The 57,671-nt window shown below is 44.6% G+C and carries 47 protein-coding genes, 2 tRNA genes and 1 pseudogene (2 of these 50 cut by a window edge); 18 read left to right on the top strand and 32 right to left on the bottom strand.

What is annotated here, in order from left to right; all coding sequences use genetic code 11:
- The 9 genes from RH88_RS19330 to RH88_RS19290 all read left to right on the top strand — a co-directional run.
- Positions 1-455, top strand: the 3' portion of a protein-coding gene (locus RH88_RS19330; protein WP_005599205.1) for a response regulator transcription factor. The gene continues 211 nt to the left of window position 1, outside the view; the window shows 455 of its 666 coding nt (coding positions 212-666); its start codon lies beyond the left edge, outside the window; it ends in the stop codon at positions 453-455.
- Between the two features lie 110 nt (positions 456-565).
- Entirely contained in the window at positions 566-1,870 is a 1,305-nt protein-coding gene (locus tag RH88_RS19325) for a sensor histidine kinase (RefSeq protein ID WP_241212209.1), read from the top strand.
- Between the two features lie 475 nt (positions 1,871-2,345).
- Positions 2,346-4,454 carry a TonB-dependent siderophore receptor gene (locus tag RH88_RS19320; RefSeq protein ID WP_005599200.1) on the top strand — a complete coding sequence of 703 codons (2,109 nt, stop codon included), beginning with the start codon at positions 2,346-2,348 and terminating at the stop codon, positions 4,452-4,454.
- A gap of 219 nt (positions 4,455-4,673) precedes the next feature.
- Positions 4,674-5,435 carry a DUF3450 domain-containing protein gene (locus tag RH88_RS19315; RefSeq protein WP_005599198.1) on the top strand — a complete coding sequence of 254 codons (762 nt, stop codon included), beginning with the start codon at positions 4,674-4,676 and terminating at the stop codon, positions 5,433-5,435.
- Positions 5,435-6,796 carry a MotA/TolQ/ExbB proton channel family protein gene (locus RH88_RS19310; RefSeq protein WP_005599197.1) on the top strand — a complete coding sequence of 454 codons (1,362 nt, stop codon included), beginning with the start codon at positions 5,435-5,437 and terminating at the stop codon, positions 6,794-6,796. Before RH88_RS19315 ends, RH88_RS19310 begins: the two co-directional genes overlap by 1 nt.
- On the top strand, positions 6,796-7,356 hold the full coding sequence (locus tag RH88_RS19305; protein ID WP_005599194.1) for a MotA/TolQ/ExbB proton channel family protein: 561 nt from the start codon (positions 6,796-6,798) through the stop codon (positions 7,354-7,356). Before RH88_RS19310 ends, RH88_RS19305 begins: the two co-directional genes overlap by 1 nt.
- Positions 7,353-7,757 carry an ExbD/TolR family protein gene (locus RH88_RS19300; RefSeq protein WP_005599193.1) on the top strand — a complete coding sequence of 135 codons (405 nt, stop codon included), beginning with the start codon at positions 7,353-7,355 and terminating at the stop codon, positions 7,755-7,757. Before RH88_RS19305 ends, RH88_RS19300 begins: the two co-directional genes overlap by 4 nt.
- Positions 7,757-8,377, top strand: a complete 621-nt coding sequence (locus RH88_RS19295; RefSeq protein ID WP_005599191.1) for an energy transducer TonB — start codon at positions 7,757-7,759, stop codon at positions 8,375-8,377. Before RH88_RS19300 ends, RH88_RS19295 begins: the two co-directional genes overlap by 1 nt.
- Positions 8,374-9,573, top strand: a complete 1,200-nt coding sequence (locus tag RH88_RS19290; protein ID WP_005599188.1) for a tetratricopeptide repeat protein — start codon at positions 8,374-8,376, stop codon at positions 9,571-9,573. The genes RH88_RS19295 and RH88_RS19290 overlap by 4 nt, the downstream gene beginning before the upstream one ends.
- Before the next feature lie 88 nt (positions 9,574-9,661).
- Here the strand turns inward: RH88_RS19290 and RH88_RS19285 are convergent, their stop codons facing one another.
- The 4 genes from RH88_RS19285 to RH88_RS19270 form a co-directional block, all read right to left on the bottom strand.
- Positions 9,662-10,540 (bottom strand): amino acid ABC transporter permease, encoded by an 879-nt coding sequence (locus RH88_RS19285; RefSeq protein WP_086027421.1) that lies wholly within the window; start codon positions 10,538-10,540, stop codon positions 9,662-9,664.
- 127 nt (positions 10,541-10,667) lie between these two features.
- On the bottom strand, positions 10,668-11,495 hold the full coding sequence (locus tag RH88_RS19280) for a transporter substrate-binding domain-containing protein (protein ID WP_005599184.1): 828 nt from the start codon (positions 11,493-11,495) through the stop codon (positions 10,668-10,670).
- A 9-nt stretch (positions 11,496-11,504) separates the two neighbouring features.
- Complete coding sequence (locus RH88_RS19275) at positions 11,505-12,302, bottom strand: amino acid ABC transporter permease (RefSeq protein WP_005599181.1); 798 nt, start codon at positions 12,300-12,302, stop codon at positions 11,505-11,507.
- Positions 12,303-13,034 carry an amino acid ABC transporter ATP-binding protein gene (locus RH88_RS19270; RefSeq protein WP_005599179.1) on the bottom strand — a complete coding sequence of 244 codons (732 nt, stop codon included), beginning with the start codon at positions 13,032-13,034 and terminating at the stop codon, positions 12,303-12,305.
- A gap of 244 nt (positions 13,035-13,278) precedes the next feature.
- Between RH88_RS19270 and RH88_RS19265 the strand changes: the two genes are divergently transcribed.
- Positions 13,279-13,935, top strand: coding sequence for a DUF2726 domain-containing protein (locus tag RH88_RS19265; protein ID WP_005599177.1), 657 nt, complete (start codon positions 13,279-13,281; stop codon positions 13,933-13,935).
- A 47-nt stretch (positions 13,936-13,982) separates the two neighbouring features.
- Here RH88_RS19265 and RH88_RS19260 read toward each other — a convergent pair whose 3' ends face one another.
- The 3 genes from RH88_RS19260 to RH88_RS19250 all read right to left on the bottom strand — a co-directional run bounded on the left by RH88_RS19260 (position 13,983) and on the right by RH88_RS19250 (position 19,220).
- Complete coding sequence (locus tag RH88_RS19260; RefSeq protein WP_005599175.1) at positions 13,983-15,023, bottom strand: GGDEF domain-containing protein; 1,041 nt, start codon at positions 15,021-15,023, stop codon at positions 13,983-13,985.
- 152 nt (positions 15,024-15,175) lie between these two features.
- The gene (locus tag RH88_RS19255) at positions 15,176-16,480 is read right to left on the bottom strand and encodes a flippase (protein WP_005599173.1); all 1,305 of its coding nucleotides are present in this window, start codon (positions 16,478-16,480) and stop codon (positions 15,176-15,178) included.
- A 253-nt stretch (positions 16,481-16,733) separates the two neighbouring features.
- Positions 16,734-19,220, bottom strand: a complete 2,487-nt coding sequence (locus RH88_RS19250) for a bifunctional diguanylate cyclase/phosphodiesterase (protein WP_005599171.1) — start codon at positions 19,218-19,220, stop codon at positions 16,734-16,736.
- Between the two features lie 372 nt (positions 19,221-19,592).
- Between RH88_RS19250 and RH88_RS19245 the strand changes: the two genes are divergently transcribed.
- Positions 19,593-20,525, top strand: a complete 933-nt coding sequence (locus tag RH88_RS19245) for an ROK family protein (protein WP_005599169.1) — start codon at positions 19,593-19,595, stop codon at positions 20,523-20,525.
- 83 nt (positions 20,526-20,608) lie between these two features.
- On the opposite strand, the gene RH88_RS19240 is transcribed toward RH88_RS19245, so the two are convergent.
- The 21 genes and pseudogenes from RH88_RS19240 to RH88_RS19140 form a co-directional block, all read right to left on the bottom strand.
- Positions 20,609-20,848, bottom strand: a complete 240-nt coding sequence (locus tag RH88_RS19240) for an RNA recognition motif domain-containing protein (RefSeq protein WP_005599167.1) — start codon at positions 20,846-20,848, stop codon at positions 20,609-20,611.
- A gap of 168 nt (positions 20,849-21,016) precedes the next feature.
- The gene (locus RH88_RS19235; protein WP_005599165.1) at positions 21,017-22,342 is read right to left on the bottom strand and encodes a GGDEF domain-containing protein; all 1,326 of its coding nucleotides are present in this window, start codon (positions 22,340-22,342) and stop codon (positions 21,017-21,019) included.
- A 380-nt stretch (positions 22,343-22,722) separates the two neighbouring features.
- A tRNA-Val gene (locus RH88_RS19230) sits at positions 22,723-22,799 on the bottom strand.
- 37 nt (positions 22,800-22,836) lie between these two features.
- A tRNA-Val gene (locus RH88_RS19225) sits at positions 22,837-22,913 on the bottom strand.
- Positions 22,914-23,126: 213 nt separating this feature from the next.
- Positions 23,127-23,765, bottom strand: coding sequence for a sugar transferase (locus tag RH88_RS19220; RefSeq protein ID WP_005599163.1), 639 nt, complete (start codon positions 23,763-23,765; stop codon positions 23,127-23,129).
- 10 nt (positions 23,766-23,775) lie between these two features.
- Complete coding sequence (locus RH88_RS19215; RefSeq protein ID WP_005599161.1) at positions 23,776-24,957, bottom strand: glycosyltransferase family 2 protein; 1,182 nt, start codon at positions 24,955-24,957, stop codon at positions 23,776-23,778.
- 1 nt (position 24,958) lies between these two features.
- A complete protein-coding gene (locus RH88_RS19210) occupies positions 24,959-26,065 on the bottom strand; it encodes a glycosyltransferase (protein WP_005599159.1) in 1,107 nt (368 codons plus the stop codon).
- 113 nt (positions 26,066-26,178) lie between these two features.
- Positions 26,179-27,618 carry a GumC family protein gene (locus RH88_RS19205; protein WP_005599157.1) on the bottom strand — a complete coding sequence of 480 codons (1,440 nt, stop codon included), beginning with the start codon at positions 27,616-27,618 and terminating at the stop codon, positions 26,179-26,181.
- Positions 27,615-28,727, bottom strand: a complete 1,113-nt coding sequence (locus tag RH88_RS19200; protein WP_005599155.1) for a glycosyltransferase family protein — start codon at positions 28,725-28,727, stop codon at positions 27,615-27,617. The genes RH88_RS19205 and RH88_RS19200 overlap by 4 nt, the downstream gene beginning before the upstream one ends.
- On the bottom strand, positions 28,720-29,436 hold the full coding sequence (locus RH88_RS19195; protein ID WP_005599153.1) for an acyltransferase: 717 nt from the start codon (positions 29,434-29,436) through the stop codon (positions 28,720-28,722). Before RH88_RS19195 ends, RH88_RS19200 begins: the two co-directional genes overlap by 8 nt.
- A gap of 74 nt (positions 29,437-29,510) precedes the next feature.
- A complete protein-coding gene (locus RH88_RS19190; protein ID WP_005599151.1) occupies positions 29,511-30,908 on the bottom strand; it encodes an O-antigen ligase family protein in 1,398 nt (465 codons plus the stop codon).
- Positions 30,905-32,398 carry a lipopolysaccharide biosynthesis protein gene (locus RH88_RS19185; RefSeq protein ID WP_241212208.1) on the bottom strand — a complete coding sequence of 498 codons (1,494 nt, stop codon included), beginning with the start codon at positions 32,396-32,398 and terminating at the stop codon, positions 30,905-30,907. The genes RH88_RS19190 and RH88_RS19185 overlap by 4 nt, the downstream gene beginning before the upstream one ends.
- A complete protein-coding gene (locus tag RH88_RS19180) occupies positions 32,391-33,581 on the bottom strand; it encodes a glycosyltransferase family 4 protein (RefSeq protein WP_005599147.1) in 1,191 nt (396 codons plus the stop codon). Before RH88_RS19180 ends, RH88_RS19185 begins: the two co-directional genes overlap by 8 nt.
- 9 nt (positions 33,582-33,590) lie before the next feature.
- Positions 33,591-34,805: a glycosyltransferase gene (locus tag RH88_RS19175; protein ID WP_005599145.1), complete on the bottom strand. Its 1,215-nt coding sequence runs from the start codon at positions 34,803-34,805 to the stop codon at positions 33,591-33,593.
- A gap of 122 nt (positions 34,806-34,927) precedes the next feature.
- The gene (locus tag RH88_RS19170) at positions 34,928-35,995 is read right to left on the bottom strand and encodes a glycosyltransferase family 4 protein (RefSeq protein ID WP_005599143.1); all 1,068 of its coding nucleotides are present in this window, start codon (positions 35,993-35,995) and stop codon (positions 34,928-34,930) included.
- Positions 35,973-37,442: a sigma-54-dependent transcriptional regulator gene (locus RH88_RS19165; RefSeq protein WP_005599142.1), complete on the bottom strand. Its 1,470-nt coding sequence runs from the start codon at positions 37,440-37,442 to the stop codon at positions 35,973-35,975. The genes RH88_RS19170 and RH88_RS19165 overlap by 23 nt, the downstream gene beginning before the upstream one ends.
- A 35-nt stretch (positions 37,443-37,477) precedes the next feature.
- Positions 37,478-39,781: a response regulator gene (locus RH88_RS19160; RefSeq protein ID WP_005599140.1), complete on the bottom strand. Its 2,304-nt coding sequence runs from the start codon at positions 39,779-39,781 to the stop codon at positions 37,478-37,480.
- A 20-nt stretch (positions 39,782-39,801) separates the two neighbouring features.
- Entirely contained in the window at positions 39,802-40,494 is a 693-nt protein-coding gene (locus RH88_RS19155; protein WP_005599138.1) for a P-loop NTPase family protein, read from the bottom strand.
- A pseudogene (locus RH88_RS19150) lies at positions 40,494-42,512 on the bottom strand (SLBB domain-containing protein); the annotation flags it as partial. The gene RH88_RS19155 and the pseudogene RH88_RS19150, both read right to left, overlap by 1 nt.
- Positions 42,513-42,591: 79 nt before the next feature.
- On the bottom strand, positions 42,592-43,428 hold the full coding sequence (locus RH88_RS19145; RefSeq protein WP_005599135.1) for an OmpA family protein: 837 nt from the start codon (positions 43,426-43,428) through the stop codon (positions 42,592-42,594).
- Between the two features lie 18 nt (positions 43,429-43,446).
- On the bottom strand, positions 43,447-43,767 hold the full coding sequence (locus tag RH88_RS19140) for an STAS domain-containing protein (RefSeq protein ID WP_005599133.1): 321 nt from the start codon (positions 43,765-43,767) through the stop codon (positions 43,447-43,449).
- Positions 43,768-44,030: 263 nt separating this feature from the next.
- Here RH88_RS19140 and RH88_RS19135 point away from each other — a divergent pair, with 263 nt between their 5' ends.
- Positions 44,031-44,897: a DNA ligase gene (locus tag RH88_RS19135; RefSeq protein WP_005599132.1), complete on the top strand. Its 867-nt coding sequence runs from the start codon at positions 44,031-44,033 to the stop codon at positions 44,895-44,897.
- Positions 44,898-44,904: 7 nt separating this feature from the next.
- On the opposite strand, the gene RH88_RS19130 is transcribed toward RH88_RS19135, so the two are convergent.
- Complete coding sequence (locus RH88_RS19130; protein ID WP_005599129.1) at positions 44,905-45,750, bottom strand: MurR/RpiR family transcriptional regulator; 846 nt, start codon at positions 45,748-45,750, stop codon at positions 44,905-44,907.
- 246 nt (positions 45,751-45,996) lie between these two features.
- Here RH88_RS19130 and murQ point away from each other — a divergent pair, with 246 nt between their 5' ends.
- From murQ to RH88_RS19115, 3 genes are all read left to right on the top strand, one after another.
- On the top strand, positions 45,997-46,911 hold the full coding sequence (gene murQ / locus RH88_RS19125) for an N-acetylmuramic acid 6-phosphate etherase (RefSeq protein ID WP_005599127.1): 915 nt from the start codon (positions 45,997-45,999) through the stop codon (positions 46,909-46,911).
- Between the two features lie 110 nt (positions 46,912-47,021).
- Positions 47,022-48,485, top strand: coding sequence for a PTS N-acetylmuramic acid transporter subunit IIBC (gene murP / locus RH88_RS19120; protein ID WP_005599126.1), 1,464 nt, complete (start codon positions 47,022-47,024; stop codon positions 48,483-48,485).
- A gap of 332 nt (positions 48,486-48,817) precedes the next feature.
- On the top strand, positions 48,818-51,988 hold the full coding sequence (locus tag RH88_RS19115) for a DUF748 domain-containing protein (protein WP_005599124.1): 3,171 nt from the start codon (positions 48,818-48,820) through the stop codon (positions 51,986-51,988).
- 136 nt (positions 51,989-52,124) lie between these two features.
- On the opposite strand, the gene RH88_RS19110 is transcribed toward RH88_RS19115, so the two are convergent.
- The gene (locus RH88_RS19110) at positions 52,125-52,814 is read right to left on the bottom strand and encodes a DNA alkylation repair protein (protein ID WP_005599122.1); all 690 of its coding nucleotides are present in this window, start codon (positions 52,812-52,814) and stop codon (positions 52,125-52,127) included.
- A 131-nt stretch (positions 52,815-52,945) separates the two neighbouring features.
- Between RH88_RS19110 and RH88_RS19105 the strand changes: the two genes are divergently transcribed.
- Positions 52,946-53,431: a GNAT family N-acetyltransferase gene (locus RH88_RS19105; protein ID WP_005599120.1), complete on the top strand. Its 486-nt coding sequence runs from the start codon at positions 52,946-52,948 to the stop codon at positions 53,429-53,431.
- 179 nt (positions 53,432-53,610) lie between these two features.
- On the opposite strand, the gene RH88_RS19100 is transcribed toward RH88_RS19105, so the two are convergent.
- A complete protein-coding gene (locus tag RH88_RS19100) occupies positions 53,611-54,561 on the bottom strand; it encodes a LysR family transcriptional regulator (RefSeq protein ID WP_005599118.1) in 951 nt (316 codons plus the stop codon).
- Between the two features lie 186 nt (positions 54,562-54,747).
- Between RH88_RS19100 and RH88_RS19095 the strand changes: the two genes are divergently transcribed.
- Positions 54,748-55,560: an enoyl-CoA hydratase/isomerase family protein gene (locus tag RH88_RS19095; protein WP_005599116.1), complete on the top strand. Its 813-nt coding sequence runs from the start codon at positions 54,748-54,750 to the stop codon at positions 55,558-55,560.
- Between the two features lie 81 nt (positions 55,561-55,641).
- Positions 55,642-56,523 (top strand): radical SAM protein, encoded by an 882-nt coding sequence (locus RH88_RS19090; protein WP_040758037.1) that lies wholly within the window; start codon positions 55,642-55,644, stop codon positions 56,521-56,523.
- A 119-nt stretch (positions 56,524-56,642) separates the two neighbouring features.
- Here the strand turns inward: RH88_RS19090 and RH88_RS19085 are convergent, their stop codons facing one another.
- Positions 56,643-57,671, bottom strand: partial view of an alkaline phosphatase family protein gene (locus tag RH88_RS19085; protein WP_005599113.1) — the 3' portion only. The gene runs 1,911 nt beyond the window's last position; only the last 1,029 of its 2,940 coding nucleotides appear in the window; the start codon falls outside the window, past its right edge; it ends in the stop codon at positions 56,643-56,645.

Raw genomic sequence — 57,671 nt, 5'->3', positions numbered from 1 at the left:
TTGCGACGCCTATCTTGATGCTTACAGCGCTTAATGATGAATCTTCAATGTTAGACGGTTACCAAGCGGGGGCGGATCAATACGTCGCTAAACCGTTTAAAGTGCCAGAGTTGTTGACTCGGATTAAAGCGATTTTTCGTCGAGTTGGCTTAGAAAAGCAGCGTCAAAGTTACTGTTCCGATCAAAATGGATTTTCAGAGTCTGTTTCTGGTTTACCTTTTACCGGGACAGAAGCAGATCTACTTAATTATTTGATGCGAAACGAAGGTGTTGTGATTTCCAAGGCGCAATTGCAAATCGAAGTGCTAAAAAAAGAGCTCAGTCCTTTTGATCGTAACCTCGATATGCACATCAGTAATGTTCGCCGCAAATTGGTCGAAGCGGGGATGTCAAAACAGCATATTAAAACCGTGCGTGGGCGAGGCTATAGCTTTGTTGCCAGCGTTCTTGAGTAAGTCATCGGGAACCCAACGTGAATTCAACCCTATCTGCCTTTTTTAGTCGGCTATCTGCCTGTGTGATTGGCAAACGTAAAGGCAGTTTGGCATTTCAGCTATTTAGTTATATGTCAGTGGTGGTCTTGAGCATCTTATTGCTGCAAGGGATCACAGAGCAGGCTTTGATTCGTACCGTATTGGTTTTACCTGACTCGGTGAAAAGTGAATTGCGCGATCTTGCCGCTCAAGCCAATGTGATGATTGAAGATGGTGATATGGACGAGTTGGCCGATTGGGCCAACGCTCAGCCTTACTATCTGTTTGTGTTGGATAAAAATAACCAGCCGATCACGCACCGTAAAATGCATCCCCATTTCGCCTTTAAACTGAAGTTCTTGCGTCAGTTAGATCAGATGATGGGTGATAGAGTTGCCAAGCCATTGATTGGTCAACCATTGATTGATGATCATACCTTGGTGGTTCAGTTACCAAGTCATATGCACCCCGCACATCGCTTTCTTAGTTACTTAGCGATCAGTAAATTTGTCATCGCTTTCTTTATTTTGACGATTTTTTCTCTGATCTTGGCGCGTAAGTTACAACAGCCACTCGATCGATTAAGAGAGGCGAGTCATCGTCTTGCTCGAGGGGATTTTAACGTCAATGTGGTGGCCGAGTTAAAATCGAATACGCGTGAGTTCAATGAACTTGCGGAAGATTTCGATCAGATGAGTATTCAAATTCACTCGTTAGCGGAAAAGCAAAAGCGCTTGATACGTGATGTATCCCACGAGCTGCGCACGCCACTGGCGCGACAAAACCTAGCCTTGCATCTGCTAAAACACAAAGTATCAGAGAAGGATCGCAGTTTAGTCGAGCGAGTGGAAAGGGAAGTGGAAGAGATGGACTCTCTAGTCGCCGAGATCCTCACGTTTAGTCAACTTGAAAACTCGCGCTATGAAGTGAAACTAAAATCGGTCGATTTAGAAAGCTATGTGGCATCACAAGTAAATCAAAGTCAGTTCGATATTGGGCCGCAACAACGTTTGAGTTTTATTCCGAGCCAAGCACAGAGCCAGGTTTTGGCTGACGAACGCTTGGTTGTACGTTGTGTGCGTAATTTGATCACCAATGCTGGAAAATATGCGGGTGAGCAAGCCAATATCGAAGTATTGCTTTACAGCCTTACTCAAGATGAGAAAGAGTACAGTGTGGTGGCGGTGCAGGATGATGGTAAAGGTATTCCGACCAGTCGGCTGGATGAGATATTTCAACCTTTTACGCGGCTAGAATCGGCACGTGATAAGAAGTCGGGGGGCTATGGGCTTGGCCTTGCCATTGTCAAAGAAGCGATGCACTTGATGCATGGCCAAGTACAAGCGTCCAATCGGCGTGATGGTGGCTTACGCATCGAGCTTCTCTTTCCCAATTAGTTCATTTCTACACAAAAGAGCACGCCAATCGGCGTGTTTTTTTGCCTTAAAGTTCGTTTCTTAAAGAAAAGCGCCAACTAACAGTACCTTGGAATAAATGTAATATTTCCCTGACAAATGCAAAGAATGTAAATTTCAATGCAAATGATAGTGATTATCAATTATATTCTCTTTCGTTCAATAGGGCAGTCGCAGTGGGCTGTAAATAAACCGATCGACTTACTAAGAGTTAGAACGATTTGGAATGAATGACATCTTGAAACTAGGGTGCCCAGTAGAGGAAACCGCGTTTCAAGCCGGGCTTTAAGGGCACAAGTCGAGCTTGCGCGCAGCGCATAGTTTCAGTGCTCAGTTGTAGGAACAGACCTACGACGGTTGCCAATCATTACCAGTACATTTCGACTCGTAAAATCATTGTTATTTACGGTGATTAATTCATGTCACGGTAAATATAAAAATGAGTAGGGAAATAAAAATGAATTTCAAAGTAACATCCATTTGTAGCGCTGTATTATTCGCGCTAAATACCCCCGTTGTTTTAGCACAAGAGAGCAACACACCCGTTGATGAAACGATAGTTGTTCATGCTCAGAGTTTTAACGACTACAAAGTGGATAGTGCGACTGGAGCAATGCGTACGGATACCAGCATGCTTGATACAGCGCAATCCATCAATGTTATCCCTGAGATTGTTCTTGATGAGCAATTAGCGACAACCTTAGGTGAAGCGCTACAAAACGACGCGAGTGTGAGTGCGGGTACACAAAAATGGAACCGTGAAGTGTTTTATCTTCGTGGCTTTGAACTCTCTTCAAGCAATGGCTATTTAAGAAATGGTCATTCTCTGTTTACTCATTACATGTTGCCGATTGAAACACTTGAAAGCATTGAAGTGATCAAAGGCCCTTCAAGTTTGCTTTACGGCCGTGCCGCTCCGGGTGGTTTGATCAACATGGTCTCTAAGAAACCAACGGAAGCTCCACGAGTGAATGTTGGTACCAACTTTGACGACTTGGGCAGTACTCACCATCATATTGATGCGTCAGGTAAGCTCAACGAGTCAGGCTCACTTCGCGGTCGCACAGTGTTGGTAAAACAAGACTCGGTTGAAAGCCGTAAATACGCAACGGGTGATGAACGCGAACGTGATCGCTTCCTCGGTTACGGTGTGATTGAAGCCGATCTGTCAGACTGGGGCTTACTGTCGTTTAACTACGAAAAAACCAGTGACAGAGCACCTCTGGATACTGGTACTTGGTTAGATCTAAATGGCAATGTTATTGGCAGTCGTGACATGATTCGTGATGCTAACTGGTCATTTATTGATAACGATGTTGAAAACTGGGGCGCAGATTTAGATGTGTACCTAAGCAGTCAATGGCGTGCAAACTTTAGCTTCAACTCGCAAGAAATGAAGCGTCATCGTTATGATTCTTCTCCGAAGCCGACAGATCAGACTCTGGTTGATGGTAGCTACACGTTGAGCCCATTTGACCGTCATGACACATGGAAAACCAAAGCGTTCCATGCTGATCTACACGGTGAATTTACTGCATTAGATGTGGACCACCAAGTGTTGATGGGCATGAATGGTCAGTTCTATGACTATGCTCAGCTTCGAGTGAAAGGCAGCACTGTGGGTGTAAATGCTGGTGATAATCCAGCCAACCCAGGTCTTGATTACCATAATGATAATTCTACATATAAGAGTGATAACAACTATTACGGCTTCTATGTACAAGATTTGATCACTTTCAATGACCAATGGCAAGCGCTGATTGGTGGTCGTTACGACATGTACTTTGCCGATGGCACAACGAGCACAGACCAAGTTGTGAAAGGGGCTAATGACAGTGAGTCATTCTCGCCTAAAGCGGGCATCATTTATCACCCAACATACAATGGTAGCATTTACGCGAACTACTCTGAGAGCTTTAACCCAGTAAGTAATGTGGTTAACGACGACAGAAGCATCACAGAGCGTAAGCCAGAAGAAAGCCGCCAATATGAAATGGGCACCAAATGGGAGTTAATGGACAGCCGTTTATTACTGACTGGTGCGGTGTTTGATATTGAAAAACGCAACATCAGTATTACTGAAGGCGGCATTACTACCCAAAATGGTATTCAACGTCATATTGGTGCAGAAATTGGCTCACAAGGTCAAATCTCGGATAACTGGTTCCTGATGATGTCTGGTATGTATCTAAATGCTAACTACGACAAGCATGATAAGTACCAAGACAAAGCACCAGCGAACGTACCAGAATGGTCTGGTTCAGTATGGACTCGTTATTCAATGACAGAAGCGACTGCCTTTAACTTCGGTTTGTTCTATCAAGGCGAACGTTGGGCTGATAATGCAAACACCGTTAAGCTAGACGGGTACACTCGTGTAGATACGGGCGCTTCGCACTCAATCAATAGTGATTACGTCAATTGGGATTTCCGCTTTAATATCGAAAACCTATTTGATACCGATTACGTCGCGGGAACGGGTGGCAGTACAAGTGAGGGTGTTGTGACTGACGTCCATTATGGTAACGAACGTCGCTTTAAGTTCTCAGTAAATGCGACATTCTAAACCTCGCGTATTAAACGAAATGTAAATAGACACCGCTCGATCTTGAGCGGTGTTTTCCGTTGTCTATCGTAAGCCTCAAATCAGAACGTGTTTAATGCTTACAACAGATTATGGCTACCCGTTGGCAAATATTAATGATAATATTTATCAAATAGAATTTGAAAATTTAAGCGTCAAGCCAATTTGCTTGATTGTTGATTTCTCGAACATTTTAAGACTATGAACTTATTTAAAACCAGTTTAGCGATTGTAATTTCTGCGGCAATTAGCCCAGTCTCAGCCTCAAGCCTCGACAGCGCGCAAGCGATCCAAAATAAAACTAACTCTGCCTCTGTTGCAAGCCAAAAGCGCATTGATAACAGCGCTGATACCACGCTTAGATTGCAAGCTGAGATTGAACAGCTTGAAGAAGAAGTCAAAAACTTAGAAGTGTATCAAAAGCACCTTTCAGCTTTGATTGTTAATCAAGAGCAAGAGATGGCGAACATCGATGCCCAAGTACAAGAAATTAAAGTGACGCGCCAAGGTGTTGTGCCTTTGATGTACCAAATGGTAGAGGCATTACAACAACGTATTGAAGCTGATGCGCCAATCAAAAAACAACAACGTTTTGAGCGAATTGAGAAGCTACAAACTTTAATGACGCGTGCTGATATTAGTGATGCAGAAAAATATCGTCGTATTTTGGAAGCATACCAAATTGAAATGGATTACGGCACTAAGCTGGGTTTATACCAAGGGAAAATTACGTTAGCGGGCGAACAGCGTGAAGCGGATATTTTACACCTTGGCCGTATCGCTCTTATCGCCAGAAGCTTAAACGGTAATACATTCTGGGCGTGGGATAAGCAGGCTAATGATTGGGTGATCGTTGATAGTTCGGCAAAATCTGATCTTGATAAAGCGTATGCAATGGCGGCGAAACAAACAGCGCCAAGCCTTATTACCATTCCAGTTTCACTGCTAGCGGAGACGAAATAATGAAACTTAAATTACTCGTTTCAGCTTGTGCATTGAGCGTGCTTTCTTTTACTACTTCTGCGAGTAGTGATTTTGCCACCCAAGCGAAAGTGGAAAACAGTCAACAAGCTAAACATAACCAAAGCCGTGAATCGGGTTTTAAAGCCACAGAGAAAGAACTGGCAGAGCTTAAAGCGAAGTTGGATGCTAAGCGCAATCAACTACAAACACAAAACGACAGATTAGCGGAAACGTTTGGCCAAAACGAGGATGCGTTAGCACGCCTTGAAGAACAGTTACGCCTTGAAACTGGCAGCCTTGGTGAAGTCTTTGGTGTCGTTCGTCAAAATGCAAAAGAGCTACAAACCGAGTTAAATCAATCCGTCACCGGTGTTGATGCACAATCTTATAATGCCCAAATTGAACAAATTATTGCGGCGACAAGCCTACCTTCGATGCCTCAATTGACTGCTTTGTGGAAAGCGTTAGATGAACAAGTCCAAGCGGGTGGCACGATTAGCTTTAGCCAAGTGAACTTTGTTGACGGTGAAGGTAAAACGAATCAAGTCGATGTTGCTCGTCTAGGTGCGATTGGTTTGGTTGGTAACAACGGCTACTTGGCATGGAATGGTCAAAAAGCAGAAGCTAAAGCGTACTTAAAACAACCCGAAAAGGGCCCGACATTATCGTTGGTGAGTGATCTGCAAAACGGCGCGTTACAAAATGTCGTGGTTGACCCGTCGCGTGGCATCATGCTGGAGCAATTGGCTTTGGAACCAAGCCTGAAAGATCGTCTGCAAGCGGGCGGTGTGGTAGGTCAAATCATCCTTGGTCTGTTGGCTATTGGTGTGATCATTGCGGTATTCCGTGGTGTGAGTTTGGCTATGGCTCGTCAAAAAATTCGTGCGCAGCTGAAAACGCCAAATGTGCCGGGCAACAACCCATTAGGCCGAATTTTAGCGGTCTACAACAAAGAACAAAATCGTAGTGTTGAAGCACTTGAATTGCGTTTGCTTGAGGCTGTCGTTGATGAACAAGCGCAACTTGAAAAGGGCCTTTCAATGTTGAAACTGTTGGCTGCTTTGGCGCCAATGTTGGGTCTGTTAGGTACGGTAACGGGGATGATTGAGACTTTCCAAGTCATTACCCAGTTTGGTAACGGTGATCCTAAAGTCATGGCGGGTGGTATTTCAATGGCGCTTGTGACGACAGTGCTTGGCCTGATTGCCGCAATGCCTCTGTTACTGGCACACAATGTGTTGAGCTCACAAGCGGAAAGTATTCGTAATATTCTTGAAAAGCAAGGTATTGGTATTGTGGCTGAACAAGCAGAAAAAGCGTTGCCAAGCGCACCAGTACGCACTGTAGAGAATGCTGCGTAATGGAACTGTTTTCAATCTCATGGTTGCCCAGTGGTATTCAAACCAGTGATTGGGTTATGTCGTTGCAAAGCTTTATGGAGCAGGGCGGGCAGGTTCTCTGGTGGTTAGGGCTGGTCGTATTGATATGCTGGGTTTTAATTGTAGAGCGAGTGATCTTTTTGCTTGTCCATTACCCAAAATTACGTCAAGACTGGCTCAATCAATGGCATCAACGCCAAGAGCAGAGTTCTTGGTATGCGCATGCCATACGCGACAGTTGGATTGCACAAGCACATATGGCTTTGCATCAAAACCTTAATATGATCAAAGTGCTGGTGGCGATTTGCCCAATGTTAGGTTTGCTTGGCACTGTGACGGGTATGATTTCAGTGTTTGATGTCATGGCGACGCAAGGCAGCAGTAATCCAAAATTGATGGCGTCAGGTATTTCATTAGCAACGTTACCTACCATGGCGGGTATGGTTGCAGCGCTAGCGGGCATGTTTGTTCATGCTCGTTTGGCGAAAGCTTGTCAGCTTCGAGAAATTAAATTAGAAAAATCATTAAGGAGTCAGCGATGAGACTCGGTAGACGCCAACATAAACAAGAAGAGGCGCAAATCGACCTTACTTCGATGCTCGATATTGTCTTTATCATGTTGATCTTCTTTATTGTTACCAGCTCGTTTGTACGCGAGTCTGGTGTGGAAGTGAATCGACCTCAGGCTTCAAATGTAGTGAGCCAAAAAGACGCGGGCATTTTTGTTGCGATTACTTCAGCGAACGATATCTATATTGATAAACGAGTTGTGGATGTAGAGCGTGTGCAAGCAACGTTAGAGCATCTTTTACTCGATAAGCCTGACGCATCATTGGTGATCCAAGCCGATGAGCATGCTTATAGCGGTACGGTTGTTAAAGTGATGGATGCAGCGAAAGGCGCGGGCGTGAAAAATATCGCGCTAGCGGCGGAGAAAAAGTAGTGTTGCGTGTTCTTTTTGCTTTACCCATTGCAGGTGTGATTGCATTAGCGCTGTTTAGTTTTATGGCATGGATGGTCGATGGTGGTCATCGCCGTGCGCCCGAGCCTAGTGAAGCGTTAAGTTTTAATATGGTTATGGTGGAAAACGAACAAGACGTACAACGCCGTCAGCGTAGTGTTCCTGAGCAGCCTAAAGCCCCGGAAGTCCCAGATCAGGCACCTGTTTCACAGGCCAAGAATCAAGTGACCAACGTGTCACCAATGGCGATGCAACCGATGCTAGGGTTGAGCACCACCATAGACGGGTTAGCGATTAATGCGCCTACCTTTGGTGATTTTGGTGTCAATCAACAAGCCATGCCGCTTTATCGTGTTGAGCCTCGTTATCCAGCGCGTGCACTTAAACGCGGCGCTCAAGGTTATGTGGTGCTCAAATTCACCATTGATCCAACAGGACGCCCTCAGGACATCGAAGTGTTAGAAGCCAATCCTAAGCGTATGTTTGAGAAAGAAGCCATTCGTGCGCTGAAAAAATGGAAGTATCAACCTAAGGTTGAAGATGGCAATGCGTTAGCGCAACTAGGTCAAACTGTTCGATTGGAGTTTAAGTTAGCCAAATGATAATACGTAAATTATTCACGGCTGTGCTGGGTTTTATCGCGATTTCGGCCGGTAGTGGTCTTGTTGGCGTGTCTGTTGTCAATGCTGCTGAGCTTAGCCAGTACACGGCCATCCGAGTGCAAAAAGCGAATCAATTGGCGCAAGACGAGAAGTTTGCTGAAGCGATTCAAGCTCTGCGAAAGATTGAAACGTCTAAAAGCTATGATCAAGCGTTCGTCGCTCGGATGCTTGGCGTGTTTTACTGGCAAGATGGTCAGACGAAACCTGCAATTAAGCAGCTCAAGTTAGCTGTCGAGAGCAAAAAACTTGAAGACGAGCAGGGCTGGGTAACTGAGAAAATGTTGGCGGATTTACTGCTCAGTGATCAACAGTTTAGTGCTTCATTACCTCATTACTATCAGTTAGTACAGCAGGTTCCTGAGAGTCAGACAGAAGACCAAATTTGGTTGCGTATTGCGCAAGCTCATTATCAGATTGAACAGTGGAAAGCGGTTATCCCTGCGATTGACAAATATCGTCGTTTCCAAGCCAAAGATGAGCTGCAACCCCTGTCATTAAAGCTGGGGGCACAACTGCAACTGAAGCGTTGGAATGACGCTATCCCGACACTTGAAAAGTTGGTCTCACTGCAACCGGACAAAGTGAATTGGTGGCGCCAACTCGTGAGTTTGCAGTTGCAGCAAGGCCAGAACAAACAAGCATTAAGTACGTTAGCGTTGGCGAAAGGTCAAGGCGTTGCATTGTCGCAACAAGATCGTGTTTTGCTTGCCCAACTGTACGCGCAAAGAGGCATTCCTGAGAGAGCGGCGATTGAATTGTCCCAGTTAGAAGAAGCAACGACAGATCTTGACCTGATTGTTTCGCAAGCGAGTTACTGGCAACAAGCACGAGAATGGCAGAAGGCGACCAAGCAATGGCAACTGGCGGCCAAACAAGCCGCGAAATACCACTGGAATGTCGCTCAGTTGTTGGTGCAAGAAGGGCAATATCAGCAAGCATTAACGGTACTTGATCGTGTTCAGGGGCGTAAGGCGGATGTCGCTTTGGCTAAAACACGTGCTTATTACAAGTTAAATCAATTAGAGCAAGCTCTGATTCATGCTAAGCAAGCCGATAATATTGAGCCGAGCAGTCAGTCAAAAAGCTGGATAAAATATCTTTCGCAATTACGCCGAGCGAATCAAACGGTATCGTAATTCGAATTAGAAAAGTAAAAGGGAGCTTCGGCTCCCTTTTTGTCATATCGAACTCGTCAATCTGTTGCTTTACGCTTGTCTGTAGGGCTTATTCGCCCGCGCGACTACGATGCTCAACAAAGCGGAAAAACATCGATAAGCCAAAACAAATAAGAAAATAGACCAATCCGACAATCAGCCAGATCTCAAAAATATAGCCCGAAGAATTAGCCATTTCGGTGCCAACAAAGGTCATTTCTTGAATCGAAATGAGTGACACGATAGAAGTATCCTTGACTAAAGAAATGGTTTGTCCAGCCAGCGCAGGTGTAATCGATTTGAGCACTTGGGGTGCGATAACATATCGATATTTGGCCCAACGAGACATGCCAAGAGAATCGGCGGCTTCCCATTGGCCCTGATCAACGCCTTGCAAACCGGCACGTACTATCTCGCCAATATAAGCGGAAGAGAGTAAGCCAATACATAACACACCAGAGGCGAGGTTTTCCCATAGATTGGCAGGGCCAAAGAAAAACTGCTGAAAAGGATTAAGTTCATCTGAATAGTTACGTAGCAGGTTTTCCAACCCCAACAATGGGATAAGTTGATTAGAGATAAAAAAGTAAAATATGAAGACAAAAACCAGCGGTGGGATATTACGTACCAACTGGATAAAAGCATTCGCTGGCACATTAAGCCATGTGGATTGTGAAAACTTAGCTAAACCTAACCCAACGCCGACCACGACCGCAAAAACAATCCCCCATAAACTCAGGCGCAACGTCGCGAATAACCCCTGAAAGAAATAGGGTAAGCTGCCATCTGCACGCGGAGTAAACAGTAAATCCAGTGCTTTCTGCCAGTGCCAAATGTAATTAACCCCGACGGTAGAGCGATGATATAACCAAGCAAACAGTGCAAAGCAGAGTGCCAGCAATACCCAATCCAATGGCTTAAAGCGCCAAGGCGATATGGCGTTAGGGATTTTGGTGGATAAGGTTTTGGATGGAAGGGGCTTGCTCACTCATATACTCCAAGCTTGAGATTGCCAATTGAACGCGATGTTCAATTGGCGTTGTTTTCCCGTGTTCGTTGCCTTTAATGGCAATGATTTACTGTCCTTGGGCAATTTGATCTTGCCAATCTAAGGTTGAGAACCAATATTCATAACGCTCTTTTAACCAACCATCTTGCGTACGTTGCTCAATCCATTGGTCGAAAAAGGCTTGTTTGTCATCTTCGCCTAAACGTACTGCAAAGGCTTCATTGCCTTGAGATAAGCGTTCGCTAAACGGTAAGAACAGTTTGTCAGCATGCTTAATTGTTTCATGTTCCGGTTTTGGGCTCGAAGCAATAACGGCATGCGCATTACCATTCAGCACTTCTTGGAAGGCTTGAGAGTCGTCATCAAACTGAAGGATTTTCGCTTTAGGAAACGTTTCGCGAGCCACTTGGACCGTGTAAGCACCGCGACGAGCGGCAATTTTTACTCGACGCGAGTCGAAATCTTCAAGTTTAGTAAAGCCTTCCGCGAGTTCTTTATTGGCTGCAACTTGTACCCCTGAGTGTGAATAAGGTGCAGTGAACAACACACTTTTAGAACGTTCAGGTGTCACAGACATTCCGCCAATGATGACGTCAAATTTTTTGGCTAACAACGCGGGAATAATGCCATCCCATGCGGTGGGAACAAATTCCACTTTCCAGCCAGAATCTGCCGCAAGTCGCTTGGCGACATCAATCTCAAAACCAATCAATTCACCTTGTTTATTACGCATTGCCCAAGGGACAAAGGTCGACATGCCTACGCGTAGTGTGCCGCGCTCATTGATGGCTTCCAGATTAGAGGTCGCATTTGCTTGCTCTTGTGCGCTCACTAACGAAGGGATCGCGATGGCTATCCCTAATAACGCTGTGATGGTTGCTTTGAATAACTTCATGTTATCTCCTTATATTTTACGCCAACTGGCTCCTAGTCTACTTTCTAGCCATGCGGATAAGCCGGAAAGTGATAATGTTAAAGCAAGATAAATAGCGGCGACTGAGAACCAAATTTCAAACGGCATCGCGGTTTCAGAAACGATGTTTCTCGCTTCAGTGGTCAAATCAAAAATCGCCATCACACTGACAATCGATGAGTTTTTGATTAGCGAGACCACTTCGTTGGTCAGCGGAGGCAAGGTACGTTGTAACACCTGCGGCAAAATCACATCTTTGTAACTGTTGAATGGTGATAAGCCGAGTGTTTTGGCTGCCTCAAACTGTCCTTTAGGAATGCTATTTAGCCCCGCGCGGAGGATTTCTGCCGTGTACGCGCCTTGAAATAAGGAAAGAGCTAGTACAGCGGTGCTAAAGCGGTCTAAGCCGATAACGGGGCCAAAAACAAAATAAAGTAGGTAGATTTGCACCAATAGCGGTGTGTTGCGGATCAATTCGACATAGCCAGTCGCGATCGCTCGGCCAATAATTGAATCACTTAACCTTAATAATGCGGTTGCAAGCCCGATTAAAAGGGTAAAGCACAAACTTATCGCTGAGATTTTGATTGTGACGACTAAGCCGTCAATCAATTCAGCGGGCCACCACTCACCATCTTCATAGAAGATGATGTAATCGGGGACGCGATGCCATTGCCACTGATAACCCATTGCTTGCGCACCTGAATCCAATAGCCAGACAATCGCCAGCGTAATCAAGGCTATTTGCACCAAGGCTTGTAGGACGGGTTTAACGATTCGTACGATCATTTAGTAGCTTAAAATTTGGTTTAAGAAGGTTTTGGTGCGTGGATGTTGTGGATTTTCAAACAAAGCGACGGGCGAATTCATTTCAACGATCTCGCCTTCATCCATAAACACCACTCGATTAGCGACTTTTTTAGCAAAGCCCATCTCATGGGTTACGCAAATCATGGTCATGCCGCTTTGTGCTAATTCCACCATCACATCGAGCACTTCATTGATCATTTCAGGATCGAGCGCAGAAGTGGGTTCATCAAATAAGAGTAAATCTGGTTCCATACATAACGAACGAGCTATCGCCACACGTTGTTGTTGTCCGCCGGAAAGCTGAACAGGGTATTTGTTGGCTTGTTCCTCGATGTTGACTCGCTTGAGATATTTTAGCGCGCGCTGTTGTGCTGCTGGTTTGGAAAGCTTTAGAGTGCGAATCGGAGATAGGGTCAGGTTTTCCAGCACGGTCAAGTGCGGGAAAAGATGAAAGTGTTGAAAGACCATGCCAATCTTGCCGGGCTTAATGGTTTTACTTATGGTTTGCTCACCAAATACTTGGATTTCGCCTTGCTGAAACTGCTCTAAGTTATTGATACAGCGAATTAGGGTAGACTTGCCAGAGCCAGAAGGGCCACAAATGACGACAATTTCCCCAGGTGCAACCGTGAGATTAATATCTTTTAGCGCTTGGAATTCGCCGAACCATTTATTAACGTTGCTAAATTCAATGATGGGTGTTTGAGTCATCAAGGTCACATTTTTATTTTTTATTGTCGTTAGACAATAACAACTAATTAACGATTTTGCACTGGCAAATGAATTGAAAGCGTGCATATTCGGCGATTTACACTGGATTTGTATAGTTCATAACCGCTGTCTGTGATCATTGGCACACCCTCATTTAAGCCACTGCGAATAAAGCATTTTGACTGAGTCGCTTTAGGGTTAGAATTAAGTCATAAATGAATCTATTTGGAGCTTGGCTCGCGCAATGGAATATGTTGCTGTTATTGTCCTAATTTTTGTCGCTTTCTATCTTTTCGTCCAGAAACGTTATTTGAACACCAATGAGTTAAAAGACAGTACGTATAAAAAAAATGGACCACTACTCAACGGCAAAGAGTCTGCATTTTATACTGCTCTTATTTCTGCGGTTGGTCAGCATGGTGTCGTGATGTCTAAAGTCGCGATGTCGAAAGTGGTTGCACCCAAAGCTACCGACAAGAAGAGTTGGTTTATTGCTAACAACCGTATTGCCAAGAGCTATTTTGATTATGTCGTCTGTGATCCTCGTAGTTTAGAGGTGCGTGTAGCGATTGAACTTGATGATGGTAGTCCCTTGAGTAAGGGTAAGGCAGAGCGCCAGAAACTCTTAATGCATGTGTGTAAATCAGCGGGCATTCCTTTGATTGGTACCAGCGTCAAACACAGTTATCAAGTGGGTAGGTTACGTCGTTTGTTGGCGGCACATATTGATTTAATCGAACCCGATAAAGAAGTGCGTTTTTGTAAACGTTGCGGCAGTCCAATGGTGATCAAAACGGCCGCGCAAGGTGATTTTAAAGGCCGCCGATTTTTTACCTGCAGTCGCCAGCCTCATTGTACCTATACCGAAAACTACAATGTGGTGTTTGAAGACCTAGATTAAATTGCACACGGGTTCTGACTTTGTGCTGGAACGGGAAGAGCAAGCCATTATGACTCTGCAATAGCTTGCTCATTGTCTTGATATGCCATCACCTGATTGCGTCCATTTTTCTTCGCTTTATACAGTTCCATATCTGCAATATGTAGCACATTTTCTAGGCTATTAAACGGATCGCATTGATAAACGCCAATACTGGCGGTCAAAGCAATCGGCTTCTCTGCAGAGAAGAAATGATAGTCCTCAATTGCCTTTCTGATTCGTTCTGCCTTGTATAGAGCTTCTTTGCTCGACGTATTACGCAGAGCGACACAAAACTCTTCACCACCAATACGATAGACGGGATTTTCGTCACTGTGTTTGTCAATTAATGCCGCGGCTTGTATCAACACTTTGTCGCCAACATCATGGCCATATTGGTCATTAACTTGTTTAAAAAAATCCAGATCGAGGATCAGTAATGCCATTGGCTGTTGGATGTTGTTACGGCGGTAGCGTTCAAAGTTATGCACTAAAGCGTGACGATTATAGACACCCGTTAATGAATCGCGTGAGGCGAGTTGCTGCAATGAACTATCAGAGTGTGCCCGTTTCACTTCAAGAATGTGTGAAACTACCCAAATACACAGATAGCACAGTATGAAATTGACTAAAATGTATGGATGAAAAACACCGTGATATTGCAGCATCTTAAATACCGCCGCTGACAAAACAAGTACGATGCCAATCGTCGTAGCTATCGCGCCTTTCTTTGTACCTAGCAGTAGATAGAACATCAAAGGAAATAGTGACGCCCAAATCAACATACCGTGATGGATGGAGTGGAGAGCAACGCCAAGTGCTATCGCCCCAATCAGAGCATAGGCGTAAATTTCAATCACCAATTGGCGACAATGGTTGTAATAGGTTTGGAAACAAACGTAGCCAGAGAACAACGCAAATAAAGTGTCATAGCCCCACATGAGTTGGGGGGAGCCCAAGGTGATGTTTAGATAGGCGATAACAATCGCAGCGAACGTTAAGAGTAAGCTCAGCCAGAAAAGAACTGCACGGCGGATCTGTTGCGAAGGATTAAATATGTCCGCTTCCATTGTCTATTTCCTTAGCCAACATATGCGGCTGATTTGATTGCAACGACAATGGTATTCATTTACTGATTTGAAGCAAGCGAAGTTTTGAACCAAGATCACACTTTTGATGTTGTGTATGCAACTGACAACGTAGAGCGATCTTTCAATCCAATTTAGTGAGTGTCGACCGCTAATTTTTTAGTATGAGAAAAACTGATCCAAGTTTTTAGTTTGGTTAACGCCCAAACTTCACGTGTCATCAATAGATTACAAATTATCAAACTGGCGGCAATCGCGATGGCAGCACCGATCTCTTGGTAGAGAGGGACAAGGCTGAAGAGCAGTACAAGGTTGATGATTAATGTAATGATGAGTGACCGAACGGTTTTGCCTTCGTTATGAGTCATGTTTAAGACTAAACCCACTGGGCCAAGCTGCATGCTGACAAAATGGCCAACGCAAAGAATAATTAGTGCAGGGTAGGCATCGAGGTATTCTGCGCCAAATAACCACTCGATGAGTAAATCACCAGCAGAAACTAAGACCAAGAAAATTGGCAGAGACACAAGAACCGTTAGTCTTACAGCGCGGCTAAGCAGTGTCTGCGCGTTTTCCATATCGCCACTTTTGTATAAGCGAGCGATGTTAGGCATCAACACGGCACTAATCGATGAGAGAACGATGGTGATTAAAGTGACGGCTTGCATCCCAACACGAAAATAGGCGACGGACTCTAAGTCGCCTAACCACCCAAGTAAGACAATAGCCAGTTCAGCGTTTAGGGTAACGACAAAAGTAATCAATGCAAACGGAACTAAAGAGCGTAACCAGGATCTGGTTAGGTAGTCAGGGCGAGCAGGTTCACTGTATTTTTTAATCACATAGCGGACCAAAAGATAGCTCAATGTGCAGGTGAGTAGCGAGGCGAAAATGGTTATCGTGACCAGTGTCATCGAGGACAAAGGTTTATCGAAGAAAACGTAATACAATAGGACGGCAAGAGTAAAAAAGGGCGCGAGCAATTTGGAGGGCAGTTGCGCCAAAATAGGTTTTTGAAAACCATTGAGAACCGCATCTTGTTGGCTTGCAATACCGCGTAGTGGAATCGCCCACATGGCAATTACAATGAGTGCTGCAACGTGTGGCTGAAAATAATCGAAATAAACCAAGCTCGACATGACCGCTAAAATAACCGCGGAGATTGATAAAACATATCCACGCGACCACCAAAATATGCCATTCAGTTGCGGCCAATTTTTCTCTAAATGAAAATTGGCGACTTCGCGAACCATTAAGTTGGGTATACCAGCTAAAACAGGTAAAGCGGCAACGGTAATAATAGAGAAGACGTAGGTGTATAATCCGTATTGTTCAGCACCAAGAAAACGGGCAAAAATAACCCCGGAAATGACAGATAAACCACGACTGAGCAATTGAAGGCTTGCGGTTCCAAAAAACAATTTAGCGAAAGAACTCATAATATAAAACTTAACATCCTTGTTTCACGTCTCTAGTGTCTATCTATCTTGCTCATGTGGCTTATTATGGTGAGCACGAGTGTTACGCGTACAAGGACTATAAGTTTCATCTGTACGGCTATTTCAAATGACATAAATTCATTGAGAGCCAATTCTACACTGTTCGCTTGTCTGATAAATGAGACGAAATTTAATTGTTTTTTATTGGTAGCTTGATCTTCATACCGGCGAATGTTCAATGCATGTCGTGTTTCTATTCGGTATACAAGGTGGCTTGAGTCATGGTTACTAGTCGCTCGAAAGGTTGTGGTTTCGAGTAGAAGTACCCTTGAATTGTGGTGCAGCCAAGTTGTTGTAACAGTGTTTGTTGCGCGAGGGTTTCTACCCCTTCAGCAACAATGTTGATTTCATTTGATCGAGCTATTGCGATGATGGTTTTGACGATGTTGAGGCTCGATTGATCGTCGATCATTTTAATGATGAATGAGCGGTCGATCTTAATCTCGGTGATTGACAGGGCATTGAGATAACTGAGAGAAGAAAAGCCTGTGCCAAAGTCATCAAGTGCAATGCTAAATCCTTTTTGTTGCAAAGCACTTAAGGTCGGTTGAACGGCTTGCAGATCTTCAATAAAGACATTTTCCGTCAACTCTAACACCATCAGATGATTGCTAACCTGGTAGCGCTCAGTCGTCGCCAAAACCAAATCAACAAATCCCGGGTGAAGAAGCTGCTTAGGTGAAACATTCACAGAGACAGTAATCGGTCTTTCTGCGTGCTGATTAAGTTGTTTCGCATCACGACACGCTCTATCAAGTACAAATGCACCCAGTTCAATAATGGCGTCATTCTTTTCTGCAATATCAATGAAAACCAGTGGTGATATAGGGCCAAGAGTAGGGCTGTACCAACGACATAGTGCTTCAACACCGATAATCTCTCCACTACGAGAGTCAACCTGAGGTTGATAATGAACGTCTAATTCCCCACGTTTTAGCGCCGAGTGAAATTCATCTTCAAGCAAGAAGTGATTTTGCAGTTCAGCCCTAATTTTCTCATCAAAGAAGGTGATTTTGCCTTTGCCTTGTTTTTTAGAACGAGTCAGAACAATATCGGCTTTGGATAGAAGATCGCGGGGCTGATCACCATCATTTGGGTATAGAGAAACACCAATGGACGCACTTAACTCTAGAGCTATGCCGTGTATAACAAATGGTGAGGTTAACGTTTGTTGAATGTCTTGGGCGAAGGCTAGAGCTTGTGCTTGGTCATTGAGCGCTGAAATGCTGAATACAAACTCATCGCCACCAAATCGGGCGACGGTACCATTATTACCGGCCAGTTGAGCGAAACGCTTTGCTGTTTGAACAAGCAGTTCATCACCCACTTCATGACCATATTTATCATTGACGCGTTTGAAGTTGTCGAGGTCGACAAACATCACCGCTAACATCTTACCTTGCAAACGGCTAAAGGCGATGCCTCGCTGAGTATTCCGTTCTAGTAATACTCGATTAGGGAGGTGTGTGAGCACATCGTGTTGGGCTTGATGGCGCAACTGCTCTTTACCCTGCGCGAGCTTGGCAAAGTCTTTTTCAATTCTGCGCTGAAATTGGTTGAAACGTCGGCCTAAATAATTACTTAACAACATCGACATTAAAATGAGAACCAGGGCGAGGGTTAAGCAAAGTAGCAGTACTTTGATCTGTTCGTTTTCATTTTGTTCGCGCATTTGGCTGAGTTGGTCTGCAATGCTGAGATGAATGTCTTCAATATAAACACCAGTACCAATCAACCATTGCCATTCGTGGTCATATTGTACATAGCTTACTTTATCCATCTCCAATTGGCCGCTAGGGTGGTAAGGCGCTTTATACTCAAGATAACCTTGATTAGTGTTGCTTGATTGAAAAACACTTTGTGCTTGCTCTGCAACGCTTTCGAGATGAGTGCCGATTAAACTATCGTCCTTGTGTGCGAGCACTTTTCCTTGTTTATTAAGAACAAACAAATAACCATCGCTATCGAACCGGTAATTGGCAATAGAATCCAATAGTTTCTCTTTTACTTGAGATTCAGCATCTTGCAAATATTCCCCTGAAGCAATCACCCAGCCGTAGGGTTCAAATAGGCGTCCATAACCAATTTTTTCATATTCATCCGGTTGGTTTGGCTTTTTAAACCACCAACGATAATAAGCATCCAAGCGGTTTGAGGAGGTAAATTTATTGATGAAATTTTTAATGTATGGAACGCCTTGAGAATCGCTCATCTCTAACCCTTGCTTTCCTTCTTGCTTAGGGTTTGTGGCGTGCATGACAAAGAGACCATCTGTCTGGAAAATAAAAAAGTAACCGTTGCCATCGTCGTAACGCACATTGCGTAGCGCCTCGGAAATCATTCGCTTAACGTCTTGCTCAGGTTTGTCTTGGTTTTCCTGATAAATGGTCATCGCCACTTGATAGGCGATATCAACATGATGTTTGACTTGAGATTTGAGTGACGTGATTATTTTCCTGCGCTCGTAACGCACTTGGTCATAAGTGCTTTCTACTCGTTGGGCAATGGTCTCTTTTTGCTTCAGTAGGTTCGTGGCAATGAGGTTTTGTTCTAACTGCAGTGCGGTTTTTTGGCTGTCGTTAACTACCAATGAAAGGAGCAGAATAATAAATAGGATAATAAGTGCGAAAGGGACCGTTTTGATTGTGTAGAGTAGTTTTCTATCCGTAAGCGCATTCATTGCAGTGATCACTCCCTTTGAACACTCTATATCTTCAAACGTATCAATGAATAACGAGTCGCAGATATAATAATATTTTTACTAATTTTTCATAGTTTTAGTGAGCTTTCTATCGAGCAAAGATTATAACGTTACGCATATCACGCTTATATTTTTTTTATTGCGATGCTTTGCAATAGGTCAGAAATAGAGTGTAGACAAAAAAGAATTATTGTTTTTCTGCTTTGATTAAGAATCAAAATTAATGTTCACTGTATGGTGGTGTTTATATTCTATCGGTTGAATTGGAAATCTTCATATTATGAGCATCATATCGTAAATAGGATATTTTCCTGCCACTGTTGTGATGATTCGTTGTTCAAGGAGCTTACTTTGTCATTCTATATCGCGTTGGATTTTGGCGGCAGTTCAGTTAAATGTGCTGTGATGGATCACTGCGCGACGATAATTGAACAATTTCACTTACCAAGTCGTGTTGCTAGCTTCGAGCAATGGTTTGAACACTTTGACCCATATTTCCATCATTATCAAGACAAGTACTCGATCGTCGGAATTGCGATGAGTGCATGTGGCGCAGTGGATGTTGAAACGGGTTTCATTCATGGCAAAAGCTCACTTTACTATCTGCATGGTGTGGACGTAATTTCGCTGTTTACCCGCCGATATCACGTTCCCGTTGAGTTGGAAAATGATGCGTGTTGTGCGGCACTAGCGGAGAAGTGGCTTGGGGTATGTCGAGATTCTGAACATTTTTGTTTAGTGGTGATTGGTTCGGGCGTCGGTGGGGCGATCGTCACCAAAGGAGAGATTCAAAAAGGGCACAGGTTACACGGTGGGGAGTTTGGTTATGCCATTATGGGCTTTGAAAACGGCCGTCCACAGATCTTATCTCATCTAGCATCGACATATGCATTGGTGGTGAAAGCGGAAAAGGCGTTATCGTTACCACGTCACTCACTGAGTGGTATTAAAGTGTTTGAGTTGTATGATCAAGATAATGAAGTGATTCGATCGGTGGTATCTGATTGGATCAATTATTTGGCGATGGGACTCTATAATTTACATTACACTGTCGACCCAGAATATATTGTATTGGGCGGAGCGATCAGTCAACGAGAAGATTTGGTGGTGCTGCTTGAGCGGAAATTTGACGAATATCTTCAAGCGATGCCTTATTGTCATGTTAAACCAAATGTTATCGCATCACCATTTGGTAATGATGCTAATTTGATCGGCGCCATGGTGCATTTTTCTCAACGACAAGGTGGTCGATTTAGTCAAAATCAATATATCGGAAGTGCCTAATCTAGTAGGGAAGTGCGTTTTATAGTGATACTAATAGTCGAGAGTAGCAGTCAAAAAAGCCGACATTGATTGTCGGCTCTTTATTAGTTTTGTGCGGCTTTTACACGAATCTTGCTCTTAGCAACTTCTTTTAAGTTTAGCTTCTCAAGTGCTTCGTTTGCTTCTTCATCATTTGGCATCTCAACAAAGGCAAAACCCTTTGATTGGCCTGATACTTGGTCTAACACCAAAGTACATTCACGAACTTCGCCAAACTGAGCAAACAGTTTGCGAATGTCTTGTTCAGTCGTCGCACGAGCGAGGTTACGAACGAGTAATTTCATAGTAAATCATCATTTATGAGGAAGGTGCTTTGATTGTACAGACTAGCGGTCAAAAACCAAGATAAAACCAAGACATTGGCACTATTTCTGTACTTTGGCGGAAGTGGAGAAAGAAACGCCGGATTGATCAGTTAAATAGTAACCAATCCGGTGTCGTAAGACGGCAGGTTATAGGATAGTCGCATTCTCGTCGTAAATGGTGACACGATTTCGACCATCACGTTTTGATTGATATAAGGCGTGATCGGCACGTTTATAGGCTTCATTAAACTCACTATCACGAAGCGTAACACCCCCGACGGAGATGGTTACATCGATACCAGAAATCGCGCTATCCGCTACATGCTCGCGAATAAGTTCAGCTTTATCGTAAAGCATGTCATCGGTCATATCTTTAAATAGCACCACAAACTCTTCGCCCCCCCAGCGCACAGCCGCATCTGTACTGCGAATTTGGCTGGCAATACGGCGAGTCACTTCACTAATGACTTCATCACCTTTTTTGTGACCGTGGGTGTCATTGATGATCTTAAAAAAGTCGATATCAATAATGAGCATTGAGAAGTTATGGGCTCTATTGAGTCTTGGCTCGTAAAAATCTCGGCGATAAAATCCCGTCATTTTGTCGCGTGTAATACGGCGTTGACGGCCTTTAATATAAACCACAATAAAGTGCACTAAAAAGGCGATTAGCAGTGAGGGTGCAAGGGTACGCTGAAGAATATCCCATGCACTGAATCCAACCATAATCGGTTCAGCATCGGTACATGGAATCTCGATCGGCTGTTGGTAGGCTGTTAAAGCCGCACTGGTATTGGCGACCGTAAAATGTTCTTGGTTAAACCGATTGATAACTAGATCGATATAGTCGTTTTTGAGATCGATAGCTAAGAGTGCATTAAGTTTTTGTGCGTTGTAGACCGGATAATAGACAGTGCGTACCCACTGTTCAGTGCCCTCTTCTTGATAAGGTTCAGAGAGCTTGATGTTACAACCATAAAACTGGTCAAAGGTGTTCTCTAATCGCTCAAGTTTAACAATACGCTTCATCACGTCGTCAGATTGGTACGAGCCAAATCGTTCTTGGTACTCTTTACGTAATGGTGAGAAGTGCCCGTAGTTAGCGGGATGCTCAAAAATCGCAATAGTCCAAATATTGTCGTGCGTGATCGGGTCGAGTTGCGAGCGAAGCTTATTGATCCCCGTTGAAAGTACTTTAACGTCACCGGCTTTACTGACCATGATATTGACGCCGTTACGCTCGTATATACCTTTGGCCAAATTGATGGTATCGGTATTGTTATAGTACTGGGCGAAACGACGACTGACAGAATAAATCTGGTTAAAGTCTGTAATTACAGACTTTGACAATTGCTTGAGGTGAACGGCATTAAAAATCGCATACGCAGTGCCCACAAGAATGATCGTCGCCATGAATAGTTTAGCGATAGGGTTAATGTGGTTGCGAAATAGGTCAGATAAGCTTTTATGCATTTGCGTTCTTAATCAAGAATTGAGGCCGAAGTGTAGTTGTTAAGATTATTTATCCAAGTATACATCTTAATCGACACGATAAACATTGCTTGTTTTATTAATCAAAGATAGAACGTCTTGTTATCACTATAAATTTACGCAATGAGTGATTCAGGAAACGATGGCTGATTCGTTTATAATATTGTCAAAATTTGATAACTAGAATAACCAGACGTCAGTGTTTAGCACTCGCAATGTTTCTTGCGCAAATTTTTGACTACTTATTGTGGTAGGTATCAGTCCGTGACTCAAAGCGTGTTTAGAAAGTGATTAGTGAGTGTAGGGCAGAAACAACAAAGCCACATGAAGTGGGCTTTGTTGTTTGTTCATAAGAACGAATTTGGTGCCCGCTACTGGACTCGAACCAGTGACACCTTGCATGTCATGCAAGTACTCTAACCAACTGAGCTAAGCGGGCAAATTGTATTGTTCAACTTTCTTGTTTAAGACAAGAATGGTGCCCGCTACTGGACTCGAACCAGTGACACCTTGCATGTCATGCAAGTACTCTAACCAACTGAGCTAAGCGGGCATTCCTGTGGAACGAGACGAATATTACCCACTGTTTTGGGGCGGTGCAAGGGTAATTTTGAGTAAATTGAACTGTTTGGCGGAGTTATGTGCAGATTGGTTGCGTTTTATTCTTGTAAGGCGGAAAAGTGTGCGCTAGCTCACTCAGTAAATTGAACGAGCCGAGTCGGTTTATAGATATTAGTGTTCATAAGTAAGGAAAATATGGCTGATTTTATTGGCCACGACCATTAAACATCACGATGAAGGTACTAAAAATAATTTTGCTATCCATCATAAACCACGATTTTGTTGAACGCAGTGATAACGCATAGCTGTGATCAAAGCCTACTTTGCGTCTGACATCATCAATGCAAGTGTCGTAGCCTTGGTTGACTTGCGCTAAGCCGGTTATACCCGGCATGACCCCGTAAGTACGGTCGGCGAAGTAGGGAATCGCAGTTTCCAGCTCGTTGTAAAAAGTTGGTCGCTCAGGGCGCGGACCAATAAGTGACATTTCTCCGCGTAGTACATTGAACAGTTGCGGTATCTCATCCAGTCGTGTTTTACGTAAAAAGCGTCCAATAGGGGTGATTCTCGGATCATTCTTGGTTGCCCATACTGCGCCAGTTCGAGTTTCAGCATCTTGATACATGGTGCGAAACTTAATAATGTAGAACAACTCCATTTGTGCTGGTGTCGATTTGCCGACCCGCAGTTGGTGATAAAACACGGGCCCAGTGGAAGTGAGTTTAATCGCCAATGCAATAAACGGCAGTATAGGTGCAAGGAGCAACAACGCAAAACAAGCACCGAAGAGGTCAAACAAGCGCTTAGCGAGCCAAGTTGGGTAATTAGCAGTGATGTGCGGCATGTCAGATTCCTTATACTCGTTTCCAGCGTCCATTTTCTAGTCCGAAGATGTAGCGCAGTCCACCATAGAGATTGGCAAAGTGCCCCGCGACAAAATAGGCGAGAAATTGGCAGTATTTGTTGGATATATGCTGAGGAAAACGGATACCAAATAGCGCAATGGCATAGAGCAGTATCTGTGCGAGGGCGAATAAGGCAAACATTGGTTGTGTAGCGAGCAATACCGAGGTAACGAAGCAAGTGATCATTAAGTAAGGAGTCAGTAATCTCAGTCCTTTTCCTGAGGCAAACGCAAATGCAATGGCGCGATAGCGTGGCAGAAATAGCCCCGCGAGATGAATGGCTTGTTGCATGTTGCCCGCCGAAATACGCAGGCGACGTTGGTAGTCTTTATTCGCACTCGAGGTCTCTTGCTCAATCGCTACCACGTTAGGCTCATAGATCGCTTTGTACCCTAAGCGAACAATTTCCATTGGCAGAATAAAATCATCATTGATGGTGTTGTCGGCGAGTGGTTGAAATAGATGAGTTCGGAATAAATAAAATGCACCGTGTGCACCAATGTTCGCGCCTAGGTTGGCTTCACCAAGCTGAACCATACTTTGGTAGCGCCAATATTTCTCTTCACTGGGATTGATTGAAGCGAGCAGCTGATATTGGCTATTGAGCACGCCGACATTCGTATCGTGAAAATGATGATCGGCCAGCAGGAGCGCGTCAATCGAGATTAACGCAGAAACATCGCTTAGCGCGGTGATATCACTGATTATGTTCGGCATTAGGTGATTGATGAGGGCCACTTTACCGCGGTTGCGTGTGAAGTTGATGATTTCAAAGTGCGTTTCGCTACAGATGGCTTCTTGAATGGTTTCTTCGGCAATCGCTACGGTGTTGTCTGTGCAGCCGTCACAAGCGATGATGACGTTATAGCGCTCACGTGGATAGTCGAGACAGGCAAGGTTGCGAATTTTATCGGCAATCCAGTGTTGTTCATTATAAGCGGGTACAATTATGGTAATGGTCGCTCGAGCGCGATCGGCACGCGAAGGTTGATAGTAACGTAATGGGGTGTTGAACTGACGAGCGGTTTCATTTCTGGCATACCAACGCAGCAATAGCGGATAGCCGCAGTGATGATAAATCACTAAGCTCGCACTGAGAAAAAATAGCGCAATGAGTAGAGTATTTAGCATATTAACGAACCTCCACTGACAAGTTTTGATAAGCCGCGACCATCGTTTGAATATTATTATTATTGAGTACAAATCGACGAGGGCTCACAGATTTTATGTCGGCTAAGGTAGACAACGTTTGTCTTGCGAGCGCTTGTGGTTTTTCGACCTCAAATAAAGCGCCGCTGTGAGGACAAATGGTTTCTTCGACTGACCCGACTTGGCTTGCAATCGTGACAATGTCACATGCCTGTGCTTCTAAAGTGGAAAGTGGGAAGCCTTCGTGACGTGATGGTAAGCAGAACATATCGAGTGATTGATAGAAACGCGGCATATCCTCAACCAAACCTAGCCAATGTATGCGATCTACCACATTGAGTTGCTGGGCAAGGTTTTTGAGTTTTTCAGCTTGAGAGCCGATACCAGCAATGGCGATAGAGATGTTTCGCGGCAGAAGGACGAGAGCCTTGATTAATATGTCATGGCCTTTGACGTATTCCAATCGTCCTGCGCTGCCAATAATCGTATCAGACAAAGGTAGCCCCAATTTTTGTCGCGCTAAAGTCAGGCTTGCGGGTTTGAAGCGCTGGCAATCAATCCCATTTTTGATCACGGTAATATCGGGGTAATTGAATTGACGGCTTAGGCCTGCACTAACACGGTCTGCATCGGCAACTAAACGTGGTTTTGCCATATTTAAGGCGAGGCGCTGTAGGCGAGCGCTGCTACGATTTGATAGATGCCATATGTCATGCTCGGTATGAATATGGCAAGAGATGCGAGCGATTTTTGCTGCTGCGCCACCATACAGTAACGGGCCAATATGATGGGTGTGGAGCACCTGTGGTTTTAATAACTTCAATAATTTTGCCAGTACGAGCAGTGTTGACAGTTGCACGCCATGAGGTTTATTGAGAAAAATAAGGTGGTTCTTAAATGGCATTAGTCTTGGCCAGCGTTGAATTGCTCTGGAAAGGCTACCTTCCAAGCTAACAATCAAAATGCGATGTTGCTTGTCGGCATGGCGTAACATTTCAAGAACTAACGTCTCAATACCACCGGGCGCAAGATGTTGCACGACATGAACAGTTAATTTTGGCTGTGCTTGTTTTGCATCATTCTTATTCATGTTTTACCACCGTATTAATCAACGTATATGGTTTTTGCATCTTCTGTGCCATAATTTAACGTCAATAAAAACAATTATTTATGTAATTTATTGTAGGGTGTTTATCGGTGGTGTTATTTTGAGAATCGTAATGCAATTTTAGGAATGGTTGTCAGTACTGGTGCATGCGTTATCGCCTCTACTTGATCAGATCTACGCAGAGATGAATCAAATAATTCGAAAAGGTAAGCCATCCCTACACCAAGCCCGATACCAGCTATCAAGCCAGCAAGAATGTAAATCAGAGTCGGTAAATTCGCAGGAGCGCTTGGGGTATAGGGTAGGTCGATAATTTTGACACGTTTGTTTTCCTCAAATACCCCAAGAGAGCCTGTTAATTGCGCCATTTCATAACGTTGCAATAACTCGTCATACAGTTGGCGCTTGATCTGAGCATCCCGTTTCAAACGGTACATCTGTTGTGCTGTGTCCCCAAAGTTTTGGGCTTGTTCTTCAATGGCTGTAATCATTGACTCAAGACTTTTGGTTTCTTCTGTCAAAGACTCATAGCGACTGCGTACAAGTTGTAAGCTATGAAGTTGGGTGACCAATAAGGGTTGAATGTTATTAATATCAGAGAGGGTGTTGCTGCTGGCGATATCCCAAAGTTGATCACTGGTGACATTGGGTTGTTCAACTTCTAACAATAAGTTGCGTTCACTCTCCAAGCGCTTTAGTTCTCTTTTTTTGGCTTGTACGGAGCTGTGGTTATCGGTGTACTTAGCTTGGAGTAAAGTCAGTGCGCTGCGAATTTCGATGATTTGATCTTCAATGCGGCCAATAACAGGATTTGTCTTGGACAACTGCTGATCGAGCGAGCCTAAGCTTTTTTCCACCCCTGCCAGTTCGGCTTGCTTCTCCGCTAGGTTTTGTTTGAGCGTCGCCAGTTGGGTGAGGCTTTGGTTTTGCATTTCAGGAGTTACAGCAAGGTTTTTGTTTCGGTACTCGGCCAGTGCATTTTCGGCTTGGTCCAACTCACTACGGCGTTTTTCAATGTGAATGGTTAAGAACTCACTTGAGTCACGAATAGAAGAGCGCTCAGGCGCGAGCAGCTGTTCAATAAAGTGCTCACTGATTGAGGTTAACAAGGAAGCCATACCATCTGGTTTCTCGGCTGTTAACTCTATCTGCAAGAAATCTTTGCCAGGTTGATTGACAGAGAGGTTGGCCGATAAACGCTGGATAATGCGTTCTTGTTGTAATGTACTCATATCAGGAGTGATCAGGCCTTGATCAGCCGCGACGGATTGGAGAACATGGCGACTTTTTAACAAGGTGCTTAGCGCATTTAATCTTTCTTTCAACATGGTTGAAACAGCAATATCCTCCAAAAATGGGTTCATTTTTGCCGTTTCTTGGATAAGCATACTGGTGTGTGAGACATACACCGTTGGGGCCAGTTTAGCGACCATCAAACCAACAAAAGGTAAAATTAATGTCGGTAACACGATAACGTAACGCTGTCGCCACGCCGCATTTAATATCTCCGCAATACGCAGCGTGATGCTACTCATATCATATCCAATAGTGAGCGAACAAATTGACTACGAGCTCGCCAACTATCATCGGCGACAATGTCTGCTGAGTGCTTAGGTTCATAGTTGGTCATTTTAAGCGCTTCGCTCATTTCATGAGCGCTCTCGACAACATTGACGTACTTACTATATCGCTCTAATGCAGGAAACGGTGTTGCGACAATAGGTGCACCAGCGGCGAGGTATTCAAGTAGTTTTAGAGGATTACATGCTTGGATTTGCTTATTAGATTTGAAGGGTAATAAGCTGGCCTGCCAGTGCTGGCTGTAGCAAGGGAGTTGGTTGTGTGGTTTAGGACCTAAATAATGGATATTGGCCAACTTTGGTAGTGGGTTATAAGGCATCTCATTTGGTCCAATGAAAAGAAAGTCCCAGCCCGGCAGATTTAATGCGACAAAATTGATCAAATCATAATCTAACCAGTTTGATAGGCTGCCATAAAAGCCTGCAATAGGTTTGCCGTTTTGCGGAAAATCCAACGCGATTGGAGCGGGTTGGCTAAATAGGTCGACATCCACTCCGTGTGGCAGCAACAAGGTTTTGTTATGCGGAAACTTCGCGCAGATTGCTTCACTTGCCCCCAGAACAAGGTTGGCTTTTTTAACCATCTTCTCTTCATGTTCGGCAACCACGTGATGGTCAACACCTGACAACGCTGAAAAATCATCACCACAGTAGTAGATCACCCCTGATTCATTGAGATGCCCGCAAAGATCGGCCACGGTGGGTAATGAACTCCATAAAATCGGTTTCTCAATATGATGTTCAGCTAAGATCGGAAGAAGTTGATTCAACATCATCGTCTTCGCGAGCTGGCGACTAATATGACTGCTGGGAGCAGGTATGGTACGCAAGTTTACAATATGAACATTATCAGGCACTTGAGAAGGGGTACTAAAGCCTTGTTTGGGCTGCCCAATCAGCTTAGATACTGCACGACGGCAATCATTGGCGTTTAGTTTAGGTTGACGTAAGCCTATTGAATTGACCCAGATGATCTTTCTCATTTTAGGTAGGTGTCGGATTAAGTGTTGAGTGCTTGATGGCAGTCCACCAAAATCTTCACCAAAAACAATCATATCACGCATAGTCTTGCTCCTTTAAATGGCGGACGACTCGCGCCGGATTACCGACAGCAACAACAAAATCTGGGAGATCATGGGTCACGACACTGCCGGTTCCGACTATAGTGCCTTCGCCGATGGTGACATTGGGGCAGATGGTCACATTGGTGCCAATCCATGCATTCTGTTTGATGAGGATATCGCCAACGTTAGCGTCATCATCAGGGGATCCTTGGGCGCGTAACTGGGCATCAAGAGCATGACCCGAATAGCCAAAGATAAATGCACCTGAGGCAATGCGTACGTTGTCTTCAATGACGATTGTTTTTCCGACCGCTATTGTGCTTTGCCACCCCACATCGACATTGTTGCCAATCAGTAGTTCGGGTTGACCGCTTTGTACTCGGCCAGAGAATGTTGTGTGGCCGGAAATTCGACACTGATGGCCAATCCGTAACGTGAGGGGGCCTGAAACAAAAGGTATTCCGCCGTAGAGATAAAGCTGTTTACCACATTGTGTGGTTCGGCCTTTGAATGCTGGCGTATAAACAAACAGACGCAATATGGTTTGGCTGACTAAGGAAAAGAATTGCACTAAATGAAACATAGCTACATTAAACAAACGTGGCGTAGGAACGCCGGTTGCGCGAGCCTGTTTTAGCCACTCAAACAGTCTTTGATAGCGTGGATTTGGGTGAGTTTGTAGCCAAATTTTGAGTGACGCAACTGACATAAGCACCTCGTTATAAAACATTGCTTACATTAACAATTCATATTACGTGCCAAAGATTAATTGCTTATAAATCATCATGTTGAATTGTTGTTGTGCTTTGTCGTGATTTGATTTTCATTTTGAAAATCATTTTGAATAATACGATGACACGCAATAGATAGACCCGCTAGGATATAGATTGGCCAATTGAAGCCCTGAGTTAAAAAGGTTCCCGAAACGATGGTGCCGACTAAGCTGGCATAGACGGCAAAGGCGGATGCGTACACATAAGGAGAGAAGGTATGTTGGCTTTCGTTTAGTGCTTTTAAATTTTTTCGGCTGGTATTGATTACTGTGGCAATGATACCGATAAACACGAATAATCCCACGAAGCCTGATTCCGCAAGAACACCAAACCAAGTACTGTGCACGGCATGATTTAACCCATCCCAGTGTGAGGAGTAATAAAAGTAATTGAAATAAAAATTGTCGATGCCAACTCCGGTTAATGGTCGATCTAACGCCATCTTAAATGCGGCTTCCCAGGCATATAGGCGACCCATTGCGGACTCATCCACACCTACTTCAGCACTACCACCTGATTTTCTGTCGGAAATCCCCGCCATGTAAAAGAGTGCGATGAAAGCAATAACGCCAAGTAATGCAAGTAACAACTTGGAGCGTATATGTTTTAAACCGAAAACGCCCAAAATTGAGATACACCCAAGCAAACCGCCACGACTTTGGGTCTCAATCACAGCGTAAAAAGCTGCCACCGTACACAACGCACCAAGCAGTCGAACCCAGCCGAGATTTTTAGTCATCATTAGACTTAGAGAAAACGCTAAAGGAAACATTAATACCAATGAAAGGTCATTAGGATCACCCAACATTGATCCTAAATCTCGACCAATAGTGACTCGAGTGCCTTCAACCAGACCAACGCCACCAAAGGCGTTATTAATCGCAACGCCGGCAATCATCAAACCTGCTAATACAATCATGATGGCCATGCGCTTCAGGCTTAATTCACTGGAGATTAGCCATGAAATAGCCAGCGTCATGACAATGATTTTCCAATAAACATTTTTGAAATATTCAAAGGCAACTCCGCGATTTGAAGCGAAGACGATACCAATAAAAATGAGTGCCCAGAATACGATTAACCAGCCGAGGCAAGGATGCCAAAAAGGTTTGATTTGTTTGCTGACGAAAATGTGAAAACACAGTGCACCTAGTGCGCCCAAAGAGAGCAGTAGCGGGACGCGTAAGTTATAGATGACTGGGAATGCCTCATGAATACGGAAAAAAGAGAACAGCACAAACAAGCTTACCATCCAAAAGGTTTGGTTGAGGACAAATAAAGCGCCAAGGGGCAGTAGCCCTAGCGCAATAATAAAGGCAGGACTCGGATTGGTCAGCCACGCGATGGATAAGATCAGGCAAACAACCAATAAGGTGACCAAATTAGGCATCGGTAGGGTTTTATTCATACGCGAAATCTCTGCCACGCAAGTTTTACCGCGTGATAGGGTAGATTAATGACACCGAGTTGCTGCACGGCGAGCAATAAAATTGCGGGTTGAACAAAGGCAAGGATAAACATCAATGTCGTTGGAATATCAGCAAAGGCGCTAATCAGAAAAAATGAAGTAATTAGAATTACGATACTTAGCGCGGGATGATAAGGCAGTGGTGCGCAGTATTGACTGAGGAGAAAAACAGCGATAAAGCGACTCAGTTGCGCGAGTGTGACCATTGTGACAATGAGCCAAATTGAACGATAGTCCAATACGAACATGATGACAAAAAGCATCAGCAATGTAGTCACGGTGATGATGAGATTAATGAGCAGTAAACGGCGAGTTTGCTGGCTTTTAAGTAAGCCGATATTGACGATTTCAACTAACTCTTTATACAACATGGCAGCGACAGTCATCACGATTAAATAGACCGCCAGTGAATATTGGCTAGGCAAATAGAGAGTGATAAACCACTTTGCTAGCCACACTATGCCAAGTGACACTAAGCAGGCATAAACAATCCCGGCCTGACTATGTCGTGCTGTTTTTTTTGCACCTTGTGTTTGCCAGCATTCAAACCGTTTTGGCATCCACCACATATGAAACGGCTGCAACAAAATTCCAACGGCCAGGGCAAATTTAAGTGCAATGGCATATTGCCCCAGCAACTCCAGATTGAGTGTTTGTGCCACAATCCATCGTTCACCACCGTTTAGACCGAAGGCAATCAAAGCGGAGCCCATAATTGGCAAGCAATAGCGTAAGTAATGAGCAATTTGTGCGGGAGTGAGCAGTTTAAAGTGGAAACGATGGTAGCAGTGCAAAAGAAGACACTGCAGTAATGCCGTTGCAACACCGACACAAAAGACGGCGGTGACACTTGGATAAAAACGGACGACCAATAAAATTAAGCTGACTTGGCAGGTTACACTAACCACGCTAAGTTTGAAAAACACCTCGGCTCGACCCTGTAATCTTAACCACGCCAAACTGATGGCTAGAGCGCTTTCCAATACCACCGCAGTTGCAATCAATATCCATTGCATCGGCGTGAAATAGTGAAACAGTGTGAGTGAGGGCGCAAGCAGTTGGAGCCCTTGATAGAGGCCAAATAATATCGTCACGAAGAGCAATGAGATGCACATCGCCGTTATGTAGAGTCGGTTGGTTTGTTCACGTTGCTGATGTTTGTCTTCCGCCGTCGCGATGAATCGATACAAACTTTCATGCATGGAGAGCGAAGCGAGCAAAGTAAACAACACTGTGCTGGTGGCAAGTAACTCAAGTTGGCCAATTTGTTCAACCGATAAGTAGTGGGTCATAAATGGCAGAGTGATGAGTGAGGCGCCTTTCATCATCAGCAGTGCTGAACCGTAAAGGATCATTTCTTTCCATGCACCCATTCTCGTCGCCTTCTCAGCGTGTTGTCCCGATGGTGGTGTCACACGTGGATTACTCATAATCTAGCCATGCGGACTCGGCTAATTCGTTGTCGACTAACTGACCACTCACGCCTGCAACGATCTGTGAATAGGTCTTATGGGCGCGATAGCGTTGGGCGACTTGAATGCCATTTTGTTGGGTTGCCTGCAATAAGTGTTGGTCTGTGTAGACCGAGAGAATGGCTTGCCTTAGCGCGAACGGATCGCCAGCTTTGTATTTGATGCAGTTAACCTTGTCGGTTAACTGTAAATCCCAATAACTACCATCTTGCGGGATGATGACGCACATTCCCGCTGCAAGCGATTCCAATATCGATAGGCCAAAGGGCTCTTTAGTGCTGGTCGAAACGAAAATATTACATCCGCGACGAATGTCATCGAGATTGTTGGGGTCTTGATACCATTTTGTATGCCTTAGAGCGATGGGAGCACTCGAGACCTCCAACATGATCTCTTTAGGTTGGATAAAACAGATATGGCTTTTCACGGCATGAGTGGTATGCAATTGACGGAGTGTATCGACAAATAGATCGAGCCCTTTCCATTTTAGCGTTGAAGCACACCAGAAGCAGGTTGGGATCTGAGCCATCGTTTTGGAAGGCCAATTCTCTTTGGCAAGACCGTTGACGAAAGTGTGGAAATGATTCGACTTGATGTGAAATAGCGTTACGGCATCGACATCTTCGATATTTGTATGATGACGGATATAACATTGCAAGGCGTTCACCATGCTTTGATGCGCTGAGGGTAAATAGAAAATCTGTTGTGCTCGCGTTAAGCACCAACCAATTGAGCGTGAAGTGGCTACGTTGCCATGGATGAGTTGAACAATCGAAAAACGATGCACTAATTGCGCAAGATAAATCGCCATATCAATGCCGGGACCTGACGCCCCTATAACATGGTCGACTTTAGGCAGTCGAATGCAATAACAGAGCAGTGCTAAAGCGAAGTAAAATTGATTGAGCCAATAGAATAGACCTGAATATTGTCTACTTACCCATGGAAGTGCGATCAAAGGTAGCACGTTAACGCGATGTTGATTCGCAAACATGCTGTTTTGCCAGAAGTCGCGATCAACGGTCAGAACCGTAAAAGTGACTTGTTGGCGATCACATTGCCTTAAGGCTTCACTCGTGGCGATTTTTGAACCGCCCTTAAACGGAATAGGGTCAAATATCACGTTATGAATCATAGTCATAGATAACTCCTATTTATTGCGGCTAGAAAGTGACTTGTGACGATTAGAAAACGCCGTTTTCAAAGGCTTAAAGCTATTCAGTAGAGAAGGTCGGCTAGGTTGTTGCTGCTCAAGCAAGCTCTGATAGAGCGCACAAATATCATCGACATAACGCTGATGATTAAAATGGTCGCAGACGACTTGATAAGCGCGTTTAGTTAGTTCAAGACACTCAGTGGGATGAGAGTGAATACAGCGCATCATATTGAGTAATGGCGCGTAACCATTATTGACGTAAAGCAGCGCTGTTTCGCCATGTTGAACTATCTCGGGTATCCCACCTTCATATGGGGCGATAATAGGGGTTTTAGCAATAGCCGCTTCAGTGACAACCAAACCAAAGGCTTCTTGGCGGGCACCACTAACAAACGCATCAGATCCCTTTAGCCAACCAACCACATTGTGTTGTTCGCCAACGAAATGGACATGCGCGGTTAAATGCATGTCATGGGTTAGTTGAATCAGTTGCTGCTTTTGCTCACCTTCACCAATCACGACCAGATGGCTATTCGGATATTCTAAGGTGAGGTAACGGAGTGCTTGAATGATACGGTCGACGCCTTTTCGCTCAATGAGCGAACCGACCGTGGTAAAAATTTTTGTGTCTGGATTTAAACTAAGATGTTGATGAATATCCACCGTCTTTTGCTGCTGTAAGGCGCCGATGTTGATGCCGTTGTGTATGACCGACAATTGATCGGTTGGGTAACCGTCAAGGCGTAAATTTTGAGAGATGGCATTGCTGGCGGTGATGATATGGGGTGACATGTGCAGGCCGAGCGTGACGCGGTCACGGCTTAAGTAGTCACTGTGTAAATGAGTGACCATTGGGCAATGGCATAACCGCGCTGCGACAGCCATCCACTGGCACGGCGCGCCACTATTGATGTGTACCAACGCGATATTGCGCTGCTTGACCATTCGTTGTCCTTTTTTGACCAACGACGCCCAGCTTTTTAAGTCAAAGGTTGGCTCCTGCCACCCGAGTAGCAAAGTAAAATCATCCAATTGGTATTCAATGTTTTGCGCATCTAGAAAGGGCAACAGTGCCGGGTTATTTGTCCACACGATGGGTTCAAAGCGCTGGCGATCGAGGTTGAGAATAAGGTCGAGCAGACACTGTTCACTGCCTCGAATCCAGTTATCACCATAATGAACATATAAGATTTTTGTTATATCCGTCATCCGCTAGCCCGCCACATTGTTGTTATCATAGTGGTAATAGAGCAATCTAGATGCCAATAGCTTTGTCAGTGTAAGTATTTGAAATTTAGTTCAAATAAATGGAATGGTGCGATATTAAACGTTTAGTTCGCAATTTGAGAATCAAACTGAGTTGAAACAGCATGGTAGATTTTTAGCAATTTGGGAATGACCGCTTGCTGAGAGTAATGTTGATGAATGGTGTTGGTGGCATTGACACGCATTGCTAACTGTCCCTCATCGCTAAGAGATTGCCACTGCTGCAATTGCTCGCTGAAAGTGGCTTCTTCGTAGGCTAACCAGCCGTTTTCGCCATTAATAATTAAGTTAGGCAGTTCACCTACTCGGCTAGCGATGATGACAATACCGCGAGCCATTGCTTCTAGAGCGACCATAGGTAATCCTTCAAATTCAGAGCAAATCACCAATACTGAGATGGTTGGCCAGACAGTATTCATTTCACTTTGGTGGCCGTGGCAGTGAACGTTTTTACCTGCAATGGTGTCGATTTGTTGTTTGAGAGGGCCAGTGCCATAAATATCAAAGCGGAGTGAAGGGAAATTAGCAGCCAAACGACAAAATCGGTCGGGTGCTTTTTCTGAACTTAATCGGCCAACGAAAGCGATGGATTGACCATGTTGAAAAGAGATGGATTGGCAGTCAATAAAGTTATTGAGGTAGTGGCTGCTAGTCGGAATTTTATTGGCGATGGCGTGGCTAACGACTAACGATTGGTCAGATACAAAGGCACTGATGCGATCGAGCCAATCATAGAGTTTGACTCGGCCGCTTGGGTTTTCACCGGCGTGGTAGGTGGATATTTGAGGGCTGCGAGTGAGCAACTTCGCGATTTTGGTTAGGATACTCGCACGATAACCATGGGCATGAACCAGTAATGGGCGTTGTTGTTTGAGTAAGTGAATAAGCTTGGAAAGCGCGCTTAGATGGCTGGCTGAGTTATCATCACCGCCGAGAAAATCATAGTCTATTCCTAGTGTTTTTAGCTTTGTGCAGATAGGTGACGGCGATGAATAGCGGCTCACTAGCCATACTTTTAACGCTTGTTGATGGGCGATTAGCCCTTGAGCGAGTTGCAAAACGTGGGTTTCGATGCCGCCAAACTGACGGCTATCGACTATTAACCAAATTTCATTGGACGAAGTTTTGTTCATCTTCTGTTTCCCAAGCCTGTTTTTTACGGTAAACCGTAGAAGGGCTCAGTTCGAGTAGTACTGCTGCATTGAGTACGTTGCCATCACACAGTTCAATCGCTTGCTGAATGGCTTCACGTTCAATCTGCCACATAGGGCGGATGGTCGACTCACTGACATTGGAACTCTCGCTTTGTGATGTGGCGGTGTGATTTGTTTCATTCACAATATACTCTTGAGCGGCAGGGGAAGGGTGATTATCGACACTGGCCGTTCGCGTTACGCTGGCAGCTTTTCGTAATTGCACCACTTGTGTTGGTAAATGCTCCACCGCTAAACGCTCATCGTTATTGAGCACGACAATATTACGCAGTATGTTCTGTAATTGACGCACGTTACCTGGCCATGCGTAACGTTTTAAGATCGCTTCTGCGTCTTTATTGATAGTGCGGAATTTTTTCTGGTCTTGCTTCGCGTACAGTTTTAGAAAATGGGTGGCAAGCGTGGCAATGTCACCACCGCGCTCGCGTAGTGGGGGCATTTCAATCGGCACAACATGTACGCGGTAATATAAATCTTCTCTAAATCGGCCTTCTTCAACCTCCACTAGAGGATCGCGGTTGGTCGCACAAATGATGCGAACATCGACTTTTTGTTCCTTGTTGGCACCCAGAGGAGTGAACGTGCCTGTTTGGAGAAAACGCAGCAATTTTTTCTGCATTTCCAAGTCCATTTCGCACAGCTCATCAAGGAACATAGTGCCGCCATTGGCTGCTGTTGCTGCGCCTTTTCTATCGGTTGTTGCTCCGGTAAATGCCCCTTTTAGATGACCAAAAATCTCACTTTCCATCAAGTCTTTAGGAATTGCGCCACAGTTGATTGCGATAAACGGCTTATCACGGCGTTTACTCTCTTTATGAATCGCTTCAGCGCACACTTCTTTACCGGTACCACTTTCGCCGATAATAAACACACTGGCGGTGGTTGGGGCTACAGAGTCGATTATTTTATAAACACCTTGCATCGGTAGGCTACTACCAATAAAACCATGGAAGCGTTGGCGATCAAATTTGCTCTCAATGTTTTCAACCAAATCTTCGAGTTTGGCACGTTGAAGGTGCAGATTAATCGATGTTTTCAAACGGTCGGCTTTGATTGGTTTTTCTATAAAATCTTTAGCGCCTTTCTGCAGCAAGTTGACGGCAACATTAACCGAACCGTGCGCGGTCGCGACAATCACAGACGTTGGCACTTGATTTTCAACAATCCAGTCGAGAATGTCTTGGCCATCCATATCAGGTAACTTGAGATCAAGGATCACCAACTGAGGGACGTTGCGCTCAATAAATGCGATCGCTTCACGGCCTGTTTCAACGTGAAAAAGGTCAAAAGGCTCGTCTTTGACATACTGCTGATACAACACTGCCAGTGAGGTCGAATCTTCGATTAAAAGTACTTTTGATTTCATTGGCACTTCCTTGTTGTCACGTCACAACCGATGATTTATTCAGCGGTTTGGGTGAATCCTAGCGTTTTTCTATGAATGATGGCTTCGAAAGAGTGTTGAGCAAGCTCAATTAACTCTTGGTGATAGTCGAAAACTTGTTCGGGATGGCCTTCAAGGCACAAGCGCTCAATTTTCCGCGCTAGATCCGATAATACACGATTGCCAAGTGCTAAGGATGAACTGCCCAAAGTGTGGCTTTCAAACTCAATCACTTCTGTGTCCCTTTCGATAAAAGCGTTGTTTAAGATGTCGATGCGCTTTTTAGATTCTTCCACATAATGATCTATCAATAGAGGTAAGACGTCAGCGCTGGTGTCTTGAATCATTTGCTGCAAAATTTCTTCATCCACGAGTTCTTCGTTCACAGGGCTCTCCTCGTTGTTTTCTTTATTTCTATCATCGCTGGCGGATAGGGATGATTCATCGACAATTTCTGTCGCGGCGAACACTTCCTTGTCGGCGCATTTTTCATCTTCACTATTTAAGAATAGATTAATTTTTTCAATTAGTTGTGATAATCGTACCGGTTTTGATAAGTAATCGTTCATTCCCACTTCTAAGAATTTTTCTTTGTCACCAGTAAGCGCATGTGCAGTAAGCGCGATAATTGGGATATTAGCGCTATGTGGGTCATCAAGCGCTCGTATGGCTTTGCAGGCTTGCATTCCGTCCATTTCTGGCATGGAAATGTCCATAAAGATCAGGTCGTATTGATACTTTTGTACTTGTTCAACGGCCTGATTGCCATTTTCGACCATATCAAGATTTAGTCCGGCATGGCTAAACATACTCTTAATGACCAGTTGATTGGCACGGTTGTCTTCCGCGACCAAAATACGCAAATTTGGGTCAAGTGGGGTGGTTTTTATTTGGGTGGGAACCACATCGCCAATCAATTCATCAGCAAGTTCTAGTACGATAGTGAAGCTAAAGGTGCTACCTACACCGGGCTCACTGCTGACCTCCATATGACCATCCATCATTTGGGTTAAGCGTTTACAAATTGCTAATCCTAGCCCTGATCCTTCATGGATACGCGAATAGCTTTGATCGACCATGGTGAACTCTTCAAACAAGTAGTCCAGCGCACTGGCTTTGATGCCAATACCGGTGTCGGTGACACTGCACATCAGAGTGACTCGTTCGTCATTTGGTGATTGCGCATCAATCTTGATCGAGACACTCCCTTGTTTGGTAAATTTAATCGCGTTGCCAATTAGGTTGTGCAAGATCTGCTTAATGCGATTTTCATCGCCTCGAACCTTAGCAGGCACTTGAGCGGGAATATAACAATGTAGAATTAGGTCATTGTTTTTGGCTGAGGGCATAAAACTGTCAACCACACTTTCGACACAACGGCGGAAATCAAAAGGTGAGTTGTCGAGAATCAGAGTGTTTGACTCCATGCGGGTAAAATCGAGAATGTCATTAATCACTGACAATAAAAAGTGACCTGAATCCGTGGCGGTGGTGATTAACTTACGTTGGTCTTTACTGAGTTTTGTTTCTTCCAATACGTTCAATACCCCCAGTACTCCATTCATGGGAGTGCGAATTTCATGAGACATTGATGCTAAGAAGCGGCCTTTTGATTCACAGGCTTGTTCTGCTTCAGCCCGAGCTTGTTGTAATGAGCCGTAACTCTGTTCAAGTTTGGTCGACATGGCATCGAAGGCTCTAGCGACATCGCCCAGTTCATCTTTAGAGTGTTCGTTAAGTTGGAAGCCGGGGCCATTGCGACATACGGTATTTGCCGCTCTGGTTAATCGGGTTAACCCGCGAGTAAGGTAACTGCCTAAGATGTAAGAGAAGAAGGCGACGAGGATAACCTCAATAATGGCGATTGAGATGATTGCTTGACGGGCGTGTTGCAACATGGCGCTAATGGCATCGGTACGAAACCCCATGTCGATATAAGCGCTGCCGTTACCTATTGGGACACGGGTATCAAAAATACCATCGTTGCTGCTGTTTAAATTGGAATCGATCGACATCGCTCTTTTAAGTAGAGTTTTATCCCCGATACAAACAAGATCGTCGCCGTTGTCGGCAATGCGTATATAGGCGAGATCTTCAACCAGGAAAAATTGATTAGCGAGCTCCTCAAGCTCGTTAATGTCCTTATTCATCAACGGTTTCGCTGCCACAATAGCAAACATTTGCGAAGTGGTGGTAACGCGCTGTAATAGTTGCTGTTCGTTGGATTGAGACAGGAAACGCATCGAGCTGAACACCAAGATAACCAGTAATACCACCTCGATCAGTGCGATTCCGACAATGGTTTTGGAGCGAAATGACATAGTGATTATCCTCCGTGAATTTACGCGATTAAGGTGAGTAGTTCATGGTTTAATAACTTTGTGATCCAGTTATCCCGCCATCGTTTTGGTATCCATTTAAAGCGATTGAGTTCACGCACCATTTCTTGTGCGAGAGTGGGTTGATATTTACTGTTGATCACGCAACCAATCAACGTACTTTCACTACGATTCAACAGCTCCATTGCCATGCTGAGTTGGTTTTCTCTGGTGCGCGCGCCAAGAACAACCAGCAAAGTATGTTGACAGGCTTGTGCGACACATTGCGCCGAGATATTGCCGCGATTGACTTGTAATAGTGGCGAGGTGTCGACGATGACACGATCGAACTCAAGCAACCACGTTTCGATCTTTTTTTCGAGATAGAGAGGATTACGATAATTAACGATATCAGATTGCAGGGTGGGTTTAACGATGCCGGTAAACACACGCCTGCTGTCGAGTTGTTCTAACCAACTGATGGGGTTATCGCTTGGTTGGCCTGGCAATAGTGAAGACTGGAAATTCGAACGAAATAAATTTAGATCGACAAGCAGAGTGGATTGTCCGGCAAGAAGATAACGCTCTGCCAATGCGGTTGCAACTGAGGTTACACCGTCACCAGAATGGCAGGCCGTAACACAAATTGACCTAGATTGCTGCTGCTCTGCCGCTAAGTAGATTTGTTCAATTTCATTGTGTGTGGCTGGAATCATTACAAGGCTCCAATCAGTACAATCGTGGTGGTCAGTCGAAGAATATCTTCTAAGCCGACTCGTGCTTTCTCAAGAAAGGTATCTCGGCGGTCGGGCACAAAAATAGTGTCGCCAGCACGAATAACAGGCAGCTGATAGATGTTCGCAGTTTTACTGAATTCAATCAGGTTGAAGGTGCGGGCTTGCTGTTGGCAGCAAGACATATTGACCACAGAGATTTTTTCTACATAGGCGTTATCATTTGGTCCGCCAGCTTCTGCGAGCACATCCAAGATGGTCATGTTGTCGTTAAATACATAGCGACCGGGTTTGTTGACTGCTCCCAAAATGCGCACGGTTGATTCTTTACTTTGATCGAGCCAATTTTTGTCTTTTTCAGGAATATAAATAGTGTCACCCATAACAACGTTGGGGAGCAGCGATTCATCACCGGTTTCAAAATAAAGTGATAGATTGAGTTTGCTGACTTTTGAATAGCTTTTGTCACGGTGTGTGACGCGAATATTGTGAATATCGGCATCTTTGGTTGGCCCGTCGGCAGCGGAAAGAATATCGAGAAAATGCATCTCTTTGGTAAAACGGTAGCGGCCCGGTGAATTCACTTGACCAAAGACGTAAATTGAGGCGTCGGAGCTCTGGCGAACCCATTGGGATTTGTTGTCAGAGGGATCTTGCGGTAAATCGTGGATTCGCACGATAGAACCCGCACTAATTACGGGTAGGTCATACGGTGGGGCACCATTTAAAATAAATTCGTCGAGATTAAATGTGTGCAGCTTGCCATCACCATTAACCACCTCGATTTTCGTTGTGTCGGCTCTTAATGTGGGGCCGCCAACGTGAGCAAGCAGATCCATTAAGTCCATTTCATCTGACCACTCAATACGGCCTGGACGGACAACTTCGCCAATGACACTGACCGCGCGATCAGGAGCGATTTTTAACCATGATTTTTCATTCATGTCGGTCTTTTCAGGAACAAAAATCGCATCACCAGGACCAATAGGTGGGGGACCTTGGCCACTTAATCCTTCGGTGTAGGCGGTTAAGTCGAATTTAATCACGCGACCGTTGGCTTTGATAAGACGGATTTGACGTGATTCGGCAAAACGGGTTGGGCCACCAGCGTTGGCGAGAATATCCATAAAAGACGCCCCCGATTTACCCTCATAGGCGCCGGGATGCGCTACTTCCCCCATGATGTAGACAACATTTGCCCCGGCTTTAATCTCTTCTTCTTGTTTAGGGACGAAAATAGTCGTCCCTTCAGCTAAATTGGGTAGCAGTGATTCGTCACCGCTGTCGAGATAACGTTTTAGGTTAAACATTTGTGGTGTGTTGTTGGTGATTACACGGATTTGCTCTACCGAGGCATAACGGGTTACACCGCCAGCACGCATTAAAATATCGACCAAATCGGTATTGGGTTTGAAAGAAAACGAACCTGGCGCATTGACCTCGCCAAACACTTTAATTGCGGTACGGTTATCGGCACTGTCTCCCGCATTGGCTTGCTTTGCTGCATCAAACTGTTGTTCGATGTTGCCAACAAGTGGTGAGGCCGGGACAAAAAGGCTGTCGAGCGATTTGAGACGAGGTAGCAGCGATTCATCACCAGAATCGAGGAAGGCTTTGTAGTTGAAGCTCTGCTTACCTTTGCCTCTTTTGAGCAGCATGTTATCCAGTTGAGCGCCGGAACGGAGACCACCCGCAGCGTGAAGTGCCATTTGAATATTAGCATTCTTGGGTAAAGTATATTCACCGGGCGAGGTGACATAGCCTTGCACTGAAATCAGGATTTGTTGTTGCGAAATATAAACGCTGGCGGAAGAAACATCGCGATAGACTTCGTTCAGCGCGGTTAAAACCGAGTCGGACAGTTGCTTCTCGCTGTAACCTGCCACGTAGAGAGTGCCGACTTCCGGTAGATCAATTCGACCACGTTTATCCACCTGAAAGCCACGATTTAACGAGCTCTCTCCCGGCAAATTTATCTGGATCATGTCGCCAATTTGCACTTTTTCTTGCGCCACTTGATCACCGGATTGGTTCGCGAATGCATTACCAGCCAATAGGCTCAGGGTGAGAAACAGGGTGTTAATCCAACGCATAATAATCTCCTTGTGGATTTTGCTCTGCTAGCTCTTTGGTGGCGATAACTTCAATACTGACGCGGCGGTTGGTTAACTTGACGCCTTCCGTGGTGCCGTCGTATAGAGGGAGCGAGTCGCCTAATGAGTGGGTGGTAATTCGGGTTGGATTAAGGCCAAAAATAATTAGGTAACGTTTCACTTGCTGTGCGCGGTCCATGGCCAGTTTTTTGTTGTAGAGATCGTCTCCGGTTGCATCAGCATGGCCAGTCACGGAAAGGTTTAGGCTTGGATTCTCACGTAAGATGTACGCGGCTCTGGCGAGATGCCCCATGTATTTTGGGTTTACTTCTGTCGAGTTAAACGCAAACTGATTGTCGACGTTGAGTAGGTTGAACAATTCATCGACGACGGCAAGTTGCAGTCGAAATGCATCTTCGTTGATTGGAGGTACGCAATTGGCTTGAGAGGTAACATAGTCGAGCTGGCGTTCTAATTCACCGAGGCGTTTGCGTTGAATGACAATGTCGTTTGCCGCGTCCAGCATCAATCCGCCCTCGAGCTCACGAGCGATGCGGTTCTGTTTTTCGATTGCTTGCACGACGGCTGCGGGGAAGCACCAGCGAGCGCCTTCTCGGATCAATGCATCCAAATGAAGCTTGGTCAGCTGCCAATCGAAGCGCAGACCATGTTCAGGGCCAAGCGGTTCGTCGGGCATGACCGGCGAGAAACTATTATCGATATGATTTTCTGCTAGGCCACCGCGTCCATCTTCAGGGTAACTGGTGCAACCTAGCAAGATTATTGACATAGCTAGGGCTATGTATCTACGAAAAGTAACCATGCCAACCGCCTATTATTATTAGTGTTTTTGTGAATTTACCGGTATTGCTTGATCGATTCGGAGCAGATTGATGATTTCTAATGGTTGTCCTGTAGCGTTTTCAATCCGCATATTGCGACGACGTTCAACCAAGCGCTTATATAGGTAAACGATAGCACCTACGCCAGAAGAATCGAGAAAGCCTACGCGAGCGAGGTCAATTTCAACTTCGGGATGAGAAAGATCTGAGATAATTTCATCTAAATGCGGTTGGGCACTACGGCTACCATCAGCGTCTAAATTTCCGTCAATCACCAAAGTTAAAAGCTCGTTGTTGGTTTCAATTTTACGTAGTTCCATAGCTGTACTCCTCGTGGTTTAAGTAGAGTTGAGCATGGAATGTGCCAATAATTATTTTCAATAAAAACAAGATATTATGTAGTGGTGCTGAGAGGGTTCTTAAATTGGAAAGAGGGTTTCTCAAATTAAGAATCAGTTTGAAGCAGTGACAACAAGGGTAAAATCATCTGATAGGTTTGCGACCAATGGCGCGCCAAATTCATACTCTGTCTCAAATTTTTTGCGTTAGCGTGAGAGAGACATAGTCTTAACCGGAGAAAAACATGCAACGCACTCTGAGCGCCGTCGCAAGCGGATTATTGTTCTCATTAAGCAGTCACGCGAGTGAACACGCCGCCATTACGCCACTAGAACCATCGTCGATGATGCCTGTATTGTTGGCTACGAGTTATGAACAGGGCATCGATATTACGCAATATTGGCAAAGTGAAAAATTGGATGGGATACGAGCGCTCTGGGATGGGAGTCAACTAAGAACGCGCAGTGGCAGAGCTATCGTTGCTCCAGCTTGGTTCACCAAACCATTGCCTGATTATCCTCTCGAAGGGGAGTTGTGGGCAGGTCGTGGTAATTTTCATATTGTGCAGCAAACGGTGCTTGATCATCAGCCTGTTGAGCAAGGATGGCAAAAAATTGAGTTTATGTTGTTTGATATGCCACAAGCAGCAGGAGATTACGAAAAGCGTTATTACAACATTCTCTATCTAGTGAAAAAAATGAAGGTGAAGCATGTAGATTATGTTGAGCATACGCCGATTTCTTCTGAGCGAGAGCTGTTTCGTCACCTTGATAATGTTAATAACCGTCAAGGTGAAGGGATCATGCTACGCCGAATCGATAGTCGTTACCAAGCGGGTAGAAGTTCGGATTTGCTCAAATTGAAATTACATCAAGACGATGAAGCAATCGTGGTGGGCTATAAGTTGGGGAAGGGGAAGTATAAAGGCCAAATGGGTGCGGTATTGGTTGAGTGGAAACCCGGTGTGCGTTTCTATATCGGCAGTGGATTTAGTGATGAGCTACGAAAATCGCCACCACCGCTGGGCAGCCGAATAACCTTCCGCCACAACGGATACACCAGCAATGATATTCCCAAGTTTGCCCGTTTTGTTCGGGTTCGCATCGAGTAATCTTGATTTAAAGTCGCTTAATCTGCGAAGCAATCTCATTAATCATATCTTGACCATCATCTCCGCGCAGTTTGACTAAGGTGATAAAAATCGCATCCGCAATGACTTGTTGAGCGGTTCTGGCTGCCATTGAAGAAGCGCGGTGTGCTGATTCATCAGCCACAGTATCGAGGCAGATATCGGCGATATTGCGTAGTACACTTTTTTGCGGTGACGTCAGCGCTATTACCGTTGCGCCTTTTTCCTTAGCGGTTTCTGCCGCAAGGTTGATCTCTTTGGTGTTGCCTTGGAAAGAAAAGACAATTTGTACATCGTTGCTCGTTAGTGTTCTTGCCATGCCTATTTGTACGTGGCTATCCATTTCGGTGATGGCCAAAATACCTAATTTTAGCAACTTGTAACCAAGATCCTTTGCCGATAATGCAGATGCGCCCATGCCAACAATTTGCACCTTGTTCGCGCTGTTTATTTGCGTAATAGCATCATCAAAGCGTTCACAATCAAGGGCATCGCTGGTTTTGAAAATCGCCTCGGTTTTGGCTTTAACCAGTTTTTGGATGATGGTACGGGTTGAGTCATTGACGGAAATGTTGGTATGCAGAGGGGCCGCCTGTAATGTCTGCTTTCGGCTGACTTCTTCTGCTAACGCCAGTTTGAATTGGCTATAACCTTTAAAGCCAATACGTTGGGTGAACTTCACGATGCTCGATTGACTCACCCCAATCACGTTAGCGATCTCTTGGCTGGTTAATGCCATCGCCTGTTCGGTGTTTGCCAATACCCAATCAGCAATCTTCACGCCGTTTGTCGAGAGTTGCGTTCTTTTTGATACCAATTTGTTTGTGATGCTCATCACTTTACCTGTATTTGGTTGAAATAAATTATTCCAAAAATCCTAACGGTTATTTCTTTTGAAGTGCCTTCTATTTTGTGGTCTTGGTCGTCTGTAACAACGGTGGTTAAGAATGGTTTATCAAATTATTCCATCAGATGGCTAATTTTGGAATAAATAATTATGTGACGTAGCACGTCGTTTTTGAATAATTAATTCACTAACATCCAGCGCATAAATTGATAAGCCAACACGCAAGAGCACGATATGAAAATTGACCTAAGCCACCTAGTCACGGAAAGCCGTAATCAAAGTAGTCAGAACATTGATACGTTATCAACCATAGAGATGCTGAAAGTCATCAATAACGAAGACCAGAAAGTGGCACTCGCGGTGGAAAAAGTCTTGCCGGAGATCGCCCAAGTGGTTGATGCGGTGAAAGCCGCATTTACCGTGGGCGGCCGCTTGATTTACATGGGTGCAGGTACATCAGGCCGCTTAGGTATTCTTGATGCGAGTGAATGTCCGCCGACTTACGGAACACCGGCAGAGCAAGTAGTGGGCCTCATTGCTGGTGGTCATAAAGCGATTTTAAAAGCGGTAGAGAATGCAGAAGATTCACCGCAGCTTGCAGTCGACGATCTTCGTAATTTAAACCTGACTGAAAGAGATGTTGTTGTTGGTATTGCTGCCAGCGGTCGCACGCCGTATGTCCTTGGCGGAATGGAATACGCTCGAAATGTCGGCGCTTTTGTTGCATCGCTTGTTTGCAATCCAACTTGTCCAATGATTGAGGCTGCTGATGTGGCGATCGTGCCTGTCGTTGGCGCTGAAATTGTAACGGGATCGTCACGTATGAAAGCGGGGACAGCGCAGAAGTTGGTACTCAATATGATCACAACTGGCGCGATGATTCGCAGTGGCAAGGTGTTTGGCAATTTGATGGTGGATGTTGAAGCGACCAACGCCAAATTGATCCAACGCCAAGCCAATATCGTGATGGAAGCGACGGGGGCTGATGAACAAGAAGCTGAGTTGGCCTTGTCGCAGTGCCAGCGTCATTGCAAAACCGCCATCCTGATGATTCTAACCGGTCTGGACGCTGCACAAGCGAAAATTCTTCTTGAGCAAAATGATGGATTTATTCGTCTTGCATTGGAGTGTCACAACTCATCCAACTAAGTATTTTGTTAATCAAACAGCATAGCCAATAACTGAAAAACATAAATTATCTACTTGCTATTGAGCTTCTCGGCATTGATTGATTTGAGAAGTTCGTGAGGAATACTGTAATGGCCAAAATTACAATGAATACCATAGAAAGCATTATTGCTGCGGTCGGCGGCGGTGCAAATATTGAAAAAGGCGGCAACTGCATGACGCGCTTGCGCCTGTCATTAGCGGACACCGGTGCAGTTGATGAATCAACCTTAAAAGCCATCCCTGGTGTTTTGGGTGTGGTTGAATCAGACCAACAATTACAAGTCATTCTTGGCCCAGGAAAAGCACAGCAAGCGGCAGAAATGCTCAATGAAATATTGGATAGTTTAACGCTTGGTGGTTCAAGCAATGCGTCGACAGCGTCGATAAAAAACGACGATCTCAATAGCATCGCTAAGCAACAAAAGTCGCAAATGAAGAGTAAGCAAACCAGTGCGGTTCAACGCTTTTTAAGTAAGTTCGCCACCATTTTTACCCCGTTGATCCCAGGTTTTATCGCTGCGGGCTTATTGCTCGGTTTTGCCACTCTGATAGAGCAGACAATGATCATCGGCCAAGACCCGAGTGAATTCATTGTAAGCCTTGTTTCTTATATGAAGGTCTTCGGCAAAGGCTTGTTCGCATTCTTAAGTATTTTGATTGGTTATAACGCCCAGCAAGCGTTTGGCGGTTCTGGAGTCAATGGCGCAATTCTAGCCTCGCTATTTGTATTGGGGTATAACCCAGATGCGACCTCTGGTATCTACTCGGGCATGAGTGATTTCTTTGGTTTTGCAATCGACCCGCGCGGTAACATTATTGGAGTGTTGTTAGCTGCAATTCTTGGTGCACAAGTTGAGCGCATGGTACGTCGATTTATGCCAGATGATTTGGATATGATCCTGACATCAGTGGTGACTTTACTTATTATGGGCGCGATTACCTTTATCGTGATCATGCCGGTGGGCGGAGTGCTATTTAAAGGGATGTCGTGGCTGTTTTTGAACTTGAACGATAATCCATTTGGCGCTGCTGTGTTAGCTGGTTTATTCCTTATCTCCGTGGTGTTTGGTATCCATCAAGGTTTTGTTCCGGTTTACTTTGCCTTAATGGAAGTTCAAGGTTTCAACTCGCTATTCCCAATTCTTGCTATGGCAGGCGCAGGCCAAGTTGGTGCCTCTTTGGCGCTGTATTGGAAAGCGAAAAAGGAATCAACACTGCGCACACAAATCCGTGGTGCAATTATTCCGGGTATCCTAGGTATCGGGGAACCTCTTATTTACGGTGTAACTTTGCCACGTGTAAAACCGTTTGTGACGGCCTGTATTGGTGGTGCCGCGGGTGGATTTTTCATCGGTTTGGTTTCGTACTTTGGCTTACCCGTTGGTTTGAATACCGTGTTCGGACCATCAGGGATTGTCGCTATTCCTCTGATGACTTCGAATGAAGGCATTTTTGCGGGTATGGCAATTTTTGTCATCGGCCTACTGATTTCTTATGCAGTTGGTTTTATTGCTACCTTGCTTTTTGGTAGCAAGGACATCGATCTGTCTTAATTTGACTAATGTTCATTTAAAACAGCTAGATAGATAAAGTGCTACTTATGAACCACTGCAACCTCGTTATGCAGTGGTTTTTTTGTATTTGCAAACTGCTCATGTTTGCGACAAACGACACGGCTTTCCTATGGGTATTTCCGTTGCGCTCTAGACATACCTACTGGCGGAGAATAAAATTTTGCAAAATGCCATCCTCATTGTAGTGGGTGGTGTTGCCCAATAGATAAATCTAAATCCTCATGCCGAGAAATACGTGAGTGCGTCTGTGCGAATTCACGCAATGAGTCGTGTGGGGAATAGTCGATATAGACGTAGGAGTAGTAATCATCGTGTCGATCAAAATAAAAGCAGCGTTGGCAAAGTTTCGTACCTTGCCATGGGTTGTTCGTTGGAGTACGTACACGTTAAGTGCTTACCTATGTTATGCCGCTTTCCTTGGCTTACTTGTTCCGTATGTGGCTAAACAGCAAATACCTGAACAGTTGTCTAAGTTGGTCGATCGTCCGGTGACATTAACCGACGTTACTATCAACCCATTTACGTTGCAGGTTGATATCACAGGCTTTGCTATTTTAGAGCACGATCAAACACCGTTTATCAAATTTGACCACGCCAGCAGCCAAGTCAATATGTGGCAGTCGCTATTAAATGGCGCGGTGTCGGTTGAATATATCACGCTGGATAAACCTTTTATCAACATCGAACGCCGCGATAATCAAAATGAGTTGCTGTTTAATTTTAGTGATATGTTAACGGCCATTGCGCGTAACGATGCAACAACTAATCGTGAAGCAAAAGATAGCGCAACGGATTTAGCGCAAGCAGAACAACAGAGTGGGGACGAAGTCGTTGATCGTCACGCACCATTATTCCCAGTACAGATTAAGCAAACTAAACTGACTGGTGGTGATGTTCGTTTCCTTGATGAAGTTAGCGGAACACAACTTCATTATCCTAATATCGACGTCACTGTCGGTGAATTCTCTACTCAAAGCTTGTTGAGTGATTCGGCACCAATCAACCAATACAAGCTGCTGATTACTGATGCCGATTCCGCGACGTTAGCGCTTAATGGGCAAGTTCAATTAAAACCGCTCAAAGTGGTTGGTGATGTAGCAATCAATCACATTCAACTGCCGCGTTTGTGGGGCTTTGTTGAAAACGATCTCACGGCGAAGTTGACATCAGGTCAGGTGAGTTTTGCATCCCAGTATCACATCGCTCAAACCATTGGTGAAACGGAAGCAGACGATGCGATGAGTATCTCGACCAGCAAAGGTTTATTGGCTCTAGAGCAAGTCAACTTTAACGCGGGTGACAAGTCGATTGTGGCACTGAACCAGTTCACGGTGAGCGATATTGCGACTAACCTCGACGCGCAAACTGTTGAGATTGGCGCTATTACATCTGATGGTCTGAATGTGGTGGCGAATGTCGATCAAAAAGGCGTGGATCTTGTTCCGCTGTTTATGCCTAGTTCACCTGCGCAAGTTAGTGAGAAATCAGGTTCACAAATTAAAGCTGAGCAAAGTGCCGATAAACCACAGTCAATTGAGTCAGCAGCGAACCTAAAAACGAACCAAGAAGCCAACAGCGCTTGGCTTGTTACTATAGGCGGTGTCGAGCTCAAAGATTATCAGCTTAAGCTGACGGAAAACATCGCGACGTCGAAAGCCAACCAATGGGTACTGTCACCGATTAATTTGACCACCAGCAAAATTGTTAGTGATTTCTCTAAGCCGATCGATTTTGATTTCTTCACATCGGTTAATGGCAAAGGCGATATCTCGCTTAAAGGTCAGGCGGATGCCAAACAGCAAGCAGTATTGGCCGATCTTAATGTCAAATCATTACAAATGGCTCAGTTTCAGCCGTATTTAGCCAGCACCGTGAATGCGACCTTAACCAAGGGCGAAATTAGCACTCAAGCGCAAATCAATGCCAACTCGACAGGCAAAGTGGCGGTGAGCGGAGGAGTGCAGGTTAATCGACTATCGATTCGTGATAACAAGTTGAGAAAGCCGTTTATTAAATGGCGTGCATTGGCAGTCAATAAATTTAAATTTGATTTGCAGCAATCTAAACTCGATATCGATACTTTGAGTATCAGTCAGCCTTATGCTCGTGTGGTGATTAACAAGGATCGTAGTACCAACATTGGCGACTTAATGCAGGTACCCGCGGCGAATCAGCCTAGCGCGAAAGTGCCATCAAATCCTGTTAATAAGCCAAAGACGAAGGCTTCATCGACAACGACTTCGCAGCAAAAGCCTTTTGCATTGACGATACGTAAAATTGCTTTTAGTGATGGCTCGGCATTCTTTGCTGACAACTCGTTAACGCCTAACTTTTCTTCGGGTATTGAGCAGCTTAAAGGTACGATCGGGCATGTATCAAGTGTGCCGGGTACTAAAGCGACCGTGGATATTAGTGGCAACATTGACAAGTACGCGCCAGTTAAAGTGAAGGGGGAAATCAACCCATTACTTGCACAGCCATATCTTGATCTTGATGTCATTTTTAAAAGTGTCGAACTCACGACCGTCAACCCATATTCAGGTACGTACGCCGGCCATTACATCGATAAAGGTCAATTGACTTTGATGCTCAATTACCAACTGGAAAACAACCAACTGAAAGGCTCAAATCATGTTGTGATTGACCAGCTTCAATTAGGTCAAGAAAGTGATAGTGATTTAGCCACCTCTCTACCAATTAAGCTTGCTATCGCGCTATTGCAAGACAGCGATGGCGTAATTGATTTGGGTGTAGAAGTCTCGGGTGATGTTGATGACCCAGAGTTTAGTCTCGGTGCGATTATTTGGAATACGATTTCCAACATCATTACGAAAGCGGTCACAGCGCCATTTTCGTTTATCTCCGATCTGGCGGGCTCTGATGACGAACTGAACATTATCGCATTTGATTATGGCGTAAATTCATTATCTGCTGAAGAGCAGGAGAAGTTACAAACGTTAGGTAAAGCGCTAGAAACACGTCCAAAATTGACCTTAAGTGTTGATGGTGCTGTTGACGCGGCAAAAGATACTCAAGCGCTTGAGTTAGCGCAGTTTAACCAATTGCTCGCTGATACGGCAAAAATGGAGGTTGCTGAACTTCCAGCTCAATTGAGTGCGAGCACCATGCCTGTTTCAGGCGTGCTTTCTGATGCACTCAAAGCGCTTTATCAAGCTCAATATGGCGACGAAGCTGAGAATGTCCGTGAGAGTATTGAAGATGAGCAACATGAGAAGGGTGTCGAACTCACCGATGCAGATCTTAACCAGCGTTGGCATATTGCCTTGTACAACTTGGTGTTGAACAAGCAAGAAGTTGAACAAGGTGAGCTTGGTAAATTAGCCCAGCAGCGTGCTCAAGCGGTAAAAGCGTATTTGGTTGATGTGGTGAAAGTGGATACATCAAGAGTCTTCTTGCTCGATAGCCGTTTTAATATCGATCAAGACAGCAGCAGTGTTTCTCTTACATTAGAAGCGAATTAAGCTTAATTTATCATCGTGAAACAATATAAAGGCGCATCGTTAAGATAAAACGGATGCGCCTTTTTCTTTTATGGGGCGCTTTATGAGTGGCTATAGCCACTATGTGAACGTTAATCAGTGCCAACGCTGGTTCTTATTAGGCATCACTATTTGTTTGTTTAGATAACCACTTGAGAGCTTCGCGCTTTGCAAGGCCCTGAATGTTTTGCTGTTCGATAAAATGGGTGACTGCATCTGGATTGGTTTTGGAATATTCACGCAATGCCCAGCCAATCGCTTTTTGAATGAAAAATTCAGTGTCACTTTGGTTATCGGTGATGAGTGAAAATAACAAAGCATCGTCGGTACGTGCTTTGTATTTTAATTGGAAGAGTAGGGTCGTTCTGCGTAACCAGATGTTATCTGACCCGCGCCAATGCAGCAAAAATGGCGCGGATTCAACTGGATAACGAGTAAACAACTCTCCTGCAATATGCGTAGCTAATAGATCGACCGTATCCCACCATGATTGAGTGGTTAGCCATCGTTGCAAATCGTTTAGCATGGTGGCGGGTAACCGCTTCTTGGAGGCGATCAGTAAATCTAGCGCAACCATCTGGTACTCTCGCTCTGGTAATTGCCAAAGTTGATTGATGACTGTCGATAATTCATTAATCGAGGGGCGTTGCGAGGAGCTTAATAGCGCTTTCATTGCGGCGCGTCTTGGTACGGATTGAATGCCAAGAAATTCAAATTGATTGCGCATATACGCTTGCATGGCAGAGGCGGTTTCAGGATCCGCCATCGGCGTGAGCCGTGCAATTGTTTCTCGAACCCAAGGGTGCATAGATCGTCCTGTTCTACAGGGCCAATAATTGACCATTTGCGTTGTGATCGCAGGGATTTTCATCATCGAAACTGACAAGACATGCTAGCATGAAGAGGTAGGTAACACTTAATCAAATTAGAGGTTTATTGATGAACATAGTCAAAGTCGATAGTCACAATACCCACGTGTATGCCAACCTATATCAAGGTTACGCCGCGGAGTTTTCTAAAATTATCGGTGATAAACCGGATGAAAATGGTGTGTTTGAAATATACCCACAATTGGGCGGCAAAGTAACCGGCTATTTACTGTATCTTGACGGCGTTCCTGCTGCACTGACAGCAATTGAAGAGAAGTCGCCACAAGAATTCGAGATTTGTGATTTTTATGTCGTACCCTATTTTAGAAAGAACAAAGTGGGTAAACAGTTTATTTCAACTGTGTTCTCGCAACTGCAAGGTTCATGGGAAATCAAACAAGTTGCTGGCGCAGATCATGCCGTTAAATTTTGGCGAGATGTGGTGACAGACTACACATCAGGCCACTATGCTGAAGACGCTTATCAGGATGAAAAGTGGGGGTTAGTGACAAGGCAGTGTTTCGATCACAGCGGTCATGACAACAGTAACGATTAATTCTGAAGTTTGTCCTCAAATGTCGTTCACTCAGCACTGACATTTGAGGACTGTAATAGACATGGGGTTTATTATCCTCAGTACTTACCTTTGCTTACCACTTAGTTAACCAGCAATATCAAATCTATACATCAGAACTCAATGATGATTGATTTATATTTGTATTACTCGTTGCTCACCTACTTATTCCGGCCATATAAATGTTCAAAATTAGGAATGTTGCGTTCCCAAACGGGAATATCTTCACCGACGATTGACTTGAGAGCATCAATAAAGAGCTTTGTTTTTATTGGGGCATCTCGGTGCGGGTAGACGGCATAAAATGACCCAAAGTCTTCGATGTTTAAATGGGTCATGATTGGGATGAGCTTACCGTCAAGCACTTCGTTTTCAATCATCTGCGCAGTGACGACCGCGAGTGTATTACCTGCGAGGGCACTCTTTACCACCATTTCAACATCATTGACCTTATAGGCAGCATTAAGTTGGAAATGTTGTTCACGTCCTTTGTCGTCTAAATACGTAAATTTATCGATGTGTAATCCAGGCGCAGAATAAACAGTCGCAGGAAGGGCTTCGAGTTTTTCTATTGTTTCAATCGTCCCATGCTGCTGAATAAACGCGGGTGATGCCACGATCAGCAATCGACTACGAGCAATTTTTCTTGATACTAAACTCGAGTTTTTTGGCTTGCCGATGCGAAAGCCAATATCGAAACCCTCTTGAACAATATCGACAACCTTATCTTCTAAACGTAACTCACAGCTCACCTCTGGGTACTGTTTTTGAAAAGCAGAGATAGCCTCCTGCACGTATTGACGGCCGAACATAGTAGAGCTGGTGATGCGTAAGATCCCCCTTGGTTCTGAGTGATAATTCTGCGCTAACCGGTGTGTGTTACTAAGTAGCTCCCGTAACTGTTTGGCTTGATTAACCATTTCATTTCCCGCGGCGGTTAATGATAAAGACCGCGTAGTGCGGTTTAGTAATCGAACGCCTAATTCATCCTCTAAACGACTTATTTGCTTTGATATGACAGAGCGGTCGACATTTTTTTTATCGGCTACATTGGTAAAAGAACCTTGCTCCGTTACGTCAAGTAGTAGCAACAAACGATGAGAGATATCCACCACAAACCCCTAGAATAAATGCAATTATTGGTGCAATTTTAGCACCAATGTTGTGCTTTTGTGTTTATTTTTCTCATCAAATAGGCGAGTTATAGTAGCAGCACTTAGAGAGACAAGGCGAGCTGTAAAGCCCGTTAGACGCTTCTAAACACAAAGCGTTGGTGACCTATTTTAGAGGAAATAATGATGAAAAAACTCACTATTACAAACAACGATGGTATCGCGACAGTAGCGATCAATAACCCACCAGTAAACGTGTTGACGATTGATCTTATTAATGAAGTTAACGAGTTTGTACTGTCACTAAAAGACGACCGAGAAACAAAGGTAGTGGTATTTAAGTCATTAAATAGCTCTTTCTTTTTGGCTCATCTTGATTTGAATGTGATTAATGGAACACAAGGTGGCCAAGCTGCTTCAATTGAATTTAATCACATGATCGCAAACATTAAGGCGATGAAGCAGGTCTCTGTAGCCGTCATTGATGGCGTAGCTCGTGGGGGCGGTGATGAGTTTGTTATGGCTTGTGATCTTGCTTATGGAACAGAGAATGCCGCGTTTGCTCAACCTGAAATTCACGTCAATATTCCGACGGGTGGACAAGGGGCTGTGCAATACGCAAGAAGAATGGGTAAAAACAAAGCGCTGCAAGCACTGCTATTAGGCAATGATTTTACCGCTCAAGAAGCGGAGAATTTGAATATCATTACTAAATATGTACACAGCTCAGAAATGGACGCGTTTTTAGCCGCGACTCTTGGGGTAATTAGCCGCTTAGAAGTGCGTGATATTGTGATGTATAAAGAAATCATTGCCGCTTCCATTATTGATGAAGAGGCGGGCGCAGAGCTTGAACTTCGCTATTTCCTAGAGCGTGCGAAAGAGCAAAAAACAGCGGCGATCATTGCAGCGTTTTTAAAAAATGGTGGACAGACAGAACGTGAAGCGAATGATATGCCGGGTATATTTGCTGATACAGCGGTTGAACTATCGAAATAAACACGATTAAAAGATGAATGAAACAGCCGTCATCATGGCGGCTTTTTTGTTGGTGTTAGTTGATTTCACGTGAGGTAATAGATGAGATACGAAGGTGATATATACCGTCCACCGCCAGAGGCTGATGCGTATATTTTGCAATGCACGATTGGATGTTCATACAATAAATGCACCTACTGCTCTATGTACAAGAACGTCCGTTATCGGGTGAGGCCATTGGAAGACTTAAAACAAGATATTGCAATGGCAAAAGCCGCGTTTGGGCAAAATGTTGAGAAGGTATTTTTAAGTGATGGGGATGCGATATCTCTACCAACAGAGATGCTGTTGGAGATCTTAGCGGAGCTTTATGGCGCTTTCCCAAAACTAACCCATGTGAGCACTTATGCCGGTCCTCAAAGCACGCTTGATAAATCACTAGAAGAGTTTAAACAGCTTAGAGCTGCAGGGTTGACCATGACCTATCTTGGTGTTGAATCCGGCTCTGATGAGGTTCTAAAATCTGTACGTAAGGGAGTTAGTGCTGAAGAGATGCTGTGTGCTGGGAAAAACATCGTTGAATCTGGCATCAAACTGGTTGCCATGGTGATGATTGGCTTGGGTGGTAGTGGCGATATGTCACGCCAGCATGCACAACAAACAGCGCAGTTGATTAACCAAATGAATCCATACTTGTTGGGAATTTTAACCACGGTACCCATGGAAGGCACGGCGCTGTTTAGACAAGTGACTAAGCGTGAGTTCACTCTGCTCAATCCTTATGAGGTGCTACAAGAGATCAAAGTGTTACTGGAAAGCTTACGCTCAGAAGATTTATTGATCGATAGTACGCATGGCTCAAATTTATTGGCAATGAAAGGGACACTGAAGAGTGTGAAAACCGATGTATTAGAGCACATTTCAGGGCTTTTACGTAATCAAGATAGCCAGTTGATTGGCAAGGCATACCTTGGACGTTTTTGATTAAATGCGGTTGGTTGAAATTAATATAGATAGTGAATAGTAACGCGTGAGATCTTATCTCACGCGTTACTTTAGCGGACAGGTTTATTCCTTTGCGGTATCAGCTAAGTGCTATCTGTTTACTGCGGTCGGATATCCAAACGGTTTAACAGGGATGGATACCCCCAGCCATTTTGATTGATGATAACCTTTTCACCAGTGAGATATTCAAATAGGGTGGGTGCCAGTGAGCCATTCTCTTCGGTCATTAGTGGCGTGACATTGTCACCAACTGGCGTTCCCCAAAAACCAATAAACGCATCTTTTTCTAAATAACTTTCACCAGCATGACGGCCGGGAACTTTGGTGTTGTAACCAATACCATCTCTAGGGAAAAGGTTGATCGTGCCCGCTCTAGATTCAGCATAGAGTTTGGCCAATTGCACTACTGAGTCGGGGCGCGGTGTGTAGCGTGTCAGTTCGCGCCACTGGCTTTCATTACACCATGTGCTTGGATCGTTTTCTTTTGCCTGCAGAACACATTGCCCATAGTAACCAGCAAAGGTTTCAAACTCTGCTTTGCTTTTATCAGGCGAATTCGGTAATGCAAGGTAAGGGTTTAGCTGGTGGACATTGAGTAAACTGGCTTGCGTATCCTGTGCTGAGTAGAAATAGCGGTCGCCTTGTTTGGTAATAAACTCATCAACACGCTCACCGTCGCGCTCTCCGATGAGTCTGACTTTGCAAGTCTCTTCGTTGCACTGGTTTTCTCGAATCACCATGTAATCAAGCGTATCACCTAATGCGTTTAATGTTTCTGCGATGAGATTGATACTTGCTTGCGATTGATGGTTAATTGGCTGCCATTGGGTTAATTCACGATAGTGGGGCTGTGTTTTCCAGCCTTGCTGTGAATTAAATAAATCAAGCATAAAGTTCCCTCCAGCGGTGGAAGCAACCACAACATCAGCTCCTTTGTTACTTGGATAATTGAGTGCATTGGTGATTTTTGGACCTTCACCTTCATCAGACGATATTTTTTCAATATTGAGTGCGTAGCCAAGCTTCTTCTCTAGTGGTTGGAAGATCACTTTTTCTGGATTAAGTGTGTAGTAAACCGGCGCAAGGCCATGATCGCCTGCCATTCCCCACAATGTTCGTGAGTAAAC

Source organism: Vibrio scophthalmi LMG 19158 (assembly GCF_000222585.1).
In the GTDB taxonomy this organism is placed as follows: Bacteria; Pseudomonadota; Gammaproteobacteria; order Enterobacterales; family Vibrionaceae; genus Vibrio; species Vibrio scophthalmi.
Note: the sequence above shows the minus strand (reverse complement) of the source record. Positions and strands in the feature narration are given on the sequence as shown.

What these genes read in the sequence shown, in the direction of transcription:
- RH88_RS19145 (WP_005599135.1), bottom strand. Translation starts at nt 43,428, where the DNA reads ATGGTTACTTTTCGTAGATACATAGCCCTAGCTATGTCAATAATCTTG.
- RH88_RS19090 (WP_040758037.1), top strand. Translation starts at nt 55,642, where the DNA reads ATGAGATACGAAGGTGATATATACCGTCCACCGCCAGAGGCTGATGCG.
- RH88_RS19180 (WP_005599147.1), bottom strand. Translation starts at nt 33,581, where the DNA reads ATGACTATGATTCATAACGTGATATTTGACCCTATTCCGTTTAAGGGC.
- RH88_RS19130 (WP_005599129.1), bottom strand. Translation starts at nt 45,750, where the DNA reads ATGAGCATCACAAACAAATTGGTATCAAAAAGAACGCAACTCTCGACA.
- RH88_RS19310 (WP_005599197.1), top strand. Translation starts at nt 5,435, where the DNA reads ATGAAACTTAAATTACTCGTTTCAGCTTGTGCATTGAGCGTGCTTTCT.
- RH88_RS19290 (WP_005599188.1), top strand. Translation starts at nt 8,374, where the DNA reads ATGATAATACGTAAATTATTCACGGCTGTGCTGGGTTTTATCGCGATT.
- RH88_RS19170 (WP_005599143.1), bottom strand. Translation starts at nt 35,995, where the DNA reads ATGAACAAAACTTCGTCCAATGAAATTTGGTTAATAGTCGATAGCCGT.
- RH88_RS19160 (WP_005599140.1), bottom strand. Translation starts at nt 39,781, where the DNA reads ATGTCATTTCGCTCCAAAACCATTGTCGGAATCGCACTGATCGAGGTG.
- RH88_RS19270 (WP_005599179.1), bottom strand. Translation starts at nt 13,034, where the DNA reads ATGACTCAAACACCCATCATTGAATTTAGCAACGTTAATAAATGGTTC.
- RH88_RS19110 (WP_005599122.1), bottom strand. Translation starts at nt 52,814, where the DNA reads ATGCACCCTTGGGTTCGAGAAACAATTGCACGGCTCACGCCGATGGCG.
- RH88_RS19235 (WP_005599165.1), bottom strand. Translation starts at nt 22,342, where the DNA reads ATGCATAAAAGCTTATCTGACCTATTTCGCAACCACATTAACCCTATC.
- RH88_RS19135 (WP_005599132.1), top strand. Translation starts at nt 44,031, where the DNA reads ATGCAACGCACTCTGAGCGCCGTCGCAAGCGGATTATTGTTCTCATTA.
- RH88_RS19305 (WP_005599194.1), top strand. Translation starts at nt 6,796, where the DNA reads ATGGAACTGTTTTCAATCTCATGGTTGCCCAGTGGTATTCAAACCAGT.
- RH88_RS19140 (WP_005599133.1), bottom strand. Translation starts at nt 43,767, where the DNA reads ATGGAACTACGTAAAATTGAAACCAACAACGAGCTTTTAACTTTGGTG.
- RH88_RS19155 (WP_005599138.1), bottom strand. Translation starts at nt 40,494, where the DNA reads ATGATTCCAGCCACACACAATGAAATTGAACAAATCTACTTAGCGGCA.
- RH88_RS19255 (WP_005599173.1), bottom strand. Translation starts at nt 16,480, where the DNA reads ATGAGTTCTTTCGCTAAATTGTTTTTTGGAACCGCAAGCCTTCAATTG.
- RH88_RS19105 (WP_005599120.1), top strand. Translation starts at nt 52,946, where the DNA reads ATGAACATAGTCAAAGTCGATAGTCACAATACCCACGTGTATGCCAAC.
- RH88_RS19195 (WP_005599153.1), bottom strand. Translation starts at nt 29,436, where the DNA reads ATGTCAGTTGCGTCACTCAAAATTTGGCTACAAACTCACCCAAATCCA.
- RH88_RS19280 (WP_005599184.1), bottom strand. Translation starts at nt 11,495, where the DNA reads ATGAAGTTATTCAAAGCAACCATCACAGCGTTATTAGGGATAGCCATC.
- RH88_RS19260 (WP_005599175.1), bottom strand. Translation starts at nt 15,023, where the DNA reads ATGGAAGCGGACATATTTAATCCTTCGCAACAGATCCGCCGTGCAGTT.
- RH88_RS19300 (WP_005599193.1), top strand. Translation starts at nt 7,353, where the DNA reads ATGAGACTCGGTAGACGCCAACATAAACAAGAAGAGGCGCAAATCGAC.
- RH88_RS19240 (WP_005599167.1), bottom strand. Translation starts at nt 20,848, where the DNA reads ATGAAATTACTCGTTCGTAACCTCGCTCGTGCGACGACTGAACAAGAC.
- RH88_RS19325 (WP_241212209.1), top strand. Translation starts at nt 566, where the DNA reads ATGTCAGTGGTGGTCTTGAGCATCTTATTGCTGCAAGGGATCACAGAG.
- RH88_RS19190 (WP_005599151.1), bottom strand. Translation starts at nt 30,908, where the DNA reads ATGAATAAAACCCTACCGATGCCTAATTTGGTCACCTTATTGGTTGTT.
- RH88_RS19320 (WP_005599200.1), top strand. Translation starts at nt 2,346, where the DNA reads ATGAATTTCAAAGTAACATCCATTTGTAGCGCTGTATTATTCGCGCTA.
- RH88_RS19185 (WP_241212208.1), bottom strand. Translation starts at nt 32,398, where the DNA reads ATGAGTAATCCACGTGTGACACCACCATCGGGACAACACGCTGAGAAG.
- RH88_RS19215 (WP_005599161.1), bottom strand. Translation starts at nt 24,957, where the DNA reads ATGCTAAATACTCTACTCATTGCGCTATTTTTTCTCAGTGCGAGCTTA.
- RH88_RS19205 (WP_005599157.1), bottom strand. Translation starts at nt 27,618, where the DNA reads ATGAGTAGCATCACGCTGCGTATTGCGGAGATATTAAATGCGGCGTGG.
- RH88_RS19265 (WP_005599177.1), top strand. Translation starts at nt 13,279, where the DNA reads ATGGAATATGTTGCTGTTATTGTCCTAATTTTTGTCGCTTTCTATCTT.
- murP (WP_005599126.1), top strand. Translation starts at nt 47,022, where the DNA reads ATGGCCAAAATTACAATGAATACCATAGAAAGCATTATTGCTGCGGTC.
- RH88_RS19220 (WP_005599163.1), bottom strand. Translation starts at nt 23,765, where the DNA reads ATGCCGCACATCACTGCTAATTACCCAACTTGGCTCGCTAAGCGCTTG.
- RH88_RS19095 (WP_005599116.1), top strand. Translation starts at nt 54,748, where the DNA reads ATGAAAAAACTCACTATTACAAACAACGATGGTATCGCGACAGTAGCG.
- RH88_RS19200 (WP_005599155.1), bottom strand. Translation starts at nt 28,727, where the DNA reads ATGCGTGATATGATTGTTTTTGGTGAAGATTTTGGTGGACTGCCATCA.
- RH88_RS19165 (WP_005599142.1), bottom strand. Translation starts at nt 37,442, where the DNA reads ATGAAATCAAAAGTACTTTTAATCGAAGATTCGACCTCACTGGCAGTG.
- RH88_RS19175 (WP_005599145.1), bottom strand. Translation starts at nt 34,805, where the DNA reads ATGACGGATATAACAAAAATCTTATATGTTCATTATGGTGATAACTGG.
- RH88_RS19210 (WP_005599159.1), bottom strand. Translation starts at nt 26,065, where the DNA reads ATGAATAAGAATGATGCAAAACAAGCACAGCCAAAATTAACTGTTCAT.
- RH88_RS19250 (WP_005599171.1), bottom strand. Translation starts at nt 19,220, where the DNA reads ATGAATGCGCTTACGGATAGAAAACTACTCTACACAATCAAAACGGTC.
- murQ (WP_005599127.1), top strand. Translation starts at nt 45,997, where the DNA reads ATGAAAATTGACCTAAGCCACCTAGTCACGGAAAGCCGTAATCAAAGT.
- RH88_RS19315 (WP_005599198.1), top strand. Translation starts at nt 4,674, where the DNA reads ATGAACTTATTTAAAACCAGTTTAGCGATTGTAATTTCTGCGGCAATT.
- RH88_RS19275 (WP_005599181.1), bottom strand. Translation starts at nt 12,302, where the DNA reads ATGATCGTACGAATCGTTAAACCCGTCCTACAAGCCTTGGTGCAAATA.